At 35.8% G+C, this 51,550-nt stretch carries 40 protein-coding genes; 36 read left to right on the top strand and 4 right to left on the bottom strand.

Translation table 11 applies throughout. The features are described 5' to 3' along the window. The first annotated feature begins 463 nt into the window (after positions 1-463). The gene (locus HMPREF3106_RS04610; RefSeq protein WP_070444670.1) at positions 464-1,843 is read left to right on the top strand and encodes an MATE family efflux transporter; all 1,380 of its coding nucleotides are present in this window, start codon (positions 464-466) and stop codon (positions 1,841-1,843) included. A gap of 30 nt (positions 1,844-1,873) precedes the next feature. Beyond that, positions 1,874-3,256 (top strand): deoxyguanosinetriphosphate triphosphohydrolase, encoded by a 1,383-nt coding sequence (locus HMPREF3106_RS04605; protein WP_070444668.1) that lies wholly within the window; start codon positions 1,874-1,876, stop codon positions 3,254-3,256. Between the two features lie 133 nt (positions 3,257-3,389). On the opposite strand, the gene HMPREF3106_RS04600 is transcribed toward HMPREF3106_RS04605, so the two are convergent. After that, positions 3,390-3,689: a DUF1827 family protein gene (locus HMPREF3106_RS04600; RefSeq protein WP_070444666.1), complete on the bottom strand. Its 300-nt coding sequence runs from the start codon at positions 3,687-3,689 to the stop codon at positions 3,390-3,392. Positions 3,690-3,972: 283 nt separating this feature from the next. Between HMPREF3106_RS04600 and HMPREF3106_RS04595 the strand changes: the two genes are divergently transcribed. The 17 genes from HMPREF3106_RS04595 (at position 3,973) to HMPREF3106_RS04510 (ending at position 22,858) form a co-directional block, all read left to right on the top strand. Further along, positions 3,973-4,239: a phosphocarrier protein HPr gene (locus tag HMPREF3106_RS04595; protein ID WP_039849104.1), complete on the top strand. Its 267-nt coding sequence runs from the start codon at positions 3,973-3,975 to the stop codon at positions 4,237-4,239. 1 nt (position 4,240) lies between these two features. Then, positions 4,241-5,968, top strand: a complete 1,728-nt coding sequence (gene ptsP / locus HMPREF3106_RS04590) for a phosphoenolpyruvate--protein phosphotransferase (RefSeq protein WP_049555018.1) — start codon at positions 4,241-4,243, stop codon at positions 5,966-5,968. 434 nt (positions 5,969-6,402) lie between these two features. After that, complete coding sequence (locus HMPREF3106_RS04580; protein ID WP_070444662.1) at positions 6,403-6,990, top strand: ECF transporter S component; 588 nt, start codon at positions 6,403-6,405, stop codon at positions 6,988-6,990. 3 nt (positions 6,991-6,993) lie between these two features. Further along, the gene (gene coaBC, locus HMPREF3106_RS04575) at positions 6,994-8,211 is read left to right on the top strand and encodes a bifunctional phosphopantothenoylcysteine decarboxylase/phosphopantothenate--cysteine ligase CoaBC (protein WP_070444660.1); all 1,218 of its coding nucleotides are present in this window, start codon (positions 6,994-6,996) and stop codon (positions 8,209-8,211) included. Positions 8,212-8,383: 172 nt separating this feature from the next. After that, entirely contained in the window at positions 8,384-9,076 is a 693-nt protein-coding gene (locus tag HMPREF3106_RS04570; protein WP_210384823.1) for a sugar transferase, read from the top strand. Positions 9,077-9,091: 15 nt separating this feature from the next. Next, a complete protein-coding gene (locus HMPREF3106_RS04565; protein WP_070438045.1) occupies positions 9,092-10,312 on the top strand; it encodes a DegT/DnrJ/EryC1/StrS family aminotransferase in 1,221 nt (406 codons plus the stop codon). 14 nt (positions 10,313-10,326) lie between these two features. Continuing rightward, positions 10,327-12,132 carry a polysaccharide biosynthesis protein gene (locus HMPREF3106_RS04560; protein ID WP_070438048.1) on the top strand — a complete coding sequence of 602 codons (1,806 nt, stop codon included), beginning with the start codon at positions 10,327-10,329 and terminating at the stop codon, positions 12,130-12,132. 61 nt (positions 12,133-12,193) lie between these two features. Next, complete coding sequence (locus tag HMPREF3106_RS04555) at positions 12,194-13,210, top strand: glycosyltransferase family 2 protein (RefSeq protein ID WP_049555014.1); 1,017 nt, start codon at positions 12,194-12,196, stop codon at positions 13,208-13,210. A gap of 76 nt (positions 13,211-13,286) precedes the next feature. Further along, the gene (locus tag HMPREF3106_RS04550; protein WP_049555013.1) at positions 13,287-14,636 is read left to right on the top strand and encodes an LCP family glycopolymer transferase; all 1,350 of its coding nucleotides are present in this window, start codon (positions 13,287-13,289) and stop codon (positions 14,634-14,636) included. A gap of 21 nt (positions 14,637-14,657) precedes the next feature. Then, on the top strand, positions 14,658-15,698 hold the full coding sequence (locus tag HMPREF3106_RS04545; protein WP_049555012.1) for an LCP family glycopolymer transferase: 1,041 nt from the start codon (positions 14,658-14,660) through the stop codon (positions 15,696-15,698). A gap of 23 nt (positions 15,699-15,721) precedes the next feature. Next, complete coding sequence (locus HMPREF3106_RS04540; protein ID WP_049555011.1) at positions 15,722-16,429, top strand: IspD/TarI family cytidylyltransferase; 708 nt, start codon at positions 15,722-15,724, stop codon at positions 16,427-16,429. Between the two features lies 1 nt (position 16,430). Continuing rightward, entirely contained in the window at positions 16,431-17,459 is a 1,029-nt protein-coding gene (locus HMPREF3106_RS04535; protein WP_070444658.1) for an alcohol dehydrogenase catalytic domain-containing protein, read from the top strand. Between the two features lie 15 nt (positions 17,460-17,474). Continuing rightward, positions 17,475-18,314 carry a LicD family protein gene (locus HMPREF3106_RS04530; RefSeq protein WP_005606805.1) on the top strand — a complete coding sequence of 280 codons (840 nt, stop codon included), beginning with the start codon at positions 17,475-17,477 and terminating at the stop codon, positions 18,312-18,314. Next, the gene (locus tag HMPREF3106_RS04525) at positions 18,298-19,254 is read left to right on the top strand and encodes a glycosyltransferase family 2 protein (RefSeq protein WP_049555009.1); all 957 of its coding nucleotides are present in this window, start codon (positions 18,298-18,300) and stop codon (positions 19,252-19,254) included. The genes HMPREF3106_RS04530 and HMPREF3106_RS04525 overlap by 17 nt, the downstream gene beginning before the upstream one ends. A 14-nt stretch (positions 19,255-19,268) precedes the next feature. Further along, positions 19,269-19,985, top strand: coding sequence for a hypothetical protein (locus HMPREF3106_RS04520; protein WP_049555008.1), 717 nt, complete (start codon positions 19,269-19,271; stop codon positions 19,983-19,985). Positions 19,986-20,003: 18 nt separating this feature from the next. Then, complete coding sequence (locus HMPREF3106_RS04515) at positions 20,004-21,449, top strand: oligosaccharide flippase family protein (protein ID WP_005606802.1); 1,446 nt, start codon at positions 20,004-20,006, stop codon at positions 21,447-21,449. Between the two features lie 227 nt (positions 21,450-21,676). After that, positions 21,677-22,858, top strand: coding sequence for an O-antigen ligase family protein (locus HMPREF3106_RS04510; RefSeq protein WP_168160694.1), 1,182 nt, complete (start codon positions 21,677-21,679; stop codon positions 22,856-22,858). Positions 22,859-22,894: 36 nt separating this feature from the next. Here the strand turns inward: HMPREF3106_RS04510 and HMPREF3106_RS09255 are convergent, their stop codons facing one another. Then, positions 22,895-23,023 (bottom strand): DUF4044 domain-containing protein, encoded by a 129-nt coding sequence (locus HMPREF3106_RS09255; RefSeq protein ID WP_160313167.1) that lies wholly within the window; start codon positions 23,021-23,023, stop codon positions 22,895-22,897. Positions 23,024-23,232: 209 nt separating this feature from the next. Between HMPREF3106_RS09255 and gndA the strand changes: the two genes are divergently transcribed. From gndA to HMPREF3106_RS04470, 8 genes are all read left to right on the top strand, one after another. After that, positions 23,233-24,666: an NADP-dependent phosphogluconate dehydrogenase gene (gndA, locus tag HMPREF3106_RS04505; protein ID WP_049555282.1), complete on the top strand. Its 1,434-nt coding sequence runs from the start codon at positions 23,233-23,235 to the stop codon at positions 24,664-24,666. 131 nt (positions 24,667-24,797) lie between these two features. Beyond that, positions 24,798-26,063: an excalibur calcium-binding domain-containing protein gene (locus HMPREF3106_RS04500; RefSeq protein WP_049555281.1), complete on the top strand. Its 1,266-nt coding sequence runs from the start codon at positions 24,798-24,800 to the stop codon at positions 26,061-26,063. Positions 26,064-26,202: 139 nt separating this feature from the next. Then, positions 26,203-26,898 (top strand): response regulator transcription factor, encoded by a 696-nt coding sequence (locus HMPREF3106_RS04495; RefSeq protein ID WP_049555295.1) that lies wholly within the window; start codon positions 26,203-26,205, stop codon positions 26,896-26,898. Between the two features lie 10 nt (positions 26,899-26,908). Beyond that, positions 26,909-28,360: a sensor histidine kinase gene (locus HMPREF3106_RS04490; protein WP_148129409.1), complete on the top strand. Its 1,452-nt coding sequence runs from the start codon at positions 26,909-26,911 to the stop codon at positions 28,358-28,360. A 72-nt stretch (positions 28,361-28,432) separates the two neighbouring features. Beyond that, positions 28,433-29,620: a D-alanyl-lipoteichoic acid biosynthesis protein DltD gene (dltD, locus tag HMPREF3106_RS04485; protein WP_083281597.1), complete on the top strand. Its 1,188-nt coding sequence runs from the start codon at positions 28,433-28,435 to the stop codon at positions 29,618-29,620. Positions 29,621-29,720: 100 nt separating this feature from the next. After that, positions 29,721-32,138, top strand: coding sequence for an MBL fold metallo-hydrolase (locus HMPREF3106_RS04480; protein ID WP_070444654.1), 2,418 nt, complete (start codon positions 29,721-29,723; stop codon positions 32,136-32,138). Positions 32,139-32,269: 131 nt separating this feature from the next. Next, complete coding sequence (zwf, locus tag HMPREF3106_RS04475; protein WP_049555278.1) at positions 32,270-33,727, top strand: glucose-6-phosphate dehydrogenase; 1,458 nt, start codon at positions 32,270-32,272, stop codon at positions 33,725-33,727. Positions 33,728-34,108: 381 nt separating this feature from the next. Further along, positions 34,109-34,903, top strand: coding sequence for a DUF1189 family protein (locus HMPREF3106_RS04470; protein WP_005606788.1), 795 nt, complete (start codon positions 34,109-34,111; stop codon positions 34,901-34,903). 430 nt (positions 34,904-35,333) lie between these two features. Here HMPREF3106_RS04470 and HMPREF3106_RS04465 read toward each other — a convergent pair whose 3' ends face one another. Beyond that, complete coding sequence (locus HMPREF3106_RS04465; protein WP_049555277.1) at positions 35,334-36,638, bottom strand: DEAD/DEAH box helicase; 1,305 nt, start codon at positions 36,636-36,638, stop codon at positions 35,334-35,336. A gap of 175 nt (positions 36,639-36,813) precedes the next feature. On the opposite strand from HMPREF3106_RS04465, the gene HMPREF3106_RS04460 reads away from it, so the two are divergent. After that, entirely contained in the window at positions 36,814-37,422 is a 609-nt protein-coding gene (locus HMPREF3106_RS04460; RefSeq protein ID WP_070444652.1) for a superoxide dismutase, read from the top strand. Between the two features lie 27 nt (positions 37,423-37,449). On the opposite strand, the gene HMPREF3106_RS04455 is transcribed toward HMPREF3106_RS04460, so the two are convergent. Further along, positions 37,450-40,047 (bottom strand): YfhO family protein, encoded by a 2,598-nt coding sequence (locus tag HMPREF3106_RS04455; RefSeq protein ID WP_049555275.1) that lies wholly within the window; start codon positions 40,045-40,047, stop codon positions 37,450-37,452. A 174-nt stretch (positions 40,048-40,221) separates the two neighbouring features. On the opposite strand from HMPREF3106_RS04455, the gene HMPREF3106_RS04450 reads away from it, so the two are divergent. From HMPREF3106_RS04450 to pheT, 8 genes are all read left to right on the top strand, one after another. After that, complete coding sequence (locus HMPREF3106_RS04450) at positions 40,222-42,345, top strand: peptidoglycan D,D-transpeptidase FtsI family protein (RefSeq protein WP_246827527.1); 2,124 nt, start codon at positions 40,222-40,224, stop codon at positions 42,343-42,345. Positions 42,346-42,456: 111 nt separating this feature from the next. Beyond that, positions 42,457-42,999: an NUDIX domain-containing protein gene (locus HMPREF3106_RS04445; protein WP_070444648.1), complete on the top strand. Its 543-nt coding sequence runs from the start codon at positions 42,457-42,459 to the stop codon at positions 42,997-42,999. 3 nt (positions 43,000-43,002) lie between these two features. After that, complete coding sequence (locus HMPREF3106_RS04440; protein WP_070444646.1) at positions 43,003-43,284, top strand: hypothetical protein; 282 nt, start codon at positions 43,003-43,005, stop codon at positions 43,282-43,284. Positions 43,285-43,350: 66 nt separating this feature from the next. Then, on the top strand, positions 43,351-44,940 hold the full coding sequence (locus HMPREF3106_RS04435) for a hypothetical protein (RefSeq protein ID WP_070444644.1): 1,590 nt from the start codon (positions 43,351-43,353) through the stop codon (positions 44,938-44,940). Positions 44,941-44,950: 10 nt separating this feature from the next. Continuing rightward, positions 44,951-45,979, top strand: a complete 1,029-nt coding sequence (locus HMPREF3106_RS04430; protein WP_070444642.1) for an acyltransferase family protein — start codon at positions 44,951-44,953, stop codon at positions 45,977-45,979. Beyond that, complete coding sequence (locus HMPREF3106_RS04425; RefSeq protein ID WP_070444640.1) at positions 45,972-46,937, top strand: glycosyltransferase family 2 protein; 966 nt, start codon at positions 45,972-45,974, stop codon at positions 46,935-46,937. Before HMPREF3106_RS04430 ends, HMPREF3106_RS04425 begins: the two co-directional genes overlap by 8 nt. Before the next feature lie 310 nt (positions 46,938-47,247). Next, on the top strand, positions 47,248-48,303 hold the full coding sequence (gene pheS / locus HMPREF3106_RS04420) for a phenylalanine--tRNA ligase subunit alpha (RefSeq protein ID WP_070444638.1): 1,056 nt from the start codon (positions 47,248-47,250) through the stop codon (positions 48,301-48,303). 13 nt (positions 48,304-48,316) lie between these two features. Then, positions 48,317-50,737 carry a phenylalanine--tRNA ligase subunit beta gene (gene pheT, locus HMPREF3106_RS04415; protein WP_070444636.1) on the top strand — a complete coding sequence of 807 codons (2,421 nt, stop codon included), beginning with the start codon at positions 48,317-48,319 and terminating at the stop codon, positions 50,735-50,737. Positions 50,738-51,550 lie beyond the last annotated feature (813 nt).

The following is a 51,550-nucleotide window of genomic DNA, read 5'->3' as shown; positions in this document are numbered from 1 at the left end:
ACGAGTTTTAAAATTTAATTCGTATATTTTATAAGGTGAACTATGCTTCTTAGACCGCCATAAATCAAAATGCGGTAAAAAAGACGAGTCTTGTGAGAAATTAGTTATCGCTAAAATTGGAGCGTCCGCGACCGGTTTTATAGACTACGCATGATTCTTCAGAACGAGTTTTAAAATTTAATTCGTATATTTTATAAAGTGAGCGATGCTTCTTAAATCGCCATAAATCAAAATGCGGATAAAAAAGACGAGTCTTACGAAAATTTAGTTATCGCTAAAATTGGAGCGTCCGTTGCTGCTTTTTTATGGAGCGCTCGCTGGGGTTTCTGAAACCGAAATAGTGGGATGGGATGTTTGACAAATTTAGGTTGCAAAGTTAAGATAAATGTATTGGTAGATCTCTCCGCGGATGGAGGGACTTTTTTTTATGCATATATACAATTGATTGAGAAGGAGAGTTTTGATGGTAGTTGAAGAAAAACAAAATCCGTTAGGGTATGAGAAAATTAGTACACTGGTTCGAAAAATGGCGATTCCGGCGATTGTCGCGAATGTGGTGAACGCTCTTTATAATATTGTTGACCAAATTTTTATCGGGCAAGGGGTAGGATATTTAGGGAATGCGGCTACGAATATTGCCTTTCCAATTACGACTATCTGTATGGCGATTGGATTAATGGTAGGAATTGGTGCTGCCTCGAACTTTAACTTGGCACTTGGGCGAAAAGAAGATAAACATGCGCGTGAAGTGGCAGGAACTGCAGTTGTGTTACTTTTAACAGCTGGATTAATGATTATGAGCATTGTACTCTTGTTCTTGCAACCTTTACTGAATTTAATTGGTGCAACCGATCAAATTTTAGGGTATGCCAGTGAATATGCTGGTATTACGGCGCTGGGGATTCCATTCTTTATGTTTTCAATTGGGTTTAATCCACTCGTTCGTGCAGATGGTAGAGCAACATATTCTATGATGGCGATTATTATAGGAGCGTTGCTGAATACAGTGTTAGATCCGTTATTTATCTTTGGATTTAATATGGGGATTGCTGGAGCTGCTTGGGCAACGGTAATCAGTCAAATCGTTTCTGCCCTTGTATTAGTAGCGTACATTCCACGGTTTAGATCGGTTCATTTTGAGAAGGGCGATTTTAAATTATCATTTGAAGATGTAAAAGTCATTGCATCTCTTGGGTTAACCTCGTTCATCTTCCAAATTTCCGCGACCATTGTCCAAATCACATCGAACAACTTACTTCGTTCATACGGGGCACAATCAGTTTACGGTAGTGATATTCCGATTGCGGTTGGTGGTGTTGTAAGCAAAATCTTCGTTATTTTCATTGCAGTTGTGATTGGGTTAAATCAAGGAGCACAGCCGATTTTAGGATTTAACTATGGTGCAAAAAAATATTCACGTGTCCATGAAACGATGAACTTGCTATTAAAAGTCACTTTAATTTTATCGACAATACTATGGATATTATTCGAAGTTTTCCCACTCCAACTCATTCAAATGTTTGGAAGCGGGGACGCTCTCTATTATGAATTTGGCGTTCGATATGCGCGTGCTTACTTATTCTTTACTTTCATTAATGGGATAACCATTATTGTGACAACATTTTTCCCTGCAATCGGAAAAGCGAAATTAGGGGCAATTTTATCTCTTACACGTCAATTATTTGTTCTACTTCCATTGATGCTTCTTCTTTCAACTTTGTTTGGTGTTGATGGACTGATTTTCTCAGGACCTGTATCGGATTTCATTTCATTCATAATTTGTATCTCAGTTTATCTTAATCAAATGCGCAAAATTCCAAAGGCTGACGAACTTTTGGTATAATGGTAAGAGGTAACGGAAGGGGTATGATTTATGGAATGGTCTAAATTACTATCAACAAAACGTATTTCTGGGAAAAAAGCGACTCACCGCAATGAGTTTGATGATGATTACAAACGGATTGTAACGAGTCCGGCTTTTAGACGTTTGCAAGATAAAACGCAGGTATTTCCTTTAGAAAGACTTGATTTTATCCATACGAGACTGACGCACTCATTAGAAGTTGCTATGGTGGCGAGGTCCTTGGCTAAAGAAATTGTGATTCTATTACAGGAAGAAGTTAAGAAGCAGCCAGATGCGAGTCGTCAAGAAATGATTGATAGACAAGAAGATGTCTTGAAAATTGTTGAATGTGCGAGTTTAGTTCATGATTTAGGAAACCCTCCGTACGGACATTTTGGAGAAGATATTATCCGTCAATGGTTTAAGAAAAATCTTCCTAATATCTTGAGAGAACGAAGTGATGTTGCGGATGAGTTTTTATCAAGCCCATATGTAAATGATTTTTATCGTTTTGAAGGGAATGCTCAATCCTTACGCATTGTTTCGAAACTTCATGATTTTAAAGGAAAATTTGAAGGTTTGGATTTAACAGTGGCTACTTTAAATACGATTTTAAAATATACTTACCCCTCTTCTTATAAAAAAACAAAGGAAATAACTTCTAAGAAAGTTGGGTATTTCTATTCAGAAGAAGATGCGTTTAAAACAGTGACGGAAATTACGGGAACAGGCACTAATCGACATCCACTGACCTTTATTTTAGAAGCAGCAGATGACATTGCATATTTGGTTGCAGATATGGAAGATGCGATTGGAAAAGGTGTGATATCTTTTAGAGATGTGCGAGAATTTCTACTAGCTAATTTGAGTAATGATGCATATAACGCACCACATTCCGTTCATACTCGTGAAATATTAACGACTATCGATGAAGAAGTTTTCAGTGTGAATCGTTTCTTTGTAGATTTACGTGATAAATTAATCGACGGTGCGCGTCATACCTTTGTAAATCATTATGATGAAATTATGGCTGGGACGTTTAACCAAGACTTGTTCCAAAATTCTTGGGCTGAAGATTTATATTTCATCCTTCGAAAACTTTCTGAAGAACAAATTTATGATCATAAAGGGATTTTGAGACTAGAAATTGCAGGATACACAACGCTCACTTATTTATTAGACAGTTTTGTCCCTTCGCTAGTGTCGTATGATACAAATCGACAATTAGACTATGTAGAGTTGAAGAAGATTGGCATTATTTCTGAAAGCCAAAAACGTTCTTATCATTACTTTGCAGAAAGAAAGAGCGAAGTTGAAAAATTATACTTACGCCTTTTATTAGCGACGGACTTCATTTCAGGAATGACAGATAGTTATTCGCACCGTCTCTATTTAGATATGGTTGGAATTTAATGTAAAAGTAGACAATTACCAAATATGGTAATTGTCTACTTTTTTTAAATGGCCATATATGGTCTTTTTTTACTTCAAAAATAAAAAGATCGCCAACGAAATTCTTTTCGTCGGCGGTTTCAATTTGTCTATTTTAGTTGAATACCGGTCGTTTTTTCTCCACAGGGATACTAATTTCAACAAAGTTATCTGCATGGATAATATCAAGGCCATCAGGTTCCATATGGAACAAACGATGAACGACAAATTCAATTTCAACATCTTTAATGCGTCTTTTTTTATTTAAGATGACAATATCACGGTGAGTGGCAGCGTCAGCATAGAAAACAGTTGTTTGGCCAAGAGAGTATACTTTGATATAGAAAGCATCGGTGTTAGCTAACTGTTCATTGACAAGTTGAGAGTGAGAATTAGTAATATCGATAAGTTTCATTTTAGACACAGCCTCCTTTATTTATGTCGAATATTAATATTATTATACAGTGTTTTTAGTATTATTTCATCTCTCTTTTTTTGAAAATTTAATTTTTTTGAAAAAGGATGAATAGCTTGCTCTCAGTAAGATGAAAGTGCTTTTAAAAAATATATTGAAATAGTTGTTAAAATCGAAAAAAAATGGTAACCTTATTAAATGAAAGGGTTGTATTTTTGAGGACTACATGCTCTCGAATGTACATTTCTTAAAACAAAATTTACTTTCAAAGGAGACTTTCAATATGGAAAAGAAAGAATATCATGTAATCGCAGAAACAGGAATCCACGCTCGCCCAGCAACTTTATTAGTTCAAACAGCAAGCAAATATAGTTCAGATATCCAATTAGAATACAAAGGAAAATCTGTTAACTTAAAATCAATAATGGGCGTTATGTCATTAGGTGTTGGCCAAGGTGCTGACGTAGTGATTACTGCTGAAGGTGCTGACGAAGCAGAAGCATTAGCAGGAATTGACGAAACAATGAAAAAAGAAGGATTAGCTGAATAATATGAAACCAACATTACAAGGGATTGCTGCTAGTGATGGTATCGCAATTGCCAAAGTATATACTTTGACTGAACCTGATTTAACAGTGACAAAAGTGACTGTAGAAGATTCAGAAAAAGAAGTTTCACGCTTGGATGATGCATTAGCAGCGTCAATCAAAGATGTCGAATTAATCAAGGAAACAGCTTTAAAAAACTTAGGTGAAGAAGAAGCACAAGTATTCGATGCTCACTTAATGGTTTTAAGCGATCCAGAATTAATTGGACAAGTAAAAGATAGCATTACATCTAACAAAGTGAATGCGGAATCTGCATTAAAAGAAGTAACAGATATGTTTATTTCTATTTTTGCAGGAATGGAAGATAACCCTTATATGCAAGAACGTGCTGCGGACATTCGTGACGTATCTAAACGTGTCTTAGCTCACCTTTTAGGCGTTAAAATTCCTAGCCCAGCAACTATCAAAGATGAAGTGATTATCGTAGCTGCCGATTTAACACCGAGCGATACAGCTCAATTAAATCGCCAATACGTAAAAGCTTTCGTTACTGATATTGGTGGACGTACTTCTCACTCAGCGATTATGGCGCGTTCTTTAGAAATTCCAGCAATCGTTGGTACTAAAGAAGTGACTTCAATTGCTAAAGACGGAGATATCATTATCGTGGATGGTTTATCAGGGGATGTATTCCTTAACCCATCTGAAGAAGTGGTTGCTGAATACCGTGCTAAAGCTGAAGCATTTGCGGCTCAACAAGCTGAATGGGAAAAATTAAAAGATTCAAAAACTTACACTAAAGATGGCCATCAAGTTGAATTGGCTGCAAACATTGGTACACCAAAAGACTTAGAAGGTGTTGTAAACAATGGTGCAGAAGGTGTTGGTTTATACCGTACAGAATTCTTATACATGGATTCTCACGAAATGCCAACAGAAGAAGATCAATTTGAAGCTTACAAAGCCGTTTTAGAAGGCATGAATGGAAAACCTGTTGTCGTTCGTACAATGGATATCGGTGGGGATAAAGAGTTACCATACTTACCATTACCACACGAAATGAACCCATTCTTAGGATATCGTGCTATTCGTATTTCATTAAACGAACCTGAAATGTTCCGTACACAATTACGTGCATTATTACGTGCATCTGTATACGGTAAATTACGTATCATGTTCCCAATGATTGCGACATTAAATGATTTCCGTGGCGCTAAAGCATTATTAGAAGAAGAAAAAGCTAAATTAATCGCAGAAGGTGTTGCAGTCAGCGACGATATCCAAGTAGGTATCATGATTGAAATTCCTGCAGCAGCAGTTTTAGCTCACCAATTCGCGAAAGAAGTGGACTTCTTCAGTATCGGAACAAACGACTTAATCCAATACACAATGGCTGCTGACCGTATGAACGAACGCGTTTCATACTTATACCAACCATACAACCCATCAATCTTAACGTTAATCAAACACGTAATTGATTCAGCACACAAAGAAGGCAAATGGGCTGGAATGTGTGGGGAAATGGCTGGGGATCAAACAGCTGTGCCTCTATTAGTAGGTCTTGGATTAGATGAGTTCTCAATGTCTGCATCAAGTGTTCTAAAAACACGTAGCTTAATTTCTAAATTAACATTAAGCGATATGCAAGCATTAGCAGCTAAAGCGATTAACGAATGTGCAACTGTAGAAGAAGTTGAAGCATTGGTAGCAGAAGCTGTATCTAAAATCTAATAAATAGATAGCCTGAACACCTAAGGGGAACCTTAGGTGTTTTTTATTCGGCGAAATATCTAAGAAAGTATTAAAACTTTTAAATGTACTTTAAGGGGGATATTCTTATGAATGGGAATGTGGTATACTTTCCTAGAAGAAACAGAGGATAGGAGTTTAAGAGGGATTATCATGAAAAAAAGAATTGAGAACTGGGTCAAAAAGTTAGACTCACTAGTTGGATGGACACTGTTGTTTTATGTCATCATTACATGTATTATCCTGTATAGTATTTTTACTGATTTTACGAATGCGACAGATTTTATATATAATGCTTTCTAAAAAACTGAAAATAGCTGATTAAAGTTGAATTTTGAAGCTATTTTCAGTTTTTTTGCGTTGATTGAGAGTAGAAAGCTTAGTATAATACAATCATTAAGACTTGAGGTGACAGTATGAAAAGAGAAAAGACTTTTCAAATGGTATTAAGTGCGATGTTTATTGCCATTATTATTTTGCAAAGTTTTGTACCATTTTTAGGGAACTTACCCTTATTTATTTTAGATATTACCATTATCCATATAACGGTTATTGTTGGAGGGATTGTATTAGGACCTAAAGCAGGATTCCTTCTAGGGTTCGCATGGGGATTCAGTTCCTTTTTACGTGCGTTTACTTCAGGAAATGCAGTAACTTTTATGATATTTACAAATCCTTTCATTTCAATACTTCCAAGGTTGTTAATGGGAGGACTCATTGCCTTGTTTTATCATAAAATGAACAAAGTGATTACTTATGACAAATTAAGAATGGCTTTGTCAGGATTTTTAGGAAGCCTGATGAATACCATTTTAGTTTTAGGCCTGATTTATCTCCTAATGGCAGGACAATATGCAGAATTAACAGGAAAGACGGTAGCTGAATTGCCTCTTGTACTTATGGGAATTGTAATGTCAAATGGGATTGCAGAAGCGATAGCGGCTTCTATTATGACACCGATTATTGCATCTGTTTTACTATCGGTTTCTAAGAAAAGAGGATAGTGTATGTGGAAAAATAAGAAAGTGACCGTCTTTATCACAGGGGGGATTGCCGCGTTTAAAGCAGCCACACTTGTCCGTATGTTTGTAAAAGAAGGGGCCAAAGTTTCTGTTGCAATGACAAAAAGTGCCTGTGAGTTTATCACTCCTCTAACTTTTCAAGTGCTAACAAAAAATAAAGTTTATTTAGACACCTTTGACGAAGATGAAGCGAATAAAGTGCAACATATTCACTTGGCAGACCAGACAGATGTGGCTATAGTTGTACCTGCAACGGCCAATACGATTGCGAAAATGGCTAATGGAATTGCTGATAATTTCGTTACAAGTACTTTACTAGCAACAACTACTCCTATTTATGTAGTTCCAGCGATGAATGAACATATGTGGGAAAATCCAGCAACGGTTCGAAATGTGAAGCAACTTGTGGAAGATGGCAAGTCAGTGATTGAACCTGCAACTGGATTTTTAGCTGAAGGCTATGACGGAAAAGGACGCCTTCCTGAGCCAGAAGAAATCTTCGAACAAGTGACATTTTTCGAGAGTAGAAGAGAATACAAGTCTCCTTTAGAAGGAAAAACAATCTTAATTACTGCTGGTGGGACAAAAGAGCGCATCGATCCAGTTCGCTATATTTCAAATGATTCTTCTGGGAAAATGGGCTATGCATTAGCGAGAGCTGCTGCCGTTTTAGGAGCCGAAGTTCAGTTGATTTCAACCACAAAGCAATTAAAAGTTCCTTACGGCGTTCAAGTGACTTATGTAGAAAGCGCACTTGAGATGCATGATGTAGTCACACATCTGTTTCCCAAAACAGACATTGCTGTGATGGTAGCTGCAGTATCGGACTACTATGTGGCCAATCGTTCAAATCAAAAAATAAAAAAACAACAAAATGAATTAGGATTGACGCTAGAGTTGCTAGAAAATCCAGATATTTTAAAAAAATTAGGTCATTCAAAACGAGAAGAACAAATAGTTATCGGTTTTGCAGCAGAAACGACGAATGTGCTTGAATATGCAAAAGCAAAATTAGAAAAGAAAAAAGCAGATGTCATTATTGCCAATGACGTCTCAAATTCTCGTATCGGTTTTAATTCGGACAGTCACCAAGTCACTTTGTTAACAAAAGATGGACATATAGTGAATCTTCCAGAAAATTCTAAAGAAGAATTGGCTTTAAATATATGGGAAAGCCTTCTTGAAGAAAAAATTATTCATTAAAGTAGAAAATTTAATAAATAATGATTGAAACTGAAAATGTCGAATAGATATTTTCAGTTTTTTGTTTTCAAAAATTTACGATTAATTTATTCAAGATTAATAGAGAAATTTACCTCAAAAGAAGAAAGTATGGTATAATAGGAAAGGTTATCTAGGCATGAGGGGAGAAGTTATGGAAGAAAAAAATTCTTTGCCAGAATTTATGAGGAATGAACTCGTAATTAACAAACAAAAAGAACTTCGACAGAAAAAGGGGTATTTAATTTCAAAACGAATTTTTGATATAGTAGTGTCCTTGCTACTTCTAATTCCTTTATCAATTGTATTTATCATCATTGCAATTGCGATAAAATTAGAAGATGGAGGACCGGTATTTTATAGACAAGAGCGGGTCACTACCAATGGACGTATTTTTAAAATCTTTAAATTTAGAACGATGATTTTAAATGCAGATAAAGTAGGACCATTAGTTACTCAAGATCATGACCCACGAATTACAAAAGTAGGACGTCGTGTAAGAAATTATCGCTTAGATGAAGTGGCACAGTTGCTGAATGTACTTATTGGAGACATGTCTTTTGTAGGGGCTAGACCTGAAGTTCAAAAATATGTTGATGCATATACTCCAGAAATGCAAACAACACTCCTGCTACCAGCCGGAGTTACTTCATTAGCCGCTATTGAATTCAGACATGAGGCTGAAAAAATTGCAAAATGGACAGAGCAAGGGTTGAGCGTGGATGAAGCGTATATCCAACATATCCTGCCTGAAAAAATGCAATACAATATTGATTATTTAAATGAATGTAGTTTAAAAAAAGATATCGCAATTATGGTAAAAACTGTGATTGCTGTTTTAAAATAACTTGGAGGGAACAACATGAAAGTTAGAAATATTCCATTTTCACCACCTGATATTTCAGAAAAGGAAATTAATAATGTAATCGAGGTATTAAAGTCTGGTTGGATTACAACCGGGCCTAAAACAAAAGAATTTGAACGTCAATTAGCAGAGTTTATGGGGACAGAAAAAGTGGTTTGCTTAAACTCAGCAACAGCTGCTCTAGAATTAGCGTTACGTGTACTAGGCGTTGGGCCTGGAGATGAAGTGATTGTTCCAGCATTTACGTATACGGCTTCTTGTAGTGTGATTGAACACGTTGGAGCAACACCAGTAATGGTGGATATCCAAGAAGACCATTTTGAAATGAATTATGATGCTCTTGAGGCTGCAATTACTGAAAAAACTAAAGTAGTTATTCCAGTAGAATTAGCAGGTGTCCCATGTGATTATCGTCGTATTTTTGAAGTGGTTGAATCTAAACGAAGCTTGTTTAAGCCAAAGACAAACTTACAACGTCACTTCAATCGTATTGTTGTCGTTTCTGACTGTGCGCATGCGATTGGAACGACCCGCGATGGTGTTTCTGTAGCTCAGTTAGCAGACTTTGCATCCTTCTCATTCCATGCCGTTAAAAACTTAACGACTGCTGAAGGTGGATGTATTACTTGGAATCCAGCAAATGAATTGGATTCTGAAGCGATGTATAAAGAATTCCAAGTATACTCATTACATGGACAAACCAAAGACGCTTTAGCAAAAATCAAACCAGGTTCTTGGGAATATGACATTGTCATTCCAGGATATAAATGTAATATGGCCGATGTAATGGCGGCTATTGGGTTAGGTCAATTAGAACGTTATCCTCAATTGCTAGAGCGTAGAAAAGAAATCGTTCGTCAATTAGATGCTGGATTAGCAGTTGATTCACGTATTCAAGTACTACAACATGAAGGTGAAAACTATCAATCTTCACGTCATTTATATATCACACGCATTAAAGGGGCTTCCTATGATCAACGTGGCGAGATTATTATTAAAATGGCTGAACGTGGAATTTCATGTAATGTTCACTATAAACCACTTCCTTTATTAACAGCTTATCAAAATATGGGCTTCAAAATGGAAGATTATCCAAATGCTTACTGCTTCTTTGAAAATGAAGTAACTTTACCGTTACACGGACTACTAAGTGATGAGGATATTGACTATATTGTTCAAAATTATTTAGAAGTAATTAAAGAAGTGCTTGGACAATAAGAGAGGATGATTTCATGAATAATCGATTTAGAATTTTATTATTATTCATCGTCGATTCGTTACTTGTTGTTGGTTCAGTATTTTTAGGATTTCGATTAGTAACTGAAGGGTTGATTCGTAATATTCACGGATTAACGATTACGGCGATTCTATCTTTAATCGCCTACTATATTTTTTCTTATTTCTTCAATTTATATTGGAGAGATTGGGAATATGCCAGTGTCTATGAAGTCATTACGGTTGTGAAATGTGTTTCTGCAACGGTAATTGTTTCTACAATTTCAGGCTTAGCGTTCTTTGACACGAAAGTAACGTGGCAATTTTTAATCGTATGCTGGTTATTGCTGGTGATTTCAATCGGTGGAGTTCGTCTATCGATGCGTGTGTTCCGTGAATTCTTTGCAGATACTAGCGTTATGGAAAATGCGAAACCTACTTTAATTGTAGGAGCAGGAGCTGCAGGTACTTTATTAGTTCGTCAAATGCTCATGCATCCAGCAATGAGAATGGACCCGATTGCCTTTGTGGATGACGATCCAGATAAACTTCGTAAAGATATTTATGGAGTTCGTATTCTTGGTGCTATTAAGGATATTGAGCGTATTGTGGATACAATGGGGATTACAAAAGTAGTTATTGCGATGCCATCTCTTCCGATCAAGAAACTCAATGAAGTATATGATGTAGCCCGTAAGACCGGTGCAGAATGCGTTATTTTACCAAACATTGATGATGTTATGAGTGGGAACTTACATGTTCAACAACTAAGAAATGTGGAGATTGAAGATTTACTAGGGCGTGACCCAGTAGAACTCGATCAAACGATGATTGAAAAACAATTACGTGGTAAGAAAATCCTTGTTACCGGAGCAGGGGGTTCGATTGGTTCAGAAATTTGCCGTCAAGTAGCTAAATTCAAACCAAAAGAAATCATCATCCTAGGACATGGTGAAAATAGTATTTACCAATTAAATATGGAATTAGTAGGGAAGTATTCACAACACTTCACGATTACGCCAGTGATTGCTGATGTGCAAGATCGAAAACGTATCTTTGAAGTGATGGATAAGTATAAACCAGATGTGGTTTATCATGCTGCAGCTCATAAACATGTACCTCTAATGGAAATTAATCCTCGTGAGGCCGTTAAAAATAACATTCTTGGAACAAGAAATGTTGCAGAAGCTGCTAGTCATGCGCGTGTTAAATCGTTCGTAATGGTATCGACTGATAAAGCCGTTAACCCACCAAATATTATGGGAGCGACGAAACGTCTTTGCGAAATGATTGTGCAAGATATGGCGACTCGTAGCGAATATACAAAATTCGTTGCAGTTCGTTTCGGGAATGTTTTAGGTTCACGTGGTTCAGTAATACCGCTCTTCAAGAAGCAAATTGCTGAAGGAGGACCTGTTACGGTGACTCATCCTGATATCGTGCGTTACTTTATGACGATTCCAGAAGCTGCTCAATTAGTCATTCAAGCGGGTTCTCTTGCTCGAGGCGGAGAAATCTTCGTTCTTGATATGGGAAAACCGGTGAAAATTGTAGACTTAGCGAAAAACTTAATTCGTCTTTCAGGATTTAGCGAAGGTGATATTGAAATTAAGTTTACTGGATTACGTCCAGGTGAGAAGATGTACGAGGAATTATTAAATGAAGGGGAAGTAAATCCAAAACAAGTCTTTCCGAAGATTCATATTGGAATTGCAGACAATTCTCAAATTAATCGTGTATATAATTTTATCGAAAATTTTGAAAGTTATTCTGAACAAGAATTACATGATGAATTGATTGATATTGCGAATAAAAAGAAATAAAATAAAAAGGATTGGGATGTTTTGTTCCAATCCTTTTATCATATGACCAAGAGGTGGAAAAATGTTAGTTTCCGTTAATATTAGCGCATATAATGAGCAAGATTATTTGCCAGAAATTTTTGAAAGCTTAAAAAATCAAACGTATCCATTAAAAAATATCGAAGTCGTTTTAGTGAACGCAATGTCGACTGATGGTACGCGTTCTTTAATGGATCAATTCAAACTAGAAAATGAGCACTTGTTTTACGGTGTTAAAATTTTAGACAATCCAAGAAAAACTTTAAACACAGGACTTAATTTAGGATTTAAAAATTCTGAAGGAGAGTGTTTCTTAAAGATTGATGCGCACTCCAAAATTCCAGTTAATTTTATTGAAGCGAATGTGAAAGTCATTGAATCTGGAGAAAAGGTTTGTGGAGGAAGAAGACCGACTATCGTACAAGCAGATGATGATTTTTCAAAAACGCTACATATTGTTGAAGAATCTGCGTTAGGGAGTAGTATTGCTAACTACCGTAAAGGGGATGAGAGTCGTTATGTAGATTCTGTGTTCCAAGGGATGTATCACCGTGATGTTGTAAATCAGGTTGGATATTTTGATGAAAAACTAACTCGTACAGAAGATAACGAATATCATTATCGTATTCGTAAAAATGGATTTAAAATTTGGTACGATACATCAATTGAATCGTTTCAATATATTCGCCCAACATTGTCTAAAATGATCCATCAAAAATTTGCTAATGGATATTGGATAGGATTAACGTCGCATGTTTGTCGTGATTGTTTATCTCTATTCCATTTTGGGCCCGGAGTATTTGTGGCAACTTTATTAGTTTTAATGTTGTTAACGCCAATAAGTTTTGAGCCGCTCGTGACCGTATTTTCGCTATATATATTAGCGGTCTTAGGGTTATCAGCGTTTGAAATTTCGAAGCAAAAATTTAACCCTACATTATTATGGATTCCGTTGATTATGATAGCCATTCATTTTGCATATGGAATAGGAACCATAAAGGGTTGGATTTTTGGGTTTCAGTTTAAAAAGGATTATTTTAACGAAGAAGTTAATTCTTAAAAAACTATAAATACTCATGAGTTCAGGGGAATCTATGGTATAATTAACTGATTGTATAGTTATTGGAGTGGAATGAATGAGAGTGAACGAAGAAAAAATATCAAATAGAAGAAAACAAAGAAAAAGTAAAAAAAATAGAAAAATTATCCTTACCGTAGCAATCGCTATTGTTGCTGTTCTAATTGCGGGAGTAGCATATGCATGGAGCCGTATTTCGCAAGCAGAGGATGCGATTCATCAGGAAGTAGATACGCTGCAACTAAGAGATAAAGAATTAACAGATGATAGTAGTTTTTCAGTATTACTTTTGGGGATTGATAATGGTGCCTATGGCCGTGATACAGAAGTGGGCCGTTCAGACACAATGTTGTTGGTAACCGTTAATCCAAAACAAAAGAAAACAACGATGATTAGTATTCCACGTGACTCTTATACGGAGATTATCGGGTATGGGACTTTTGACAAATTGAACCACGCGTATGCATTTGGGAAAGAAAAATTTGCGATTAATAGTGTTCAAAATATGTTAAATATCCCGATTGATTATTATGTAACAGTAGACATGCAAGGCTTGATGGGGCTTGTAAACGCAGTTGGGGGATTAGAAATTACTCCTGCATTGACATTTACTTATGAAGATGAGTCGTTTACGGAAGGTGTGACACGACATGTAGATGGAGAAGCAGCATTACGATATGCACGTATGCGTTATGATGATCCAGAAGGAGATACTGGTAGACAGAAACGTCAACAATATGTGATTCAAAAATTAGTCGAAAAATTACTGTCATTAGGTTCAGTAACGAAATATGAAGAGATTTTAAAAACTTTAGAAAATTCAGTAAAAACGAATTTTACAGTTGAAAAATTATTCCAAATTGTGCAAACTCACAAAGAAGCTCTTCAACATTTTGAAACAGATACCATTAATGGGGACGGAGCGATGATTAATGGAATTTATTACTTTGTCATCCCAGAAGAAGAAAAATTGAGAATTTCGAATGTACTGAGAAAATCACTTGATTTAGAAACAATTTCTGAATTGCAGCATATTGAGACAAAAGAAACACAATCAACTGTGGATATTCAAAAAAATGCGCCACAGCAAAACTCACCAGTACAAGAAAAAGAAGACACTTATGTAGAGCCAAATGTGACTCCAAATTATAACTATAACTACAATAACAATAGCAATTACAATAATAGTAATTCGAATAATAATGCTGAGGAAAATGATGCAACGCCTTCAACACCGTCAAGTGCGGCGGATACAAGTGCAGCTACACCAGTTGCTCCTGCTACAAGAGCTCCTGAAGTAACAGCAGCTCCAGAGCAACCTCAAACCCAGGTTCCAGCAACACAAGCAGCACCTGTGACCCAAGAACCGGTAAAGCCAACTCAGCCAACTAAAAACCAAAATCCATAGAAATAGTATTGGAGTGAAACGATGAACGAATCAAATGAATGGAGTAGACAAAGCAGACGTCAACAAAAGAAAAAGAAAAAAGGCCGTGTAGCATTTGTATTCATCTGTCTTTTTGCAATTATTGCGGTTCTAGGAACGTATTATGCAAGTAAAATTAATAATACGATTAATACGATTACTCAAAGCGTTGGAAATCGTACAGAACAAGAAGCCAATGAGATTATAAAAAATGCTAAACCAATTAATGTTTTGCTACTAGGAATCGATAATGGTGCATACGGACGTACCGAAGAAGACGGGCGTTCTGACACGATGTTACTTTTAACAATTAATCCTACTACTAAAAAATCTCAATTATTAAGTTTACCTAGAGATACTTATACTGAGATTGTCGGGACAGGTGGGTATGATAAATTAAACCACGCCTATGCATATGGGAAAGCTCCTATGGTAATCAATTCTGTAGAAAAATTGTTGGATACAACCATTGACTTTTATGTTCAAATTAACATGGAAGGATTAATGGAGTTTGTTGATGCGGTGGGTGGAATCGAAGTGACGAGCCCATTAACCTTTACATATGAGGAACGAGCATTTATCCAAGGAAAAACAGAAACACTAGACGGAGAAAGTGCCTTACGTTTTGCACGTATGCGTTATGATGATCCAGAAGGAGATTATGGCCGTCAAAAACGTCAAAGAATCGTTATTGAAAAATTAGTTGAAAAACTAATGAGTTTTAGCTCAGTAGCAAACTTTGAACAATTAATGAATGCTGTTAGCAAAAATGTGAAGACTGACTTACCAATTGGACAAGTAATGGCTTTAAAAAATACCTATGGTCCAGCTGTAACCAGTCAAAATTTAACACAATCATTTATTGAAGAAAGACAATTATTGTTGACTAATAATGCGGGAGAACAAATTTATTATTCTTATGCAACAGATGATGTCTTGTTAGAAAATAGTAATTCTATCCGTAAATTGATGGGACAACCAACTGTTAAAACTTATCCATTATTACAAGAAAGACAAGATTTATATTATTTAACAACTCCTTAATTGGAGAATAAGAGGTGTAGAAAATGATTTATGCAGGGATTTTAGCCGGTGGTACCGGAACTCGTATGGGAATCCAAGAAATGCCAAAACAATTTTTACCATTAGGAAACAAACCAATTATTATTCATACAGTTGAAAAATTCTTGTTTGTTCCAGATGTAGATGTTGTCTATGTGGCTGTTCATCCAAACTGGGTGAGCTACTTCAATGATTTATTGGACAAACACATTTTGACAAATAAAGACAAAATCCGCGTGGTGAGTGGCGGGGGGAATCGAAATGATAGTATTTTAAGTATTATTTCAGATATTAAGAATAGCAGCTCGTTTTCTAGTGAAGATGTACTGATTACACATGATGCGGTTCGTCCGTTTGTTTCATACCGCATGATTGTGGACAATATCGAGGCAATGAAAAACTTCGATGTTGCGGATACGGTAGTAATAGCAAATGATACCATTGTGGAATCCGTTGATGGTAAAGTGATCTCTTCCATTCCAAACAGAACACATATGTATCAAGGTCAAACTCCTCAAACATTTAAAATCCAAGCCTTCACTGATTTGTATGATGGTTTGGCAGATGATGTCAAAGAAATTTTAACGGACGCTTGTAAAGTATTCGTGGTGAATGATGTAAAAGTAGCTCTTGTCGAAGGAGAATACTCTAATATCAAAATTACGACCGTTACGGATTTAAAAATTGCGCAAGCGATGTTAGGAGAGATTTAAAATGATTAATCGAGTGTATCAACTCATTCGCCCATCGTTTTTCTCAATTAAATATGAAGATGTATCTTTTTATGAAAAAGATACTGTAGTCGTAAGACCGAATTACTTAGCCTTATGTCATGCAGATCAACGGTATTTTCAAGGGACAAGACCTGCTAAAATTCTTCAAAAAAAATTACCGATGGCATTGATTCATGAATGTTGTGGAATCGTTGTTGCGGACCCAACAGGAACCTATAAGCCAGGAGATCATGTGGTAATGATTCCAAACCAACCACCACGTGACTTTGATCATAATACTGAATTTTACGAAAACTATGTGAATGGAACATACTTCCGTTCAAGTGGTTACGATGGATTCATGCGCGAATTTGTAACGATTCCAATCGACCGCGTTGTGAAATATGAAGAGGTCCCAGATAAAGTTGCTGCCATTTCTGAATTCGTATCAGTGGGAGTTCATGGACTTCGTCGTTTTGATAAAGTAGCCCATAGTCGTCGTAATCGTATTGTGGTTTGGGGTTCTGGAAGTTTAGCGTATGTCGTAGCAACGATTGCGAAAGCAAAATTCCCTGAATCAACAATTATTGTAGTAGGGAAAGATCCAGAAAAATTACGTTTATTCTCATTTGTGGATGAAGTATATGATGTGAGCAATCTTCCGGAAGATTTTACCTTCGACCATGCGATTGAATGTGTGGGTGGAAGTGGAACACAAGATGCTTATCGCGAAATTATCAGACATATTCAACCTCAAGGAGCAGTTGTAATGATGGGGGTTAGCGAGTTTGAAGTTCCCCTAAATACACGAGATATTCTTGAAAAAGGATTGACATGGGTCGGCAGTTCTCGTTCTGGTCGTAAAGATTTTGAAGAAGCTGTTCAATTCATGTCTGATCCAAAAGTACATGCACGTTTAAATTTAATTATTTTTGAATCCAATCCAATTCAAGAAATGAAAGATATTTATCATTTCTTTGAGGAAGATAAATTGACGCCATTTAAAACAGTGGCAAAATGGGATATTTAAGAAAGTGGGGAAACAATGGAACCATTACAGGAGAAATGTTTAGAAATGGCAGAATATTTTGTGTCATTTTGCAAACAACATGAATTATTATGTTATTTATGCGGTGGTGGGGCCATTGGAGCACTTCGCCATAAAGGATTTATCCCGTGGGATGATGACTTAGATTTCTTTATGCCACGAAAAGACTATGAAAAACTCATTGAATTGTGGCCTAAAGAAGCGGACGCGCGTTATGTGATGTCAAACAGTGACGAACATTACTTAGACCGTAATTTATTCGTAACGATTCGAGATAAAGAAACGACTTGTGTGAAACCATATCAACAAGATTTAGAGATTCCGCATGGTTTAGCGATTGATATCCTTCCATTAGATTATTATCCAAAATCAGAATCAGAACGTAAGAAACAAGTGAGATGGGCACTGATTTATTCATTATTCCGTGCACAAACGATTCCAGAAAAACATGGTGGTTTGATGAAATGGGGAAGTTTATTCCTATTAGGATTATTCCCAACACGTTCATTACGCTATAAGATTTGGAGCAAGGCTGAGCGCGAGATGACAAAGTATACTCGTGAAGAAAGTGACGGGATTACAGAGTTGTGTGCAGGCCCTGGTTATATGAAAAATAAATATCCAATTGAAAGTTTTGAATCGGCATTGTTCCTACCGTTTGAACAAACAGAGATGCCAATTCCTGTTGGATATGACGCTTATCTAAAAACAGCATTTGGAGATTATATGACACCTCCTCCTGTTGAAAAACAAGTTGCACATCATGATGCTGTATTTGTTGATTTAGAGAATGGATATGAAAAATATAAAGGGGAGTATTATGGAACCAAAAATTAGTATTATCGTTCCTGTTTATAACGTTGAGCAGTACTTAGAACGATGTGTAGAATCTTTAATGAATCAATCCTATAAAAATATTGAGATTCTTTTAATTAATGATGGTTCTACCGACAATAGCGGAAAGCTTTGTGATGAAATTGCGAAACGTGATTCACGAATTATCGTCCACCATAAAGATAATGGTGGGTTGTCCGATGCCAGAAACTACGGTGTTGATAAAGCGACTGCTGATTTCGTTGGATTTGTGGATAGTGATGACTATGTTGATGAAGATATGTATGAAGTCTTACTCTCAAATCTTTTAAAATATGATGCGGAGATTTCTTTCTGTCGATTATATGATGTTTATAACGATCAAGTTCTAAAAGATGAATCAAAGAATGAACCTTACTTAATGACAAGTGAAGAAGCCATTAAGATGGTTCTTGAGGCAAAGATATTTTCAGTAACTGCAGTAAATAAACTCTATAAGAAGAGTTTATTTAATCAAATCCGATTTGAAAAAGGAAAAATTGCTGAAGATGCATTTTTAATGGTGGATCTTTTAAGTAGATGTCAAAAAATTGCAGCTACAGAAGTTCATAAGTATTATTATATGCATCGTGAAAACAGTATTACTACACAAAAATTCACTCCGAAATTTTTAAATGTGATAGAAGCCTATGAAAAGAATGCAAAAATAGTTGCAGAAAAATATCCTAATTTACAATATCAAGCAGATACTCGTATCTGTTGGGCTTATTTCTACGTTTTAGATCGTCTTTTAAAAGATGAAGCGTACAAAGATAGTGCTTTAGAAGCTCAATTAATTCAAAATTTGAAGAAGTATAAGAAATTTATTTTAGGAAATTCTTTATTCAATAATAAGCGGAAATTATCATTCTTATTACTATTGATTCATAAGAATCTATACAAAATAATTATTAAAAGAGTTTAGGGAGTAAACATAAGATGTTAAAATGGCTAAAATCAACAATGGCTCATTTATTAGGGAACCACAAAGAGAAAATTTTAAAGTTGCCTATTATTAAAAACTTAAATGATTTAGCAAATAAGAAGATTGATGGAGACCGTCAACTCTTATTGAAAGAAAATGCTCACCAAATTTTGAAAGAGTTTGAAGAAGTGAATCGTCAGTTAGGACACAAAATTTGGATTGAAGCTGGAACTTTACTAGGTTATGAAAGAGAAGGGGCTATTTTAGCTCACGATATCGATATGGATTTTGCAATGATGAGTCCCAAAGACTCGAATGAATTAGAAACCATTATTGAGTTTTTATCAAAAAGAAATTTTGTATTGAATCGTAAATTAATCTATCAAAATCAAGTGAAAGAAATTTCGTTTTCCTATAATGGGTTAAATGTTGATATAATTTTGTTTGACCGAGTAGACGATAATGTGATTTCTACGACCATGATTTGGTACGGAATGAATGCATTAAATAAACCTGTCAATGTTGAAGCTTTTTATTATGAACTACCTATGGAAGACCTTAAAGAAGTCACTTTTATGGAAGCAAAAACTTATGCGCCAACAAATGCAGTAGATTATTTGAAAGCTTATTATGGTGAGGATTATTTGATTCCAAATACCAATTATGATTGGCGTCAAAATAAGATCTATGTTCCTGTAGATAGTAAAGAAGCAAGAGTAGAATTGATTTAAAACGAAAGAGAGTGTGCAATGAGTAAAAATAACATTAAAGTGAATGCAATAGCGAGTACTTTAGTGAGAATACTAAATATTATTTTTCCATTATTAACAGGACCTTATTTAACAAGAATTTTGGACCCAGAATTATTCGGAGAATTTAATAAAGTAAACTCATTAGCTGCCTGGTTTATTCCTTTTGCTGGATTTGGGGTTTACAACTATGGGATTCGTCTGGTTAGTGGAGTAAGAGAAAATAAGGCTAAAGCATCTCATAATTTTTCTCTTTTATTTTATGCTAGTACATTGAGTTCAATCGTAGTTACATTGGTTTATATTCTGTATATTTGGTTTGCAAATCCTAATAACATGCTATTATACGGGATTTTTATTTTCCAAATTATTGTACAGTTCCTATATGTTGAATGGATGGCAGAAGCGTTCGAAAGCTACAATTTTATTTTGTATAAGACGTTATTTGTTCGTGTATTCATGTTAGTTTCCATCTTCGTATTCGTAAAAAATAGTGACGACATCATTCCTTATGCAATGATTATGACAGTAGCAAACTTCTTAAATTATTTTACAAGTTATATTTATATTCGTAGGAAAGTGAAATTAGTTCGCATTCCATTAAAGGAATTAGTAAAAGTATTTAAGCCTTTGTTTTCAATGCTACTACTTGCAAATGCGAATATGTTATATACGATTTTGGACCGATTATTCCTTTCTTCAGTAAAAAATAATCTTTACATCAGTTATTATACGATATCACTTAATTTATCGATGATGATTACGGGTGTAGTAGTTTCTATTATTATTGTTAGTATTCCGAGACTGGCTAAGTATAATGCCGAAGAACAGTTTGAAAAATTTAATGATTTACAGTTAAAGACAAGTAGACTTTTTCTATTCCTAGTGATTCCGATTTCTATGGGATTAGCCTGTGTTAGTCAATCCATTATATTCTTGTACGCAGGACCGAAATATATATTAGCTGTACCGACTATGATTATTTGTTCGATTCGAATTTTATCATGGACTTTAGATACGATTTTTGCAAATCAGATCATTTTCCTAAAAGGACATGAGTTGAGTTTAACAAGAATTTATTTTGTCGGTGGATTCTTCAATTTGATTTTTAATAGTGCGTTATATATTTTCGGTATAGAAAATCCAGAATATTATATTTTAACGACTGTGTTTGCGGAAGTTATCGTATTATTTTTAGAAGTTAAATTTATTCGAGATCGTTCTTTATACGATATTCGTAAGATAAAAAATAATTTTATACGATATACAATTGCTTCCTTACCTTTTATTGCAATTAAATTAGCCGTTGATTATTTCATTCCATTTGAATATAATTTAACGAAAGGCTTTATGTTAAATACTGGATTGGTAATTGTAGGCTGTGTCGTCTATTACGCATTATTTGCTATTATTTCAGGCGATATTAAAAAAGTAATTAAACTTTAAGGAGGTAAAAGTATACAAGGTTATACAAACTGATTATGAAAATTTTAGACTTTTTCGAGCAAAACTATTTTAAACTTGGAATATCCTATCTATTGTTCTTCACTTTATATATGATGACGAGTATTATTGTTCCACTAAATTTTTTCAATGCTAATAGTTATGTAACAATTTTATTAAGTGGATTAGGAGCACTTTTCGGACTTTATAATATTGTTGTGAAGAAAGCTTTGACTAAAACCAGAGGAATTCGACCTCTAATAGTGTTATTTGTTGTTATCATCATTTCATTAGTGGTGAATATGAAGTACGGATATATTGATAATGTAAAAGACTTAATCGTGTTTTTCGTATATTTCTTTTCAATCTATCCATTTATTAGTTTTATTACTAAAGAACAAGCCAATCAAACTTTATTAAGTGTTGGTGGTGTTCTAGCAGTGTTATCTACAGGGGCGGTTATCGCTTCTCTATTCCAATTTGTGACCTTTGATGGTTATATTATTGAATCCTATAAAGGGAACGTGTTTCGACAAGGATTTATCGATTCTCGTCTGTTTGGGGTATTTACAGATCCTAATATTCAATCTGTGGTTTCACTATTAACCATTACATATTTAGGGTATTTACAAAATAAAGTTTCTAGACCTTTAAAAGTCCTTCTTTATTTAGCAATATTCTGTAACTTTACTTATATTGTCCTTTCTGGTTCTAGAACGGCTTTAATTATTATTTCTGCAGTATTTGTATATATTTTTATCGTTGCAATCTGTAAGAAAGATCGAAAAAAACAAGTTCTAAATGTAATAATGTTTGGTTTAATTACTTTTGGATCATATCATTTAGTTTACCAAGGCTCTCAGGTGATTCTAAAGGCCAATACACAGGTTATTACTAAGATTAATCAAGAACATAAAAATACCGGGAATTATAAAGTTTTAGCAACATTGCAACGAAATGATACCGATGCGAAAAACATTTCAAATAACCGTTTTTCAATTTGGCAGGATGCTATTAAATTCTCAGTGAAAAGACCGATTTTTGGATATACTTCTGGGAATTGGGAAAAAATTGCAAAAGAAATTGATCCAGATAGCTATATTGTTAAAAAGAGCTATAGGGTCCATAACGGATATTTAGAGATTTTATTCTATAGTGGATTCATTGCCCTACTGGCATTCTTCTGGTATGTAGGAAAACCTATTATCAAAACGATCGTGAATGAATTAAAGACGAATAGTCAAAACCTAATTATAGAGTTTATCTTGATTGGATTAATCATCCTAGGTGTGACCAATATGTTTATTAGTGCAACAATGTATGGTTTTTCAATCTTGGGATTAGTGTTACATTTATCGATTAGCTATTTAAATAATGGGTATTTGCCTCAGTTAGAAACTAAAGGCAAATAAAAAGGTCCGGCAGGAATTACCTGCCGGACCTTTTTTCTATTTATAATTCAAGATGGTTAATGCTACTTGTAGAACAATAGCCCCAAGGGTTCCGATTAACATTAATACAGCAACCACACGTGTAATTTTTTCAACGGTTGAAAGATTACGTTTTTTCTTGGCCAACACAATCGCTCCTTTTTTCTATCTTCTGTAATAGTTTACCGTAAACTAGAGTGAATTACTAGTCTTAAATGCTTAAACTACCTTTATAAAATTGAAAATGATTGAAATGAAAACAGAAGAGATGAAAGAAAAGCGGCCAAAAATCTTTCAAATATTAACGATTTTTGTTAACATAGGAATGGAAAATAAAACAAATTGGAGGAAGATTCATGTCAAAACAACAAATTGGTGTCGTTGGTATGGCCGTAATGGGACGTAACTTAGCGTTAAATATTGAAAGCCGTGGATATAGTGTTTCAATTTTCAACCGTTCATCATCTAAAACAGATGAGGTTGTTGCACTACATCCTGATAAAAAATTAGTACCAACATACACTGTAGAAGAATTTGTACAATCTTTAGAAAAACCAAGAAGAATCTTATTAATGGTAAAAGCTGGGGAAGCTACAGATAAGACCATTCAAAGTTTACTTCCACATTTAGATAAAGGTGATATTTTAATCGATGGAGGAAATACCTTCTTCAGAGATACAATGCGCCGTAATGAAGAACTAGCAAACTCAGGAATTAACTTCATCGGTACTGGTGTATCTGGTGGGGAAGAAGGAGCCTTAAAAGGACCTTCCATCATGCCTGGTGGACAAAAAGATGCTTATGACTTAGTAGCACCAATCTTAGAAGAAATCTCTGCTAAAGCAGATGATGGCGCTCCATGTGTGACTTACATTGGACCAAACGGAGCAGGTCACTACGTAAAAATGGTTCACAACGGAATCGAATATGGGGACATGCAATTAATCGCTGAAAGTTACGATATCTTACGTCGTGTTGGTGGATTATCTGTAGAAGAATGCGCTGAAGTCTTCCAAGAATGGAATCAAGGCGAATTAGATAGCTACTTAATCGAAATCACAGCGGACATTTTAACAAAGAAAGATCCTGAAACAGGTCGTCCAATGGTAGACGTAATCATGGATACTGCTGGAAACAAAGGTACTGGTAAATGGGCTTCACAAAGCGCATTAGACTTAGGGGTGCCACTTCCATTAATTACGGAATCTGTATTTGCACGTTTCGCTTCAACATTGAAAGAAGAACGTGTTGCAGCAAGTAAAGAATTAGCAGCAACTAAGATTCCTGAATTAACAAATTCAGAACGTCAAGCTTTAATCGAACAAGTTCGTAAAGGATTATACTTCTCTAAAATTATGAGTTACGCGCAAGGATTCGCTCAAATGCGTGTAGCTAGTGAAGAGTTCGATTGGGACTTAAACTACGGCGAAATCGCGAAAATCTTCCGTGCAGGATGTATCATCCGCGCACAATTCTTACAAAAGATTACAGATGCGTTCGAACGTGATCCTCAATTGAAGAACCTATTATTAGATAAATATTTCTTATATGTGACTGAATCCTACCAAGATGCAGTTCGTGATGTTGTTGTAACGGCTGTTCGTGCTGGTATCCCAGTACCAACATTCTCAAGTGCATTAGCTTACTATGATTCATATCGTTCAGAAACATTACCTGCAAACTTAATTCAAGCACAACGTGACTACTTCGGTGCACATACGTACAACCGTGTAGACAAACCAGGAACATTCCACTTCGAATGGGCACAAGAAAAAGAAATTGAACAATAATTGTAAAACCAGTCTTTACAGACTGGTTTTTTATTTTAGGAAGCAAGTGGAGACTTGTTTCGAAATTGGTAACTACCAGTTGATTACGATATCGTTTTCATCTATAATAAACGTATCTATTAGGAGGGAGAATGGAAATGAAATTAAGAAAAGTATTTTTGTGTTTGATTACGTTTTTAGTAGTGGGAGTAGTTCCGTTAAATGATTCAGTAAGTGCGAATGAGATTCACTTTAGAAACTGTTCTGAAGCATGGGCTGCAGGATATGGAGACATTTCAGTTGGCGAAGACGGGTATGCGGATCATCTTGACCGAGATAAAGACGGAACTGCATGTGAAATTGTAAAATCAAAGGGACAATATCGTTCCCGTAGAGCAGATGGAACGCCTTTGAATAAAGTAAAAGCCACTTATTGGGAACAAGTGGGTGGCAATTGGTATTACTACGAAAAAAATGTTCGAGTTACTGGCTGGAAACAAATCAGCGGTACTTGGTATTATTTCAATAGTAATGGAGTAATGCAGACTGGTTGGCAGGAGTTAGGAGCTAACTGGTATTATTTTAAAGATACAGGCGCTATGCAGACAGGTTGGCTAAAAAACAATAATGTCTTGTACTATTTTGACAGTAATGGTTATATGCAAACGGGTTGGAAACAAATCAGTAACAACTGGTATTATTTTGACAATTCGGGTGGCATGGTTACAGGTTGGAAAACAATATGGGGAAAACGTTACTTATTTAACTCATCTGGAATAATCCAAACTGGATGGCAAAAAGATAATGACAAATGGTACTATTTTGATAGCAATGGATATATGCAAACCGGTTGGAAACAGGTTAATGATGTTTGGTATTTCTTAAATAGTTCCGGAGTAATGGAAACTGGTTTGAAAGAAATTAATGGGGTAAAATATTTCTTTGCAGCAAGTGGAGCTATGCAAACTGGTTGGAAATGGTTCGATGGTAGTTATCATTACTTCAAAAATAGTGGGGCTATGCAAACCGGATGGTATCAAGAAAACGACCAATGGTACTATCTGGATGAAAACGGAAGAATGGTCATTGGATTCTATAAAGTCTATAAATCAGAATACTATTTTGAATCATCTGGGATTATGCAAACTGGCTGGAAATTCATTCATAATAATTGGTATTATTTTGAACAATCAGGAGCAATGTTAAAAGATCAGTTAACACCAGATGGTTATCGAGTTGATAAAGATGGTGTTTGGAGAGTTGCGGTGGAAACTACAACTACGACATCCACTACAACTACAACGGTGGTAACGACAACTTCTCAAGAAGCACCAAGAGAAAACACAGAGCCCACTACACAAGAGACAACTCAAATCCAAATCACAACTGAAGAAGTGAAAAGTGATAAAGCTCAGTAATTTTCTATTGAAAAGAATTAAACGATAGACTCGTTTAATTCTTTTTTTATATAGAGAAATATTCATTAAATTCTGTTAAGAAACTCATGAATATGGTATGATAATTCTATTAGGGAGAATAATGGAAGGGAGTTTAAATATGCAAGGAAATCAACGTATTTTAATTATTGAAGATGAAAAAAATTTAAGTCGCTTTGTAGAATTAGAACTGCAGCATGAAGGATATGAAACTAAAGTTTGCTCAGACGGAAGATCTGGCTTACAAACAGCAATTGATGAGTCTTGGGATGCTATTTTATTAGATTTAATGTTACCAGAAATGAATGGATTAGAAGTTGTTCGCAGACTACGACAAGTCAAACAAACACCAGTCATCATTATGACTGCGCGCGATTCGGTGATGGATCGAGTAGTCGGGTTAGACCAAGGAGCAGATGACTATGTGGTAAAACCATTTGAAATCGAAGAAATATTGGCTAGATTACGTGCCTTGTTTAGACGCTTGCAGATGGAAGAACAATCTCGTAATATTAAACAAACAAAAGTAGAGTATCGTGACTTAGTGATTGAAGTTGAAAATCGCGTAGTACGAAGAGCTGGAGAAGTCATTGACTTAACTAAAAAAGAGTATGAACTCCTTCTTCTATTGATGGAAAATATTGATATTGTTTTATCACGGGAAATCTTACTGAAAAAAGTCTGGGGATATAAAAATGAAGTTGAGACGAATGTTATTGACGTTTATGTTCGATATATCCGTAATAAAATTGATGTCCCTGGAAAGGAAAGTTATATTCAAACAGTCCGTGGTACGGGTTATGTAATGAGAAGTTGAGGAAAAGATGATGAACTCAAATAGTCAACATAAATCAGTAGCAAAAAAATGGTGGTGGGTTATTTCGGCCACCATTTTTGCCTTGCTGGGGATATTAACCACAATTCTTATTCATGGTCAAATTATGACCTTACGTGAAAACGAAAAAAATCAGACAATTGTTTATGCTCAAGTAGTTTCCGACTTACTTTCAAGGAAGTCAGAAAATTTAACGGCTGCGGATATTGTTTCTATCTTAAATGAAGCGGAGCAGTATGAGCAAGGACAAAACGGTATCTATAAAAAGAACAGTAGCTTTTATCCAATGAATGAGGAATTAAACATTCGAGTATTTGATACAAGTAGGGAACTAATCTTCCAAACGCAACAATGGCAAGATCCTTTGCAAGTATCTAGTACGCTAGAAACCAAATTCGTTCCTTTATCAACCGGAGAAGAAAGCATTCAAGTAACAATGCCGATTTTATCGAGAACGAATCGTTTGCTAATTGGTCATTTGCAAATTATTAATCGGATGGCAAAATTAACAGAAATGAAAAAACAGTTGCAGAAATTATATATCCAATTGTTGATTATGGAAGCTTTGGTATCTATTGGGTTGGCTTATTTCATCTCTAGACTTATTTCCAAACCTATCGAACAGATTCATGATATTATTGCGTCCATTAACGAAGATAATATTGATAGTAAGCGGCTGATTATTCCTAAGAAAAATGATGAATTTGCAGTAGTTTCTCAACAGTTTAATGAATTACTAGATAAAATTAGTTTTTATATATCTCAGCAAAAACATTTCGTGGAAGATGTTTCTCATGAGTTACGAACGCCTGTAGCAATTGTCGAAGGACACCTTAAACTGCTGAATCGATGGGGAAAAGATGATCCAGAGGTACTTGAAGAGTCTTTAGAAGCCTCATTAGCAGAAATAAAACGTATGAAAACTCTTGTTCAAGAGATGCTCGATTTGTCTAGAGCTCCTCAAGTAAGAGAGCAGTATAAAGACGCGACTACAGAAGTGGTGGATACTTTAACCCAAATAGTGGCTAATTTTAAAGTATTGTATCCAGATTTTACGTTTGTCTTGGATATTGATTCAAAAGCTGACTTATTGTCACCTATTTATAGAAATCATTTTGAACAAGTCATTATCATTTTGTTGGATAATGCGGTCAAATATTCAACGAATCGTAAAGAAATTATCGTTAGCTTATCAACGGTAGCGGATCAAGTGGAAATTGGAATCCAAGATTTTGGGATGGGATTAAGTGAGGAAGATAAAAAGAAAGTTTTCTCTAGATTCTATCGAGTTGATAAAGCCCGTTCAAGAGAACGTGGGGGGAATGGATTAGGTCTCTCAATTGCAAAAGAACTGATAGAAGGATACAACGGCAGTATCAGCTTAACGTCCCATTTGGACCAGGGAACAGTTTTTAAAGTGAAATTACCGATTGTAAGTTCATAAAAAAGATTAAAATTTCACCCGATTTTACTAGATATCTTTCTAAAAGATGGTAAAATTGGGTGAAAATTATTTTTGAATGGGGAGAATCATTTGGTTAGGATAAAAGCTTTTTGTATTGCAATCGTGCTATCGATTATTTCAGTGGTAGCTTTTCTATTTTTCTATATTCCTTATATTAATAGCTATTATAAGGTAACAGATAATTCTATTAGATATGGGATTAGTCAGGAAAAATATAAAAGCGTTGATATTATTAAAGAGAATTTAGATAAAAATACGCTTGTATTATTCGGTTCATCAGAATTAGAAATTACAAATCACAAAGAATATAGTTTTAATAAAGTATTCAATACAGAAGATTTTCATATTATGCAAATTGGAAGTGGGAATTATCAAAATATTATCCATGCAGCAATGATGGGAGCTCTAGGAGATTCCATTCCAAAGAAAAAAATTGCGATTGTTGAGTCGATGCAATGGTTTGAAGAAAATGATCAGAACCGCAAAGCTTTCGCAAGCAAGGTTTCTAAAGAAGCGGTTTATGGTGCTTTAACAAACGAGAAACTTAGTCTGGATACAAAGACAAAACTGATTGATCGCATTATCAGTTTGAGTAGCGAGAATAAATCTTTAAAAGAGACATTTGAGCGCTACAAACGAGTGCTAGTGGATAAAGAACCTCTTCCAGGAGATGAATGGATTATGCAAGTAGATTTAATGCAGTACAATCAAATCTTGAAATCCGGTTTTGCAAAAAACAAAAAATCGTTTGGACCAAAAGGAGTTAAGTCTGAAAAAGCAGCAGATATTGATTGGGCAAAACTTGAGGATAATGCCGTTAAGGATGCTGAAAAAAATACTCAAGATAATCCTTTTGACATAGATGATACTACTTATAAAAAATATTATGCGGACAAAGTAAGTAAGGTAAAAGATTCTAAGAAGAATGTCAATTTTGAGAATGCAGCGGAGTTTGATGACTTCAAGTTATTTCTACAGATTGCTAAGGAACTTGGCATTGAAACTAAAGTAGTGCTGTTTCCTGTAAATGGAAAATGGTATGATCATCTAGGGGTAAATAAAGAAACTAGAGAAAAATATTATTCAAAGATGAAATCTATTATTGAATCTTACGGAGCTTCTGCTTGGGATTTATCTTCCAAAGAATATGAACAAGATTATATGCATGATGGAATTCATCCAGGCTGGAAATCCTGGATTGAAACCAATAAAGCATTGTATGATTTTTTTAATAAATAAATGAAGTTCACTGTTATTAACAGTGAACTTTTTTTGTGATACAATTTACTTGTTGAGAAAATGTAAGAATTAAGCTTTGTTCAACAAAGGGAGGAATAAAATGAAAAAAAGAGTAAGTGTGTTACTAGGGCTTGCATGTTTGCTATCTTTGAACATGAAAAATGTTTACGCTGACGAACATTCCGTGAATAGAATTCATTTCATTAATACAAAAGGGAATTCGGGAAGCGATGCAATTTTATTAGAAAGTAATGGGCACTTTGCCCTTATTGATACAGGAGAAGATTTTGATTTTCCGGATGGAACGAATCCACTGTATCCTATTCGTAAAGGAAATACGACTCAAAATTATAAAGTGCTGGAGGATAGGGTCCTCCGTCATCTAAAAAATGTTGGAGTGAATAAATTAGATTTTGTTCTAGGTACCCATGTGCATAGTGATCATATTGGGGGAGTAGATGAAGTATTGAATCACTATTCTGTCGAAAAATTATACTTAAAACGATACAGTGATAATAGATTAACAGATTCTACTAGACTATGGGATAATCTATTCAATTATGATAATGCCCTAAAAGCAGCCAAAAATAAAAATGTTAAGATTATTCAAGATATTTCTGAAAAAGATAGTCACTTTAAATTAGGGGATATGGATATCCAACTCTATAATTATAAGAATGAATATGACAGCAATGGAAATCTAAAACGGGTATATGATGATAATTCAAATTCAATTGTCGCAGTCATTACCGTGAATGGGAAAAAAATCTATTTAGGTGGAGATTTGGATAATGCAGAAGGTGCAGAAGACCAATTAGGATCACAAATTGGGAAAGTGGATTTGATGAAATGGAATCATCATTCGGAATCTACTAAATCCAATTCTATTAACTTCTTAGAAAATTTAAAACCAAGTTTAGTTGTTCAAACAACCGGACAAGATATTAATGTTCCTTCTACAAAAAAATGGTTAGAAGATCGAGGAACAAAAATTGTAAAAGCTACAAGTAAACAATATGATGCAACTGTTTATGATATCAACCAATCTGGATTTACAGATGTTTCCAATCAATTCCCTCAAATTCCAACGGTTGAAACAAAATGGTATGTAAAAGATGGTTTCCGTATGTATCAATTAGATTCAGGAGAAAAGGCCATTGGATGGCATACGATTGATAATGAAAGTTATTTCTTTGATGGAAAAGGACATCTACAAACAGAAAAGTGGCAATTATCTGATGATTATTGGTATTACTTGCATAAAGATGGGAAGATGGCCAAAGCTGGTTGGCTCCAACTAGGGGATGATTGGTACTATCTAAATCCAAGTGGATCAAGAGAAAATGATAAGTTGTCGCAAATTAATGGCAAGACTTATTTATTCGATGAGAATGGAAAAATGCAGACTGGTTGGAAGACGGTGAATAAGGAAGCAATGTTCTTTGAAGAGAGCGGAGCTTTAAAAGAAAAAAATCTCAAACCGTCCTCTTGGAAGCAACACGATTCAAAATGGTATTACTTTGATGAAAATAATCAGATTGTCAAAGGGACAAGAATTGTAAATGGTAAAACATATTACTTTGATTCTAAAGGAATTATGCAAACTGGTTGGAAATGGCATAATGGAGCGTATCATTTTTATGAAGAAAATGGCTCTCAAAAGACAGGATGGTACGAAGAATCTGGTAAGTGGTATTATTTAACTCCAGAAAATGGCGAAATGGCTGTAGGAACTGCTAAAGTATATGGTCTTACTTATTATTTCAATAACGCAGGTGAAATGCAAACCGGATGGAAATGGCATGATGGAGCATATCGTTACTATCAAGAAAGTGGTTCTCAAAAGACAGGATGGTTAAAAGAATCTGAAAAATGGTACTATTTAACTCCAGAAGACGGAAGTATGGCTGTTGGAACGCATGAAATTAAAGAGGCTAAGTACTACTTCAATAATGCAGGTGAAATGCAAACTGGTTGGAAATGGCATGATGGAGCATATCATTATTATCAAGAAAGTGGTGCCCAAAAGACTGGCTGGTTCCAAGAATCTGGTAAGTGGTATTACCTACAAGCTCCAGAAGGAAGAATGGTAACAGGTCTTCAAGAAGTAGCCAATGAGTATTATTACTTCAATACTGCAGGTGAGATGCAAACAGGCTGGAAGTGGTTTGAAGGATATTATCATTATTTCGAAGAATCTGGAAAAATGATTCGAGACGGAGAAACACCGGATGGATATAAAGTAGATCATAAAGGAAGATGGATACAAGGCGTGGAAACGACGACTACAGTTGAGACAACAGTAGAAACGACGACTAAAGAAACCACTGTTGTTCCAACGACTGAAGTGCCTACAACCCAAGAACCAACAACTGTTGAACCAACAACTGTTGAGCCTACAACCGTTGAAGAAACGACAACAGAACCAACGTCTCAAGAAACAACAACGAAGGAAAGAAAAACCATTCCGATTATTCGAGATGATAAACCAATTCGAAGAGTTCAGGATATTTTTTAAGCAAAACGCCCTTTCTGAGAGGAAGGGCGTTTTATAGTTTACTTTTCTATTCTTATAACTTACACTAGAAAAGTAGTATTTTATCAATTGCAGGCTGCATGCTTGCGTATTATATTCAAGGAGGACAACTCATGCGCGAACAACATGTACTTATTACACTGTTTGGAGCAACTGGTGATTTAGCTCACCGTAAACTTTATCCTGCAATTTTCCGTTTATTCCAAAAAGGATTCATTAAAAATCATTTTGCTGTCATTGGGACAGCACGTAGAGAGTGGACTGATGACTATTTTAGAGATGTCGTAAAACAGTCTGTACAATCTTTAGTAAAGAGTGAGGAAGAATTAAATGAATTCTTATCGCATTTTTACTATCAACCACATAATGTGAATGATACTCATCATTATGTCGTTTTAAAAGAACTTTCTGAAAGATTAGATGGAACCTATCAAATCAATGGGAACCGTGTTTTTTATCTTGCGATGGCTCCAAATTTCTTTGGGACTATTACAGAGCACTTAAAAGCAGAGCAATTATTAACACCAAATGGTTATAATCGCTTAATTATTGAAAAACCATTCGGAAAAGATTTTGCATCAGCTCAAGAGTTGAATCATCAACTTCGTCAATCGTTTGATGAAAATCAAATTTATCGCATTGATCATTATCTAGGAAAAGAAATGATTCAAAATATTTCAGCGGTTCGATTTGCAAATCGTGTTTTTGAGGCATTATGGAATAAAGAAAATATTGACCATGTCCAAATTTCATTGTTGGAGCAAGTCAGTGTAGAAGAGCGTGGCGGGTATTACGATACTAGTGGCGCACTTCGTGATATGGTCCAAAACCATATTTTACAAATCCTTGCTTTAGTGGCGATGGAACCACCTGTTTCATTTGGAGACATTCGTAAAAATAAAATTAAAGTGTTAGAGCAACTTCGTCCATATACTGCCGAAGAAGTGAAGGAAAACTTTGTCCGCGGACAATATGGACCTTCCGAAGATGGATTGAAACCGGGGTACCGAGAAGATGCAAATGTCGCTGATGATTCGAATATGGAAACATTTGTTGCAGGAAAAGTATTAATTGATAACGAACGTTGGCAAGGGGTTCCTTTCTATGTCCGTACAGGAAAGAGCTTAAATGCCAAAGAAACCATAATCGATGTTGTGTTTAAGGAAGCAAGTTCTCCATTATTCTGTGGAGTAGAAGGATGTCCTTCAAACCGTATTTCCATTCACATCACTCCTCGTGAGGGATTCTGTTTTGTGATTAATTCGAAAGCAGTTGGAAATACCATTGCACTGCAAACGAGTCATTTAGAAAAAATCTTTGATGAAACATTCTCGCTAAGAAGTCCAGAAGCCTATGAACGTTTAATTTTAGACTGTATTGAAGGCGATATGACAAACTTCACTCACTGGGAAGAAGTTGCGGCTTCTTGGAAATATGTAGATACGATTCGACAAACTTGGGACAGCGAAATTGCTGAAGAGTTTCCAAATTATGCTGCTGGAAGCAAAGGACCAAAAGTCAGCTTTGAACTTTTAGAGCGTGAAGGTCGTAAGTGGGTTGAAAGAGATTAATAGCCAAAAATGAAGACTAGGGAGTTCCCTAGTCTTTTTTTGTTCTATAAAAAGTGTAGAAAGCACAATTATTCCCATCTTCAAAAGCGAAGAAAAGCTTCTAAAGGAATTCCTAAAAAAACGTGGATTTCTTATAGTAGCAGTAACGTGAAGAACATCGAAAGTGAATTATGCGGAGTAGGGATAAATCCCGTACTCCGCGTTTGAATCTTCGAAGGTGAGAGACAGAATGGCTCGAACCGGTGTAACGTTACCGCTACTATAAAAAGAAATCCGTAAGGATTTTTAGGAATAGTCATAGAAGCAATTCCTTCGCGCAACCTTGTTTTCTTGAAATGGACGCGCTTTTTCTGTAAACTGTTCTCTATATAGGAGGCGCGCATGACGATTAAAGAATTTATTCGACTTAGTTTATTAAAACCTAATAAAATTTGGACTATTTTACAAAATCCATTGAAAAAGATAAAAGGAATTTTTTTCTTGTTGGTCCTTATCATTTCCATTCCGAATTTTCTTCGAGCAAATGAATTTATTGGAAAAATTGCGGAGAATATAAAAGTAGTAGAACAAAAATTTCCTGAACTTTCAGTAAAGGATGGAAAATTAGTTGCGGATCAACAATCTGGTTTCTTGTATCGTTCGGACGCCTTTAATGTGTTGTTTGATCCAACTGGAAAATCTACAGATAATGATGTTAGTGCGGAATCTAACCAAGGAATTCCAACTATTGCATTTCTACAAGATCATATGGCCTTAGATACAGTCTTAAATTCAGCAAAAATTTCTTATAGTGATATTGGTGAGTTAAACAAAGAGATGATTCATCAGTATATCCAAGAGTTTAATGCGAATCTGTGGATGGTATTATTGGGTGTCATGTTATTCATGTTTGTATACAACAGCTTATTATTATACGTAATATTGATTATTGTAGGCTTTATTGTTCGATTGTTTGCAGCTTTATTTATGGGGGCTTGGATTCAAATGCCAACCTCCGTTTCGAAGCAATTAACGATGGCAGCAGCCTTTCTTCCAGCTGTTTTGTATAGTTTGATTGCCATTTTAGGCGTCGGTGGAGGAATCAGTATTTTCTATTACTTATTAGTAACAACGACTTTTAACTGGCTTCTCGGAATGAAAGAATTTATTGATATAGAAAGTAAAAAGAAACAGTAATTTAAAAACCACCTAGAAACTAATTTTAGTTTCTAGGTGGTTTTCTTTTGATAAAATCTACAAAAATAAATAGCAGAGACTGAATTTCTAAACTAAGATGACGAAGAAATATACGGATTCTATAGTAATAGTGACGGGAAGTCGCGTTAAAACGAGGGAGAAAGACAGAAATGGCCAAAATAGATTCTTCTATTTTGGCCATTTCGTTTTCTTTCCCCCACAAAGTTGAATAGGAACGAGCGAGTTACATGTAGCGAAGCTCGTTCCATTCAACCACTGTGCATAGGGGACGTAGGAATATAATTCCGTACGTCCCCTTTGAGGCTTTAAAGGTGAGAGACCTTAGGCTCGAACCGGTACCCCATTACAGCGATTATAGAAAAATCCGAAAGGATTCGAAGTAATCTGATAGTAAGGAAAGTAATCTGTACTATTTATTTTTTGTACGATTTTGTCTGCGCTGTTTTTGACGGATTTCCTGCCCGAGTTTTTTCTTATAGCCTGGTTTTACTTTTTTCTTCGCCTTCTTAATCATTCCTTTAAGGCGTGGATCCAAGTCTTTTGATTGCGTGTTTTTACGTTTTTCGCGACGAGAGCGGTCATAACTTTCCACAAGCTCGCCATTTTTCAATTCAACCGTTTCAAATGAAATGCCTTTTCCTTCTAATGTTTGGATGGCCTGCTCTTGATCTGGTGTGTAGAAGGTGATGGCTGTTCCTTCAAGACCATTACGTCCTGTACGACCCACACGGTGAATGAAGAATTCTAATTCGCCAGGAATTTCTAAGTTAATGACGTGAGAAACACCTTCGATATCAATCCCACGTGCAGCAAGGTCAGTTGCAACCACAAATTGATAATCCATTTGTTGAATTTGTTTCATTACACGGCGACGTTCTCTTGAAGGAATATCTCCGTGAATCGTTGCTACTTTGAAGTTATGATTGCGGAGGTCTTGAGTGACTTCATCGGCTTTTTGTTTTGTGTTAACGAAAATAAGTACTAGGTAAGGGTGTCCCATCACCAGTAATTGACGTAGAACTTCCATTGGATTTTGTGCCTTTGTCACAAGCAATTGATTTTTAATTGTCGGTGAAACGAGTTGTGTATTCTCGATTTGAATCACCTTTGGATTACCCAAGTATTTCTTCAAGAATGGTTTAATCTTATCTGGAATTGTCGCAGAGAAAACAGACATTTGTAAGTTTTCTGGCATACGAGATGCGATTTCATCGACGGTTTCAAGGAACCCTAAGTCAAATGTCATATCAGCTTCGTCAACGACCATCATTTGGACCGTTTGAACGAAGAGGGCATTCTCTTGCATTAAGTCGAAAATACGACCGGGTGTCCCAATCACGATATGTGGTTGCGTTTGAGTGAGTTTTGCCACTTGGCGTTTTTTATCTGTACCACCGATACATTTTTCTAATAAAATTTCTGTATCACTAAAGGTAATGAGTTGGGCTGCAACAGCGGTTAATTGTTCTGCGAGTTCACGACTCGGAACTGTAATCACTAATTGTAATTCTTGACGGCTAGGGTCAATTTTGTTGATGAGTGGTAATAGGAAACTATGGCTCTTTCCACTACCCGTTTGCGATTGACCAATCACAGATTCTCCTTTTAATAAAAGCGGAATAATGCGTTCTTGAATAGGGGTTGGTTGTGTAAATTTTAAGTCTGCCAAGGCTTTTTGCAAATAAGGCTGTAATGCGTATTCTGTAAATTTCATGTTTTCATCTCTTTTCTTTCTCTATGTAGCGGGATTATTATACCATAAATTGAAGATTAAAGGTGGAACTAGGAAAGTGGGCATAATTTTTGCCTATCGTGTTTAGTGGATGGTATGATAATTAAAGAAAGAAACAGTTTTCAAAACTGTATTTAAAATTAGGAGGAATCTAGTAATGACTTATGAATTACCAAAATTAGAATACGCATTTGACGTATTAGAACCACATTTTGATGCACGTACAATGGAAATCCACCATGATAAACATCACAATGCATATGTTACAAACTTAAACGCAGCGGTAGAAAAACACCCTGAATTATTCGAAAAAACAGTTGAAGAATTAATTAGCGATTTAAACGCTGTTCCAGAAGATATCCGTGTAGCTGTTCGCAACAATGGTGGTGGACATGCAAACCATAGCTTATTCTGGACTCAATTATCTCTAGAAGGTGCAAAAGCTCCAGAAGGTGCTTTATTAGCAGCTATCAACGAAGCATTCGGAAGCTTCGACGAATTTAAAGCAACATTCGCGCAAGCAGCAGCAACTCGTTTTGGGTCTGGTTGGGCTTGGTTAGTTCTTTCTAACGGAAAATTAGAAGTCGTTTCTACTCCAAACCAAGATAACCCTCTATCAGAAGGCAAAACTCCATTATTAGGATTAGATGTATGGGAACATGCATACTACTTAAACTACCAAAACCGTCGTCCAGACTACATTTCAGCATTCTGGAATGTTGTGAACTGGGATGAAGTAGCTCGTCGTTTCGAAGCTGCAAAATAATCTATAAAAAACGAAGACCGATGTCTCCTAGGAGTCATCGGTCTTTTTGCGTCTGGTTAACAAAATCAGAATAATAAACACAAAAGAAGCAAAGCTAATCATTGAACCTTCAATCAGATAAGGAGTCGTATAATGATATTCGACAGAATGTTTTCCTGGGGAAATACTAAATCCAAGAAGAGAATCGAGGATTTTATAAGTTTCTACAGGTTGACCATCTACACGAACCGTCCATCCTATTGAGTAAGGAATCGTCGTTAAAACCGTGCTTTCTTCTTCTACCGTCATCGTTCCAGAAAAATGGGTAGAGGAGAAGGTATCTATTTTTAATTCTTGAGCTTTCGTTTGTTGAATTCTATCTTGTAATAATGTTTCATTTAAGGAATAAAGATTCAATCTTGTAAATGAAAATTGATCCTTTTGAATCGTGAACTCTATCGTTTGAGGGCTTCCTTTTTTCTTGGAAGCAATACTTAAAAGAACGGGTCTTGATTCAACAGGATAAAAGAAATACTCTTTTCCATTTAGGGTCATCGTGAAACTATCTTCTTCCATATCTCCCGCTAATTCTAAATAGATAGGATTATCGGTTTCTGGCGTGAAGGTTAATGTAATGCTCCCTTTTTCTTCACTATTTTCCAACTGTATCGTTTGGTGAGCAAAAGGGCGACCTTTAATATTACTGTAAGCCATTTGAGAAGGAATTCTCGTGAAAATATCCTTTGGTGAATGGGTTCCTGCAAGAGCGTTAGATAATTGATTTTGCATGGCCACCGGCTGATTAACGGGGACTTTCATCGCTTTTAATATGGGTTTCATTGGATAAGCAATAGAAAGAACATTGTCATTTTGAACAACAGTACCTTCTTCAAATTGCTGTGCAACGTCCATCGTTTCTAAATCTTTTCTTTCCCAGCGATGATTATAAGAAGCCTGATTATTTGCGATAAAACTTGTTTTAATTCCAAGAAGGGCATCCGTTAATAACGTTCCATTACTATAACTTACGTAGGCCACTCCTTGTCGAACACCGATAGCTTCAAAGAAACGTTCACTTTCTTTCTCAAAGGTAGATGAAAAATGAGAGATTCCGTAAGTAGGAACTTGAAGATTATCGTTTTTGGAACGCGCAATTGTTTTTTCACTTCTAAAGAACGTGTTGTCAGGCGCTGATAGAGATTTGCTCCAAAGCTCTAAAGAGGCTTGATAGTTAGTGAAATCTGAATTCATCACATATCCCAGTCTAGCTAAGTTAATTCCACTATTCAACACAAGTTCAATGAGGACTAAACTAATCCATAACCTACGAGAACGCTTCTGGAATCTGGTTTGAGTAATTAATCCATAGAGAATACCCATTGAAATTCCAAACCCTAGGACAATTTGCCAGGATTGAAGGTAAGATTGAGGATAAAGGATGAAACCGATGCTGATGGCAAGCATAAAAAAGAAAAATGTAAAAGCTTCAAACATTGAAATCTTTGAGAACTTCAATGTTTGTTGATACCCGATGTAAACAATCCAGAAACTAAATAAGAATGAGAAACGGTAAGGATACCAATTCGGAAGTTGACCAGCATGCCAAATTCGATCTAAAAAATCGATATTAAAACTCACTAAAAAGAAGAGAGTAATGACAAAGGCGATGATTTTTTCAGCGAGTCTAATTTTCTTATGAGTAAAATAGGTAAAAAAGGAAAAGAGTGCCAAGCTACCAACAAAAATATTTGGGTATCCTTTAGGCATTTGCTGAAAGTCAAAACTACCAATGAATAATTTTGAGAGTATCAACCAAGGATTGTATTCTGATTTTAGAGACCAGAGACTTTGCTTTGCTGCTCCTTTACTTCCAAGTAAACTATAAGCACTTGGAAGTAGAACAATCATAATGAGCCCAATCGCTAATATACTGTATAAAGCAAAACGAGCTCCGGTTTTAAGAAAATCCTTCCATTGAAAGCTTCCTTTTTCAAGCAAGTAGGCATAAGGGAAATAAAACACTAAAAAGAGGCAAATCATATATCCTGTGTAATAATTAGCTAAAACGGTGATTGCCAATGGAAGAATATACCGAATCGGATTTTCATTGTTAATGAGCGAGTCGACCCCTAATAAAATGACTGGAAGACCAATCAAGGCATCTAGCCACATGATATTGAGTTGATTAACCGATAGATAACTCATAAACCCATAAGAAAGTCCAAATAGAAGTGCGTTCAAATCTCTTTTTCCAAATTTCTTATCCAAAAGATAGGCAAAGCTGACCGTACAAAAAATGAGTTTCAAGAGAATTAGAAGTGAGACTCCTATTGTAATATGTGATTTTGGAATTATAAGAAAAATCAAGTTAAAGGGACTTAATAAATAATAAGACCATAAGCTTACCATCTCTCCACCGATGGATTTGGAAAAGCTATAAAAGAACTGTTCAGGATGATGTAATAGAGTATCCTGATAATAAGCAAAGAAATCGACGTATTGTTGCCCCAAATCGACGGTTAGCCAAGTGCGATTTCCAAATGGGGTTATTGAAAAAAGAATAAATATAAAAAGAAGGAGGAATAATGGGATAAAAATACTAAGGCTGTAGTATTTTCTTTTATTCCAATTGCGCTCAGTTTTCATAGAAATCTCCTTAGTTGTATTCAATGATAGCATAGCACGTTATTGGATTTGCTGCACGAAAAAATGGGTAGTAGAGTCCAAAATCTTAGTAATTAATTAACCCCTTTTTATATAGTTCAAATAGGAATTTATGGTATACTGTTATGAGTTACTAGAATATGCATGGAGTTTATTATGTTGAATAAAAGAAAATCAAAAAACAAAAAGAAAAAATCACATATTCCATTTCGTTTAAATTTATTATTTTTAATTGTTTTCTTTTCATTTATTGCGTTGATTAGCCGTTTGGCGTATGTCCAATTAGTTAAAGGGGATGAGTTTGTTGCTCTCGTTCAACGAACTGAAACCACCACTTCCAAAAAAGCTGTTCCTCGAGGATCTATCTATGATAGCCAAGGTCGAGTTTTAGTAGGAAACAAGACTAAATTATCGATTAACTATACAAGACCTGCGGATGCGAAGTCCTCAAAAATGTTAGAAATCGCCAAAAAATTAACCTCTTTGATTTCAGTAGATACTTCTGAATTAAAAGAGCGTGATTTAAAAGATTATTGGGTGGCTTTAAATCCTGACAAATTAGATGGATTACTGACAGCTGAAGAAAAGAAACAAATTTCAAAAGAAAATCTCTCTTCAAGCCAAACGTATGAGATGCAATTAGCTCATATTTCTTCAGATGAGTTAAACTATAGTGAAGCTGAAAAACAAGTGATTGCTATTTTTACAAAGATGAATAGTGCTTATTCTCTTTCAACAGTTACGCTGAAAAATGAAGGAGTAACCGAGCAAGAAGTCGCAAAAATCAGTGAACGATTAGGCGAGCTTCGAGGAGTAGATATTGATTCTGATTGGGACCGTGAGTATCCAATGGGGGATATGTTAAAAACAATCCTTGGAACGGTTTCCTCTGAAAAAACAGGTCTACCTTCATCAAAAGTAAAATCATTATTAGCTCAAGGATATTCACTGAACGATCGTGTCGGAACGAGTTATCTAGAAGAACAGTATGAAACTGTGTTAAGTGGATCTAAGACTGTCGTTCAATCCCAAACGAATACAAAAGGACAGATCATCAAAAATAACGAAACCTATCCAGGGAAAGCAGGTTCTAATTTAGTATTAACCATTGATACTGAATTCCAGAAAAAAATAGAAGAAATTGCCAAAACTTCTGTTGAAGAAATGACGGACCCAGCTGCTGATCGCGTGTATATCGTAGTAATGAATCCTAAAAATGGAGACGTTCTAGGAATTACGGGTAAGAAAAAGAAATTCGATGAGAATTTCCAATCCAATGGAGTGGAAGACGATGCTTTAGGAGCGATAAACAACTCATTTGGAATGGGGTCGGTTGTTAAACCAGCAACGGTCTTATCTGGTTATATGGATGGAGCGTTGACTCTTGAAGACAATAAAATAGTCGATGAACCGATTGAATTTGAAGCTTCTAAACCGAAGAGTTCATGGTTTAACCGCAATGGACAAATTGAATTGACAGATTTAGATGCATTGGAACGCTCTTCAAACGTCTATATGATTAAATTAGCGATGAAAATGGGCGGACAAGCAGAATATGTTAAAGGCGGAAAATTGAATATCAATTTAAGCCTATTTGATAAATTACGTGAGTATTATGCTCAATTTGGTTTGGGTGTAAGAACCGGAATTGATCTTCCAAATGAAGGAAAAGGATATAATGGTGGAACAGCCGATGCCTTTTCTGCACTTGACTTTGCGTTCGGTCAGTTTGACTTATATACACCGCTTCAATTAGCTCAATATATGTCGACCATTGCAAATGGAGGAACACGTATTGCTCCTCGTTTAGTGAAAGAAATTCATGAAACGAGCCCTAAAGGTGGAATTGGAAACTTAGAAGATGTCATTCCAACCAAAATTATGAATACTCTTCAAGTAGAGAAGAAAATTCTGGATCATATTAAAGAAGGACTATACCGTGTTACTCATGGGGAGAATGGAACTTCTTCTTCTACTTTCAAAAATTACTCACCAGAAGTAGCTGGTAAAACAGGGACTGTAGAAGCATTCTATTCTGGGCCAAATCCTGCTTATAAGAATGAGGCTGTAGAAAACTCAACATTCATTTCATACGCTCCGTATGATAATCCTGAAATTGTTGTGTCTGTAGTAGCACCATACTTTAAAGATGGATACCCATCAGATTATGCTGCTAAAATTGCTAAAAAAGTGTATGAAGCTTATTTTGGTAAAAGAAGTAATTCTGAAACCAATGCTGCAACAGTAAATACACAAGTACAACAAAATAACAGACAATAATTGAAAAATGAGTGATAGTGTTATCACTCATTTTTTGTCTTTAAAGTTTAGTAAAATCGATTGTTGAAATACTTAAAACCAACTATAATAAAGCAAAATGGAGGCGAAATTATGGATTTTACAGAAAAAACAATTCAAAGAGATATTAAATATTCAGGACGTATTTTTACAGTAACACAAGATATCGTAGAGCTACCGAATGGGAAAACTTCTACGAGGGACCTCGTATTTCATACGGGAGCAGTAGCAGTACTCGTGATTCGTGATGGAAAGATGCTACTTGTTCGTCAATATAGAAAACCGCTAGAAAAGCACTTCTTAGAAATTCCAGCAGGCAAATTAGACTCGAAGGAAGAAGTGCCTCTAGAAGCCGCAAAACGTGAATTAGAAGAAGAAACAAACCTAGTTGCTGAAGAATGGGTAAAAATGATGGAAATGGTCTCTACCCCGGGATTCTGCGATGAGAAAATTACATTATTCCAAGCAAAAAATGTGACAGTTAAAGAAAATGCGAAACCCGCAGACGAAGATGAATTCGTCGAAATCTTATGGTTGCCACTCGAAGAAGTGATGCAAAAAATTCAAACGGGTGAAATTGCGGATGCGAAGACGATTATTGCAGCACAATATGCTTGGATGCATAAAGGAGAATAATCAATGCCAAATGAACCTTTATTAACGAGAAAATCGTATAAAGAACAATTAGAAAAACAGAATAGAGAGTTAGAAGAATTAGAAACTAGGCAAGAGCGAAGAGACAGTCGTGGACGGTCTTACGAAAGAGAAGAAGAGTTGTACTCTGAACGTGAGGAAGAAGTTTCACAAGTACACCGCACGCCAAAATCAGGACTTAGAAAATACAATCATTTTCTAAATGTATGGCTGGTTTCTGTCATTGTTATTTTAATCATTGTGATTGCGATTCAAATGTTTTTTTAAACGTGGTATATAGCTAAAAAAAATGGTATAGTTATGGTTGATATTTAAAACAAAGAGGATTCATAAATGAAACTAAATAAAGGAATTAGAGTAGTATTAGGGGCTGTTCCATTTTTACTATTTTATGCGTATATTTGGCATAAGGGATTTGAGTATCCAGTTGTAGATGACATTATGATTAACCAAACCATTTTGTCTCATGAAAATATGCTATTGCCATATATGGGAATAGGACTATCATCTATTCTCGTAGCTTTTCAAAAAATTTTCCAAAATTGGAATATTTATTTTATTTTTCTAGTTGCCACATACTGTGGAAGCATTAGTGTTTTTAATGACTTTTTCTATAAGAAAAAGTTATATGTATTGATTCCGTTAACACTACTTATGCAGTGTGTGCTGATTAAGTATTTTTCGTTTTCTGTAATTTCATACTTGGTTGCAGCTGCAGGGATTTTATTATTATTTAATCAGTCTTTAGTAATGGGAATTATGACAGTTGCAGTAGGGATTTCAATCAGACCGCAAATTGCATCTAGTTTAATCGTGTTAGTCTTACCCTTCCTTATTTATGAGATTTTAAAGAATAAGAAATGGAAGGAAATGCTTATTCTTATAGGAATTGTATTATCCATTAATATATCCAATAAAGTTTATACGATGTCTCGACCAGATGTTCAGGAGTATCTGAAATGGAATGAACTAAGCACTAATCTTAGAGATTTCCCAGAAATTAGTTATGATAAGCACCGTGAAGAATTTGAAAAAATGGGTATTAGTGAAAATGACTTAAAAGTTTCGACTTATTGGTTGTTTGCAGAAAAAAGAGCTTTGAATAATGAAATGTTGGAAAAAATTCAGTTAGTTCGCTCAATTACAGAGAAATATTCCTTTGATATCCCTCAGTTTATCAATGATTATTTTCAAAATATTATCCTAGTAGCCTATCTCATATTATTTTCTGTTTGGCTACTTCTTTTTAGACCCAAAAATATATGGGCTTGGTTATTACCCATTACTCCGTTTATTTTAATCGGAGCACTCTTTGTTCGTCAGAGGGTAGTAGAAAGAGTTTATTTACCATTGATGGTATCATTTTTAATGTTCTTTTTGATTTACTCACCTGTACTCTATGAAAAGAGAAAATGGTTTAAAAAGAAAGTGGTATTTTTATGTATACAAGGGCTTTTATTAGTCGCAGGATATAAATGGTTAGAATTTATGAATCAAAAATGGTATTGGTTCCCAACGATTACTGATTCAATGAATACTACCTATTATCAAGTGGTGAAAGACCATCCAAATCAATTAATCGTATTTGGAGGATATGGGACACTTGTAAATTCACAACCTTCACTTTCTACCTTCAGAATTCGATCAGGGCAAGTTGTTAATCATACAACGACACTAGGAAATTGGCAGACTTTTTCACCTCATTATCGTCAATTATTAAATAGCTATAAGATTGATGATTCTGAAAATTTATTATCTTCTTCAATTGATAACGATAATGTTATTTTCTTTTGGGCAAAAGATTCTGGGAATATGGATAGTGTCATTAAAATTATGAAGGAACATTACAACAAAAATGTCTACTTTGAAGAGGTTGAGAAAGTAACAGCTGAGATGAGTATTTTTAAACTAAAAGAAAAATAAGGAGAAAAAAATGCAAAAGAGAATTGGTTATATCGATATGGCAAAAGGATTAGCCATTATTTTAGTAATTATTGGACATATAACCTATACACCGAAAACGGGTAGAACAATCGTTTATCTATTCCACATTCCTTTATTTTTCTTTTTATCGGGCTTTACATTTTCGATAGATAAATATAAAAATTTCCGTACTTTTTTCTGGAATAAGTTTAAAGGGATCGTTGTACCTTTTATTTTAATGAATGTATTTGTATTTTTGGTGCAACTTTTTATTTTATATCCTGACCAAGTGTTAAGTTTTAATGTAATCCGATTTGCTAAACAATTACTTTTCTCGGATAGATTGCATATTTATTTCCAATTATGGTTTTTAAATGTATTATTTTTATCTGAAATAGTTTGTTATTTTATTTTAAAATATGCGCAAGAAGTGAAGTTTCAAATAGCCGTTGCTATTAGTTTAATACTCCTAGTTTTCATAGGTCAGAAAGTTTATGAAGCAAACTGGTATTTAATTTGGAACTGGGATTTAGTTCCAGTGTCTACTATCTTTATTTTATTAGGCGTGATTACCAGAAAACATTTATCATTGATTGAAAAGTACTTAACACTTAAGTTTTTACCGATTGCTTCCATAATCAGTATTACAATAGGCTTATTAAACTATAGACTAAGTGGCTATAAAGTAGATTTATACTACCAACAAATAGGCAATCATTTTTTATTTTACATAGCCGCTATTTCAGCAATTTGGGCTACGATTACTTTTTTTAAAGTTATTCCTGAAGTTGAGTGGTTTAAAGCAATTGGGCGGAAGACGTTGATTTATTATGGGGTCCATTCACCAATTGTTCTTGTGCTTGTTGAAAAACTAGTGGGACAATTGGCTTCAAAATATACAGGTATATTTATAAATGGATATGTTTCAACAGCACTTACAACACTTTTAGCTATTATCGGTTGTGAAATTATTGTGAGAATATTTAGGGGGACCAATTTCCCCTTTGGAATACAAGTTTTAGGAGAAAAAAATGAATAGAAATAACCCAATTTTATATATCGTTATTCCTTGCTATAACGAAGAGAAGGTTCTGCCGTATACGAATCCCATGTTTATTGAAAAAATTGAATCTTTAATTAATACGGGACAAGTACATTCGAGCAGTAAAATCATGTATGTCAATGATGGGAGTAAAGATCAAACGTGGGAATTAATTCAACAATATGCAAAAGAAAATAGTCATGTTGTTGGAATTGCACAAAGCAGAAATCGAGGGCATCAAAGTAGTGTTTTAGCAGGGATGGAAGAAGCTGCTAAATTTGCAGATATCGTTATTACGATTGACGCAGATGGTCAAGATGATATTAACTGTATGGACAAAATGGTTGAAGAATTTAAAGATGGTTCAGAGATCGTTTACGGTGTTCGTGATAATCGTGATACGGATTCTGCTTTTAAACGTATTACTGCTGAAGGTTTCTATAAAGTAATGCATCTGTTTGGTGCGGACGTCGTCTTCAATCATGCGGACTATCGTCTCGTCTCTAAACGTTTTATTCAAGAATTAAAGAAATTCAAAGAGGTAAACTTATTCCTTCGAGGAATTATGCCACTTGTAGGCTTTAAGTATTCTTATGTGACTTATAAACGTCATGAACGAATTGCTGGAGAAAGTCACTATCCACTATCAAAAATGCTTGGATTAGCAATTGACGGAATTACAAGTTTATCCATTAAACCAATTCGAATCATTACTGCAATCGGCGTTCTAACTTCATTCTTCAGCTTTGCGTTAATTATTTGGGTGCTTTGGGCTAAATTCTCAAATAACTCCGTTGCTGGATGGGCGAGTACTTATGCCATTGTCAGTCTGCTTGGCGGGGTACAGTTAATCAGTCTTGGCGTTATCGGTGAATACATCGGTAAGATTTATTTAGAAGCCAAAGAGCGTCCTCGATATATTATTGGGGAACGCACCTATGATGAAAAAGATTAGTTTTTCTTTTCATTTTGAAGCCATTATGATAGGATAAAACATATATAGAAAACACATTGATGGAAAAGGGTTTTTAACAAAGCTTTTCAGGGAGGAAGATCCTGACTGCAAGTCTTCCAAGTCACGTTTCAAACTTTTCACTTCCGGAGTGACCATTGGGATTCACTGATGAATAATGGTTCGGGTCGCCCCCGTTAACAGCGTCCAAGTGTCTTGAGCCTGCCTCAAGGAACAAGGGTGGTACCGCGAAATTTCGTCCCTTATAGTCTAATGGCTATAAGGGATTTTTATTTTTATAAGGAGGAATACAATGAATTTAGAAGAAATGAAAGTGCAGTTTGATGCGATTCGTAAAGATGTACTTGCTTCTTTAGAAGAAGTAAAAACATTAAAAGAGCTCGATCAAATTCGTGTACAACAATTAGGGAAAAAAGGACCAATCACTGAAGTTCTTAAAAACATTAAAAACTTAGCCAACGAAGAGAAACCAAAAGTAGGGGCTCTTGCTAATGAATTACGTTCTGTATTAGAAGAAAAAATCGCTTCTGTTAAAGAAGTGCTTGAAGCAAAAGCGTTAGAAGAAGCGTTACAATCTGAAACGATCGACGTCACAATGCCAGGACGTCCAGTCGAACGTGGAACTGCTCATGTATTAGCGCATGTTCAAGACCAAGTAGAAGATTTCTTCATCGGCCTTGGATACCAAGTCGTAGAAGGCCCAGAAGTGGAATCAGACCACTATAACTTTGAGATGATGAACTTGCCAAAAGATCACCCAGCGCGTGATATGCAAGATACATTCTACATCACTCCTGAGTACTTACTTCGTACACAAACTTCTCCAGTACAAGCTCGTACAATGGAGAAACATGACTTTACAAAAGGCCCATTGAAGATGTTAAGTCCGGGTCGTGTATTCCGTCGTGATAACGATGATGCGACTCACTCACATCAGTTCTATCAAATCGAAGGTCTTGTGATCGATAAACACATTACGATGTCAGACTTAAAAGGGACTCTTGAGGCATTTGCTAAAGAAATGTTCGGGGAAGACCGTGAAGTGCGTCTTCGCCCAAGTTACTTCCCATTCACGGAGCCATCTCTAGAAGTGGATATTAGCTGCTTCAAATGCGGTGGAGAAGGCTGTTCTGTATGTAAAGGAACAGGTTGGATTGAAGTATTAGGTAGTGGTATGGTGCATCCAAACGTCCTTGAAGCTGCTGGTGTGGATTCAAGTGTTTACGGTGGATTTGCCTTCGGATTAGGCCAAGACCGTATCGCAATGTTGAAATATGGGATTGAAGATATTCGTTCATTATATACAAACGATGTACGTTTCTTAAGCCAATTTACGAAAGAATCATAAGAGGAGGAAGAACATGAAATTATCATACGAATGGTTAAATGAATATATTGATTTATCACAAGTCACTCCTCAAGAATTAGGAGAAAAAATGTCTCGTACAGGAATCGAAGTCGATAGCGTAACGGTTCCAGGCGAAGGCTTAAAAGGACTAGTGGTTGGTTTAGCAACAGAAGTGGTTGACCATCCAGATTCAGATCACTTACACGTTGTTACAGTTGAAGTAGGAGCTGACGAGCCTCTTCAAATCGTGTGTGGTGCTCCAAATATCGCGGCAGGTCAAAAGGTGATCGTGGCGACTCACGGTGCACGCATTGCCGGCGGTCATAAAATTAAACGTGGGAAACTACGTGGCGTAGAATCTCAAGGAATGATATGTTCATTGCAAGAAATTGGTGTGCCAAGTAACTTAGTACCAAAAGAATACGAGGATGGAATTTACGTCTTCACAGATGACAGCATCGAAGTGGGAAGCGACGCAGTTTGTGCATTAGCGCTTGACTCAGCAATCGTGGAACTAGACATCACTGCAAACCGTTCTGATGCGTTAAGCATGCGCGGTTCTGTTCACGAAATTGGTGCGATTTACAACTTGAAGAACAATTTAGAACCAGATGCATTCGAAAAAGGAACTTCTTCTGAAATTCCAGGCGTTGTTACAGTTTCTGTAGAAAACGAAGCAGACGCTCCTGCATACCACGCATTCTTAATCGAAGGTGTTAAAGTGGCTCCAAGTCCACAATGGATGCAAAACCGTTTAATCGCAGCAGGTGTTCGTCCAATCAATAATCTAGTGGACGTAACAAACTACATCTTAATGGAATACGGTCAACCGCTCCATGCATTTGACTACGATAAATTACCTGAAAAAGCCATCCATGTCCGTCGCGCAACTGAAGGCGAAACAGTAGTGACTTTAGATGGGGAAGAACGTACATTAGAAAACGAAATCGTGATTACTTCAGGTGGCCGACCAGTCGCATTAGCTGGTGTAATGGGTGGATTAGATACTGAAATCTCAGACGAGACAACAACAGTGTTATTAGAAGCAGCCTTGTTCGATCCTAAAGCAGTTCGCCTAGCTTCACAAAAACATAACTTACGTAGCGAATCAAGTGCTCGTTTTGAAAAAGGCATTAACAAAGCAACCATCGTTCAAGCCGGAAAACGCGCTGCAGCATTGATTGCCGAGCTTGGTGGTGGAACAGTGAAAGAAGAATTTGCTTCTGTACAAAGCTACGATTTAGAATTACCAGTTGTAAGCATCACTCTAGAACGCTTAAACCACGTTTTAGGAACAAGCTTAACACTTGATGAAGTGAAACAAGTATTTGCACAATTAGAATATCCAACAACTGTAGAAGGAACACGTTTCGACGTGAAAATCCCTGCATGGAGATTTGATATTTCAATCGAAGCAGACTTAGTGGAAGAAGTGGGACGTATTTACGGATACGACAAGATTCCTGCAACATTACCAACAACTGAAAGTACAGTGGGGGGCTTAACGGACAAACAACGCTTCATCCGTTACACTCGTCAATTCATGCAAGGAGCTGGACTTTCACAGGCATACACTTATGCGTTAACCACTCCAGAAAAATCAAAATGGTTTACGAAGAAAGACGCAACAAGTGTGCGTTTAAGCTGGCCAATGAGTGAAGACCGTAGCGAATTACGTCAATCACTATTACCAAGTTTATTAGAAGCCGTTCAATACAACGTGGCTCGTTCACAAAACAACGTGAAATTATTTGAAGCAGGCCGTGTGTTCAAACTAGGAGCTGCTGGAAGTGAAGATTTCATCGAAAACGAGGTCATCGCGGGTATTTTAACAGGAGACGTGACAAGTGCAAACTGGAACCATAAAGCAGAGAAAGTGGATTTCTATGTGGTAAAAGGAATTCTAGAAGCGTACTTCGCACAATTAGACTGCTTAGACCGTGTACGTTTCGAGCCTTTAACAGATATTGAAGAATTACACCCAGGACAATCAGCACGTATTCTTTTAGACGGAGAAGTGATTGGTTTAATCGGTAAAGTTCATCCAACGGTTCAAAAAGCATTAGACTTACAAGACACATTCGTCTTCGAGTTAGATGTGGAACCATTACTTGCAGCTAACTTACAAGAAGCAGTGATTCAATCGGTTGCGAAATATCCAAGTATGACACGCGATATCGCGATCTTAGCACCAACTTCATTAACACATGCTGAGTTAGTGGATGTGATCCGTGCAAATGCTGGTGAGTTCTTATCAAAAGTAACGTTATTCGACGTTTATAAAGGGGAACATGTGCCAGAAGGATTCCAATCATTAGCGTATTCATTATTGTTTGTGAACCGCAATGCGACGTTGGAGGAAGACGTTATTAAGTCCGCCATGACTCGCGTAGAAGAAGCATTAGTTGCTTTAGAAAACGTATCTATTCGATAAAATAAAGTAGGTACGAAGATTATTTTATGGAGTACTTTAAAAACTTAGATTACCTTCGGTTATCTTCATAATAACGACAATAGCTGTACCGGGAGTAAGACCAAAGACAAAAAAGGATTCACAGTGTGAATCCTTTTTGCTTTGTAGTCTTACCCCCGCAAGGCTGATTAGGATTAAACGAATCACGAGTGATGAAGCTTAATTCAATCAGCTACTGCGTCTAAATCCATAGAGTTTTTTAGTAAGGAAATCATTTCTTCCTCCTGCTAATTCGCTACAATTACACTCGCTATTGTTGTTATTATAGAAACCGAGGTAATCTTTGTTTTTATACATAAGATAGCTAATCTTCGTACTTTTTTATTGTGCGAGTTAGTAAAGTAGGAATACTTCTTCTACGCTCGCTAAAAGGAAGGGCAAGGGGTATTGGCTCGAGCCGGCGTCTCTCGCCTTTGAAGCCTCAAAGCCGGGAGTAAGACCAAAGTCAAAAACGGACTCACAGCGTGAGCCCGTTTTGCTTTGTAGTCTTACCCCCGCAAGGCTGATTAGGATTAAACGAATCACGAGTGATGAAGCTTAATTCAATCAGCTACTGCGTCTAACTCTATAGAGTATTTTCGGTAAGAATAAATTCCTTACTCCTGCTTATTCGTTTCAATGCTAATCCCACTATTCTTTCAATAAACTGATTCTTTTTTGTAATCCTTGAACTTTGATTAGTTAGCTTGTTAAAAGCACTAATGCTTCTTCTGCGCTCGTTGAGATGGAAGGGGAGAAGACGCCATTACCAAATATGGTAATTACCATATTTGG

Origin of the sequence: Granulicatella sp. HMSC31F03 (assembly GCF_001807725.1) — a bacterium.
GTDB lineage: Bacteria > Bacillota > Bacilli > Lactobacillales > Aerococcaceae > Granulicatella > Granulicatella adiacens.
Note: the sequence above shows the minus strand (reverse complement) of the source record. Positions and strands in the feature narration are given on the sequence as shown.

What these genes read in the sequence shown, in the direction of transcription:
- HMPREF3106_RS04610 (WP_070444670.1), top strand. Translation starts at nt 464, where the DNA reads ATGGTAGTTGAAGAAAAACAAAATCCGTTAGGGTATGAGAAAATTAGT.
- HMPREF3106_RS04605 (WP_070444668.1), top strand. Translation starts at nt 1,874, where the DNA reads ATGGAATGGTCTAAATTACTATCAACAAAACGTATTTCTGGGAAAAAA.
- HMPREF3106_RS04600 (WP_070444666.1), bottom strand. Translation starts at nt 3,689, where the DNA reads ATGAAACTTATCGATATTACTAATTCTCACTCTCAACTTGTCAATGAA.
- HMPREF3106_RS04595 (WP_039849104.1), top strand. Translation starts at nt 3,973, where the DNA reads ATGGAAAAGAAAGAATATCATGTAATCGCAGAAACAGGAATCCACGCT.
- ptsP (WP_049555018.1), top strand. Translation starts at nt 4,241, where the DNA reads ATGAAACCAACATTACAAGGGATTGCTGCTAGTGATGGTATCGCAATT.
- HMPREF3106_RS04580 (WP_070444662.1), top strand. Translation starts at nt 6,403, where the DNA reads ATGAAAAGAGAAAAGACTTTTCAAATGGTATTAAGTGCGATGTTTATT.
- coaBC (WP_070444660.1), top strand. Translation starts at nt 6,994, where the DNA reads ATGTGGAAAAATAAGAAAGTGACCGTCTTTATCACAGGGGGGATTGCC.
- HMPREF3106_RS04570 (WP_210384823.1), top strand. Translation starts at nt 8,384, where the DNA reads ATGGAAGAAAAAAATTCTTTGCCAGAATTTATGAGGAATGAACTCGTA.
- HMPREF3106_RS04565 (WP_070438045.1), top strand. Translation starts at nt 9,092, where the DNA reads ATGAAAGTTAGAAATATTCCATTTTCACCACCTGATATTTCAGAAAAG.
- HMPREF3106_RS04560 (WP_070438048.1), top strand. Translation starts at nt 10,327, where the DNA reads ATGAATAATCGATTTAGAATTTTATTATTATTCATCGTCGATTCGTTA.
- HMPREF3106_RS04555 (WP_049555014.1), top strand. Translation starts at nt 12,194, where the DNA reads ATGTTAGTTTCCGTTAATATTAGCGCATATAATGAGCAAGATTATTTG.
- HMPREF3106_RS04550 (WP_049555013.1), top strand. Translation starts at nt 13,287, where the DNA reads ATGAGAGTGAACGAAGAAAAAATATCAAATAGAAGAAAACAAAGAAAA.
- HMPREF3106_RS04545 (WP_049555012.1), top strand. Translation starts at nt 14,658, where the DNA reads ATGAACGAATCAAATGAATGGAGTAGACAAAGCAGACGTCAACAAAAG.
- HMPREF3106_RS04540 (WP_049555011.1), top strand. Translation starts at nt 15,722, where the DNA reads ATGATTTATGCAGGGATTTTAGCCGGTGGTACCGGAACTCGTATGGGA.
- HMPREF3106_RS04535 (WP_070444658.1), top strand. Translation starts at nt 16,431, where the DNA reads ATGATTAATCGAGTGTATCAACTCATTCGCCCATCGTTTTTCTCAATT.
- HMPREF3106_RS04530 (WP_005606805.1), top strand. Translation starts at nt 17,475, where the DNA reads ATGGAACCATTACAGGAGAAATGTTTAGAAATGGCAGAATATTTTGTG.
- HMPREF3106_RS04525 (WP_049555009.1), top strand. Translation starts at nt 18,298, where the DNA reads ATGGAACCAAAAATTAGTATTATCGTTCCTGTTTATAACGTTGAGCAG.
- HMPREF3106_RS04520 (WP_049555008.1), top strand. Translation starts at nt 19,269, where the DNA reads ATGTTAAAATGGCTAAAATCAACAATGGCTCATTTATTAGGGAACCAC.
- HMPREF3106_RS04515 (WP_005606802.1), top strand. Translation starts at nt 20,004, where the DNA reads ATGAGTAAAAATAACATTAAAGTGAATGCAATAGCGAGTACTTTAGTG.
- gndA (WP_049555282.1), top strand. Translation starts at nt 23,233, where the DNA reads ATGTCAAAACAACAAATTGGTGTCGTTGGTATGGCCGTAATGGGACGT.
- HMPREF3106_RS04500 (WP_049555281.1), top strand. Translation starts at nt 24,798, where the DNA reads ATGGAAATGAAATTAAGAAAAGTATTTTTGTGTTTGATTACGTTTTTA.
- HMPREF3106_RS04495 (WP_049555295.1), top strand. Translation starts at nt 26,203, where the DNA reads ATGCAAGGAAATCAACGTATTTTAATTATTGAAGATGAAAAAAATTTA.
- HMPREF3106_RS04490 (WP_148129409.1), top strand. Translation starts at nt 26,909, where the DNA reads ATGAACTCAAATAGTCAACATAAATCAGTAGCAAAAAAATGGTGGTGG.
- HMPREF3106_RS04480 (WP_070444654.1), top strand. Translation starts at nt 29,721, where the DNA reads ATGAAAAAAAGAGTAAGTGTGTTACTAGGGCTTGCATGTTTGCTATCT.
- zwf (WP_049555278.1), top strand. Translation starts at nt 32,270, where the DNA reads ATGCGCGAACAACATGTACTTATTACACTGTTTGGAGCAACTGGTGAT.
- HMPREF3106_RS04470 (WP_005606788.1), top strand. Translation starts at nt 34,109, where the DNA reads ATGACGATTAAAGAATTTATTCGACTTAGTTTATTAAAACCTAATAAA.
- HMPREF3106_RS04465 (WP_049555277.1), bottom strand. Translation starts at nt 36,638, where the DNA reads ATGAAATTTACAGAATACGCATTACAGCCTTATTTGCAAAAAGCCTTG.
- HMPREF3106_RS04460 (WP_070444652.1), top strand. Translation starts at nt 36,814, where the DNA reads ATGACTTATGAATTACCAAAATTAGAATACGCATTTGACGTATTAGAA.
- HMPREF3106_RS04455 (WP_049555275.1), bottom strand. Translation starts at nt 40,047, where the DNA reads ATGAAAACTGAGCGCAATTGGAATAAAAGAAAATACTACAGCCTTAGT.
- HMPREF3106_RS04450 (WP_246827527.1), top strand. Translation starts at nt 40,222, where the DNA reads ATGTTGAATAAAAGAAAATCAAAAAACAAAAAGAAAAAATCACATATT.
- HMPREF3106_RS04445 (WP_070444648.1), top strand. Translation starts at nt 42,457, where the DNA reads ATGGATTTTACAGAAAAAACAATTCAAAGAGATATTAAATATTCAGGA.
- HMPREF3106_RS04440 (WP_070444646.1), top strand. Translation starts at nt 43,003, where the DNA reads ATGCCAAATGAACCTTTATTAACGAGAAAATCGTATAAAGAACAATTA.
- HMPREF3106_RS04435 (WP_070444644.1), top strand. Translation starts at nt 43,351, where the DNA reads ATGAAACTAAATAAAGGAATTAGAGTAGTATTAGGGGCTGTTCCATTT.
- HMPREF3106_RS04430 (WP_070444642.1), top strand. Translation starts at nt 44,951, where the DNA reads ATGCAAAAGAGAATTGGTTATATCGATATGGCAAAAGGATTAGCCATT.
- HMPREF3106_RS04425 (WP_070444640.1), top strand. Translation starts at nt 45,972, where the DNA reads ATGAATAGAAATAACCCAATTTTATATATCGTTATTCCTTGCTATAAC.
- pheS (WP_070444638.1), top strand. Translation starts at nt 47,248, where the DNA reads ATGAATTTAGAAGAAATGAAAGTGCAGTTTGATGCGATTCGTAAAGAT.
- pheT (WP_070444636.1), top strand. Translation starts at nt 48,317, where the DNA reads ATGAAATTATCATACGAATGGTTAAATGAATATATTGATTTATCACAA.